Annotated in this window: 60 protein-coding genes, 1 tRNA gene, 1 pseudogene and 1 riboswitch (2 of these 63 running past the window's edge); of the genes and pseudogenes, 37 read left to right on the forward strand and 25 right to left on the reverse strand. The window is 61.1% G+C overall.

Translation table 11 applies throughout. The features are described 5' to 3' along the window. The 6 genes from uca to C0058_RS07215 form a co-directional block, all read right to left on the reverse strand. Positions 1-216, reverse strand: partial view of an urea carboxylase gene (gene uca, locus C0058_RS07185; RefSeq protein ID WP_102368288.1) — the start only. Its footprint begins 3426 nt before the window's first position; 216 of the gene's 3642 nt are visible here — the first part of the coding sequence; its start codon is at positions 214-216; its stop codon lies beyond the left edge, outside the window. A 304-nt stretch (positions 217-520) separates the two neighbouring features. Continuing rightward, the gene (locus tag C0058_RS07195; protein ID WP_102368290.1) at positions 521-1153 is read right to left on the reverse strand and encodes an urea amidolyase associated protein UAAP2; all 633 of its coding nucleotides are present in this window, start codon (positions 1151-1153) and stop codon (positions 521-523) included. Between the two features lie 9 nt (positions 1154-1162). After that, positions 1163-1888, reverse strand: a complete 726-nt coding sequence (locus tag C0058_RS07200; RefSeq protein WP_003212035.1) for an urea amidolyase associated protein UAAP1 — start codon at positions 1886-1888, stop codon at positions 1163-1165. Then, on the reverse strand, positions 1885-2649 hold the full coding sequence (locus tag C0058_RS07205; protein ID WP_003212032.1) for an ABC transporter ATP-binding protein: 765 nt from the start codon (positions 2647-2649) through the stop codon (positions 1885-1887). Before C0058_RS07205 ends, C0058_RS07200 begins: the two co-directional genes overlap by 4 nt. Continuing rightward, the gene (locus tag C0058_RS07210) at positions 2646-3461 is read right to left on the reverse strand and encodes an ABC transporter permease (protein WP_003212030.1); all 816 of its coding nucleotides are present in this window, start codon (positions 3459-3461) and stop codon (positions 2646-2648) included. Before C0058_RS07210 ends, C0058_RS07205 begins: the two co-directional genes overlap by 4 nt. A 12-nt stretch (positions 3462-3473) precedes the next feature. Further along, complete coding sequence (locus tag C0058_RS07215) at positions 3474-4541, reverse strand: putative urea ABC transporter substrate-binding protein (protein ID WP_003212027.1); 1068 nt, start codon at positions 4539-4541, stop codon at positions 3474-3476. Between the two features lie 61 nt (positions 4542-4602). Beyond that, positions 4603-4703: riboswitch (guanidine-I (ykkC/yxkD leader) on the reverse strand. Between the two features lie 302 nt (positions 4704-5005). Between C0058_RS07215 and C0058_RS07220 the strand changes: the two genes are divergently transcribed. Beyond that, positions 5006-5362, forward strand: a complete 357-nt coding sequence (locus tag C0058_RS07220) for a hypothetical protein (protein ID WP_003212026.1) — start codon at positions 5006-5008, stop codon at positions 5360-5362. A gap of 159 nt (positions 5363-5521) precedes the next feature. Next, positions 5522-5971, forward strand: a complete 450-nt coding sequence (locus C0058_RS07225; RefSeq protein WP_102368291.1) for a DUF3757 domain-containing protein — start codon at positions 5522-5524, stop codon at positions 5969-5971. On the opposite strand, the gene C0058_RS07230 is transcribed toward C0058_RS07225, so the two are convergent. Further along, positions 5965-7077 (reverse strand): enoyl-CoA hydratase/isomerase family protein, encoded by a 1113-nt coding sequence (locus tag C0058_RS07230; RefSeq protein ID WP_102368292.1) that lies wholly within the window; start codon positions 7075-7077, stop codon positions 5965-5967. The genes C0058_RS07225 and C0058_RS07230 overlap by 7 nt on opposite strands. 135 nt (positions 7078-7212) lie before the next feature. Between C0058_RS07230 and ung the strand changes: the two genes are divergently transcribed. Then, positions 7213-7905, forward strand: a complete 693-nt coding sequence (gene ung, locus C0058_RS07235; RefSeq protein WP_003212020.1) for a uracil-DNA glycosylase — start codon at positions 7213-7215, stop codon at positions 7903-7905. 68 nt (positions 7906-7973) lie between these two features. On the opposite strand, the gene C0058_RS07240 is transcribed toward ung, so the two are convergent. The 5 genes from C0058_RS07240 to C0058_RS07260 form a co-directional block, all read right to left on the reverse strand. Then, entirely contained in the window at positions 7974-9011 is a 1038-nt protein-coding gene (locus tag C0058_RS07240) for an AbrB family transcriptional regulator (RefSeq protein WP_003212018.1), read from the reverse strand. Next, entirely contained in the window at positions 9004-10518 is a 1515-nt protein-coding gene (locus C0058_RS07245) for a tripartite tricarboxylate transporter permease (RefSeq protein WP_003212016.1), read from the reverse strand. Before C0058_RS07245 ends, C0058_RS07240 begins: the two co-directional genes overlap by 8 nt. A gap of 1 nt (position 10519) precedes the next feature. Beyond that, positions 10520-10978 (reverse strand): tripartite tricarboxylate transporter TctB family protein, encoded by a 459-nt coding sequence (locus C0058_RS07250; protein ID WP_008437838.1) that lies wholly within the window; start codon positions 10976-10978, stop codon positions 10520-10522. 130 nt (positions 10979-11108) lie between these two features. After that, positions 11109-12095, reverse strand: coding sequence for a tripartite tricarboxylate transporter substrate binding protein (locus C0058_RS07255; RefSeq protein WP_166742143.1), 987 nt, complete (start codon positions 12093-12095; stop codon positions 11109-11111). A 28-nt stretch (positions 12096-12123) separates the two neighbouring features. After that, entirely contained in the window at positions 12124-13404 is a 1281-nt protein-coding gene (locus C0058_RS07260; RefSeq protein ID WP_008437839.1) for an OprD family porin, read from the reverse strand. A gap of 236 nt (positions 13405-13640) precedes the next feature. Between C0058_RS07260 and C0058_RS07265 the strand changes: the two genes are divergently transcribed. Continuing rightward, the gene (locus C0058_RS07265; protein ID WP_003212008.1) at positions 13641-14312 is read left to right on the forward strand and encodes a response regulator; all 672 of its coding nucleotides are present in this window, start codon (positions 13641-13643) and stop codon (positions 14310-14312) included. Next, entirely contained in the window at positions 14305-15690 is a 1386-nt protein-coding gene (locus tag C0058_RS07270; RefSeq protein WP_003212006.1) for a sensor histidine kinase, read from the forward strand. Before C0058_RS07265 ends, C0058_RS07270 begins: the two co-directional genes overlap by 8 nt. On the opposite strand, the gene C0058_RS07275 is transcribed toward C0058_RS07270, so the two are convergent. Further along, positions 15691-16512 carry an HDOD domain-containing protein gene (locus C0058_RS07275; RefSeq protein ID WP_003212004.1) on the reverse strand — a complete coding sequence of 274 codons (822 nt, stop codon included), beginning with the start codon at positions 16510-16512 and terminating at the stop codon, positions 15691-15693. Positions 16513-16548: 36 nt separating this feature from the next. Further along, the gene (locus C0058_RS07280) at positions 16549-17490 is read right to left on the reverse strand and encodes a folate-binding protein YgfZ (protein WP_102368293.1); all 942 of its coding nucleotides are present in this window, start codon (positions 17488-17490) and stop codon (positions 16549-16551) included. Positions 17491-17629: 139 nt separating this feature from the next. On the opposite strand from C0058_RS07280, the gene C0058_RS07285 reads away from it, so the two are divergent. Beyond that, a complete protein-coding gene (locus C0058_RS07285; RefSeq protein ID WP_003212000.1) occupies positions 17630-17884 on the forward strand; it encodes a succinate dehydrogenase assembly factor 2 in 255 nt (84 codons plus the stop codon). Then, complete coding sequence (locus C0058_RS07290) at positions 17868-18320, forward strand: protein YgfX (protein ID WP_102368294.1); 453 nt, start codon at positions 17868-17870, stop codon at positions 18318-18320. The genes C0058_RS07285 and C0058_RS07290 overlap by 17 nt, the downstream gene beginning before the upstream one ends. Here C0058_RS07290 and nadB read toward each other — a convergent pair. Then, positions 18289-19905, reverse strand: coding sequence for an L-aspartate oxidase (gene nadB / locus C0058_RS07295; protein WP_003211997.1), 1617 nt, complete (start codon positions 19903-19905; stop codon positions 18289-18291). The genes C0058_RS07290 and nadB overlap by 32 nt on opposite strands. Positions 19906-20373: 468 nt before the next feature. Between nadB and rpoE the strand changes: the two genes are divergently transcribed. The 4 genes from rpoE (at position 20374) to C0058_RS07315 (ending at position 24232) form a co-directional block, all read left to right on the forward strand. Then, a complete protein-coding gene (gene rpoE / locus C0058_RS07300) occupies positions 20374-20955 on the forward strand; it encodes an RNA polymerase sigma factor RpoE (RefSeq protein ID WP_003172477.1) in 582 nt (193 codons plus the stop codon). A 31-nt stretch (positions 20956-20986) separates the two neighbouring features. Continuing rightward, a complete protein-coding gene (locus C0058_RS07305) occupies positions 20987-21574 on the forward strand; it encodes a sigma-E factor negative regulatory protein (RefSeq protein WP_003172479.1) in 588 nt (195 codons plus the stop codon). A gap of 16 nt (positions 21575-21590) precedes the next feature. After that, positions 21591-22547 (forward strand): MucB/RseB C-terminal domain-containing protein, encoded by a 957-nt coding sequence (locus tag C0058_RS07310; protein ID WP_102368295.1) that lies wholly within the window; start codon positions 21591-21593, stop codon positions 22545-22547. A 245-nt stretch (positions 22548-22792) separates the two neighbouring features. Beyond that, entirely contained in the window at positions 22793-24232 is a 1440-nt protein-coding gene (locus C0058_RS07315) for a DegQ family serine endoprotease (protein ID WP_003211993.1), read from the forward strand. Positions 24233-24299: 67 nt separating this feature from the next. On the opposite strand, the gene C0058_RS07320 is transcribed toward C0058_RS07315, so the two are convergent. Beyond that, positions 24300-25733 (reverse strand): M48 family metalloprotease, encoded by a 1434-nt coding sequence (locus C0058_RS07320; protein WP_003211991.1) that lies wholly within the window; start codon positions 25731-25733, stop codon positions 24300-24302. Between the two features lie 95 nt (positions 25734-25828). Between C0058_RS07320 and C0058_RS07325 the strand changes: the two genes are divergently transcribed. Both C0058_RS07325 and C0058_RS07330 read left to right on the forward strand, forming a co-directional pair. After that, positions 25829-26068, forward strand: a complete 240-nt coding sequence (locus C0058_RS07325; protein ID WP_003211989.1) for a sulfurtransferase TusA family protein — start codon at positions 25829-25831, stop codon at positions 26066-26068. Between the two features lie 40 nt (positions 26069-26108). Beyond that, positions 26109-27179: an AI-2E family transporter gene (locus tag C0058_RS07330; RefSeq protein ID WP_003211986.1), complete on the forward strand. Its 1071-nt coding sequence runs from the start codon at positions 26109-26111 to the stop codon at positions 27177-27179. A gap of 133 nt (positions 27180-27312) precedes the next feature. Here the strand turns inward: C0058_RS07330 and C0058_RS07335 are convergent, their stop codons facing one another. Further along, on the reverse strand, positions 27313-27786 hold the full coding sequence (locus C0058_RS07335; protein WP_003211984.1) for a peroxiredoxin: 474 nt from the start codon (positions 27784-27786) through the stop codon (positions 27313-27315). 10 nt (positions 27787-27796) lie between these two features. Continuing rightward, positions 27797-28357: a glycine cleavage system protein R gene (locus C0058_RS07340; RefSeq protein ID WP_003172487.1), complete on the reverse strand. Its 561-nt coding sequence runs from the start codon at positions 28355-28357 to the stop codon at positions 27797-27799. A gap of 261 nt (positions 28358-28618) precedes the next feature. Here C0058_RS07340 and dapA point away from each other — a divergent pair, with 261 nt between their 5' ends. The 11 genes from dapA (at position 28619) to C0058_RS07395 (ending at position 35798) form a co-directional block, all read left to right on the forward strand. Then, entirely contained in the window at positions 28619-29497 is an 879-nt protein-coding gene (gene dapA / locus C0058_RS07345; protein ID WP_003211981.1) for a 4-hydroxy-tetrahydrodipicolinate synthase, read from the forward strand. A 17-nt stretch (positions 29498-29514) separates the two neighbouring features. Continuing rightward, positions 29515-30630: an outer membrane protein assembly factor BamC gene (gene bamC, locus C0058_RS07350; protein WP_102368296.1), complete on the forward strand. Its 1116-nt coding sequence runs from the start codon at positions 29515-29517 to the stop codon at positions 30628-30630. Positions 30631-30634: 4 nt separating this feature from the next. Further along, on the forward strand, positions 30635-31393 hold the full coding sequence (locus C0058_RS07355; protein ID WP_003211977.1) for an MBL fold metallo-hydrolase: 759 nt from the start codon (positions 30635-30637) through the stop codon (positions 31391-31393). A 28-nt stretch (positions 31394-31421) separates the two neighbouring features. Beyond that, complete coding sequence (gene purC, locus C0058_RS07360) at positions 31422-32135, forward strand: phosphoribosylaminoimidazolesuccinocarboxamide synthase (protein WP_003211975.1); 714 nt, start codon at positions 31422-31424, stop codon at positions 32133-32135. A gap of 83 nt (positions 32136-32218) precedes the next feature. Beyond that, positions 32219-32308: transfer RNA gene (locus C0058_RS07365), tRNA-Ser, on the forward strand. Between the two features lie 121 nt (positions 32309-32429). After that, on the forward strand, positions 32430-32825 hold the full coding sequence (locus C0058_RS07370) for a nucleotidyltransferase domain-containing protein (protein ID WP_087692601.1): 396 nt from the start codon (positions 32430-32432) through the stop codon (positions 32823-32825). Next, the gene (locus tag C0058_RS07375; protein ID WP_003211948.1) at positions 32815-33249 is read left to right on the forward strand and encodes a DUF86 domain-containing protein; all 435 of its coding nucleotides are present in this window, start codon (positions 32815-32817) and stop codon (positions 33247-33249) included. Before C0058_RS07370 ends, C0058_RS07375 begins: the two co-directional genes overlap by 11 nt. Positions 33250-33324: 75 nt before the next feature. Next, on the forward strand, positions 33325-33882 hold the full coding sequence (locus C0058_RS07380; protein ID WP_102368297.1) for a cytochrome b: 558 nt from the start codon (positions 33325-33327) through the stop codon (positions 33880-33882). 43 nt (positions 33883-33925) lie between these two features. Further along, the gene (locus tag C0058_RS07385; protein ID WP_256579560.1) at positions 33926-34477 is read left to right on the forward strand and encodes a tetratricopeptide repeat protein; all 552 of its coding nucleotides are present in this window, start codon (positions 33926-33928) and stop codon (positions 34475-34477) included. A gap of 59 nt (positions 34478-34536) precedes the next feature. Further along, on the forward strand, positions 34537-35034 hold the full coding sequence (locus C0058_RS07390) for an RNA polymerase sigma factor (RefSeq protein WP_003211943.1): 498 nt from the start codon (positions 34537-34539) through the stop codon (positions 35032-35034). Further along, entirely contained in the window at positions 35031-35798 is a 768-nt protein-coding gene (locus C0058_RS07395) for an anti-sigma factor (protein WP_102368298.1), read from the forward strand. The genes C0058_RS07390 and C0058_RS07395 overlap by 4 nt, the downstream gene beginning before the upstream one ends. Before the next feature lie 2 nt (positions 35799-35800). On the opposite strand, the gene C0058_RS07400 is transcribed toward C0058_RS07395, so the two are convergent. From C0058_RS07400 to C0058_RS07410, 3 genes are all read right to left on the reverse strand, one after another. Further along, positions 35801-36829: an AraC family transcriptional regulator gene (locus C0058_RS07400; RefSeq protein WP_102368299.1), complete on the reverse strand. Its 1029-nt coding sequence runs from the start codon at positions 36827-36829 to the stop codon at positions 35801-35803. 26 nt (positions 36830-36855) lie between these two features. Further along, a complete protein-coding gene (locus C0058_RS07405) occupies positions 36856-37677 on the reverse strand; it encodes an SDR family NAD(P)-dependent oxidoreductase (RefSeq protein WP_102368300.1) in 822 nt (273 codons plus the stop codon). Between the two features lie 112 nt (positions 37678-37789). After that, positions 37790-38731 (reverse strand): LysR family transcriptional regulator, encoded by a 942-nt coding sequence (locus tag C0058_RS07410; protein ID WP_003211934.1) that lies wholly within the window; start codon positions 38729-38731, stop codon positions 37790-37792. Between the two features lie 159 nt (positions 38732-38890). On the opposite strand from C0058_RS07410, the gene C0058_RS07415 reads away from it, so the two are divergent. The 5 genes and pseudogenes from C0058_RS07415 to C0058_RS33215 all read left to right on the forward strand — a co-directional run bounded on the left by C0058_RS07415 (position 38891) and on the right by C0058_RS33215 (position 44452). After that, complete coding sequence (locus C0058_RS07415) at positions 38891-40201, forward strand: MFS transporter (RefSeq protein ID WP_003211933.1); 1311 nt, start codon at positions 38891-38893, stop codon at positions 40199-40201. Positions 40202-40223: 22 nt separating this feature from the next. After that, positions 40224-41453, forward strand: a complete 1230-nt coding sequence (locus C0058_RS07420; RefSeq protein ID WP_102368301.1) for a Zn-dependent hydrolase — start codon at positions 40224-40226, stop codon at positions 41451-41453. Positions 41454-41621: 168 nt separating this feature from the next. Next, positions 41622-42647: a histone deacetylase family protein gene (locus tag C0058_RS07425; protein WP_102368302.1), complete on the forward strand. Its 1026-nt coding sequence runs from the start codon at positions 41622-41624 to the stop codon at positions 42645-42647. 179 nt (positions 42648-42826) lie between these two features. Beyond that, positions 42827-43594, forward strand: a pseudogene (locus C0058_RS33210) (MCP four helix bundle domain-containing protein); the annotation flags it as partial. 48 nt (positions 43595-43642) lie between these two features. Next, a complete protein-coding gene (locus tag C0058_RS33215; protein ID WP_371316412.1) occupies positions 43643-44452 on the forward strand; it encodes a methyl-accepting chemotaxis protein in 810 nt (269 codons plus the stop codon). Here the strand turns inward: C0058_RS33215 and C0058_RS07435 are convergent. Both C0058_RS07435 and C0058_RS07440 read right to left on the reverse strand, forming a co-directional pair. Next, positions 44421-45272: a hypothetical protein gene (locus C0058_RS07435; RefSeq protein WP_003211926.1), complete on the reverse strand. Its 852-nt coding sequence runs from the start codon at positions 45270-45272 to the stop codon at positions 44421-44423. The genes C0058_RS33215 and C0058_RS07435 overlap by 32 nt on opposite strands. 192 nt (positions 45273-45464) lie before the next feature. After that, positions 45465-46310 (reverse strand): DUF6216 family protein, encoded by an 846-nt coding sequence (locus tag C0058_RS07440; protein WP_003211924.1) that lies wholly within the window; start codon positions 46308-46310, stop codon positions 45465-45467. A 151-nt stretch (positions 46311-46461) separates the two neighbouring features. Here C0058_RS07440 and C0058_RS32985 point away from each other — a divergent pair, with 151 nt between their 5' ends. Continuing rightward, entirely contained in the window at positions 46462-46707 is a 246-nt protein-coding gene (locus C0058_RS32985) for a hypothetical protein (RefSeq protein WP_008437880.1), read from the forward strand. After that, entirely contained in the window at positions 46704-47606 is a 903-nt protein-coding gene (locus tag C0058_RS07450) for a LysR family transcriptional regulator (RefSeq protein WP_008437881.1), read from the forward strand. Before C0058_RS32985 ends, C0058_RS07450 begins: the two co-directional genes overlap by 4 nt. Here C0058_RS07450 and C0058_RS07455 read toward each other — a convergent pair. Then, positions 47598-48356, reverse strand: coding sequence for a substrate-binding domain-containing protein (locus tag C0058_RS07455; RefSeq protein WP_008437882.1), 759 nt, complete (start codon positions 48354-48356; stop codon positions 47598-47600). The genes C0058_RS07450 and C0058_RS07455 overlap by 9 nt on opposite strands. Positions 48357-48368: 12 nt before the next feature. Continuing rightward, the gene (locus tag C0058_RS07460; RefSeq protein ID WP_003211917.1) at positions 48369-49661 is read right to left on the reverse strand and encodes an MFS transporter; all 1293 of its coding nucleotides are present in this window, start codon (positions 49659-49661) and stop codon (positions 48369-48371) included. A 198-nt stretch (positions 49662-49859) separates the two neighbouring features. On the opposite strand from C0058_RS07460, the gene C0058_RS32750 reads away from it, so the two are divergent. The 6 genes from C0058_RS32750 to C0058_RS07490 form a co-directional block, all read left to right on the forward strand. After that, positions 49860-50006, forward strand: a complete 147-nt coding sequence (locus tag C0058_RS32750) for a hypothetical protein (RefSeq protein WP_003211914.1) — start codon at positions 49860-49862, stop codon at positions 50004-50006. A 416-nt stretch (positions 50007-50422) separates the two neighbouring features. After that, positions 50423-51145, forward strand: a complete 723-nt coding sequence (locus C0058_RS07470) for a GntR family transcriptional regulator (RefSeq protein ID WP_003211913.1) — start codon at positions 50423-50425, stop codon at positions 51143-51145. Then, complete coding sequence (locus tag C0058_RS07475) at positions 51142-51930, forward strand: SDR family oxidoreductase (protein ID WP_102368304.1); 789 nt, start codon at positions 51142-51144, stop codon at positions 51928-51930. The genes C0058_RS07470 and C0058_RS07475 overlap by 4 nt, the downstream gene beginning before the upstream one ends. 82 nt (positions 51931-52012) lie before the next feature. Beyond that, positions 52013-52945: a 3-keto-5-aminohexanoate cleavage protein gene (locus C0058_RS07480; RefSeq protein WP_008437904.1), complete on the forward strand. Its 933-nt coding sequence runs from the start codon at positions 52013-52015 to the stop codon at positions 52943-52945. 69 nt (positions 52946-53014) lie between these two features. Beyond that, a complete protein-coding gene (locus tag C0058_RS07485; protein ID WP_102370225.1) occupies positions 53015-53893 on the forward strand; it encodes an SMP-30/gluconolactonase/LRE family protein in 879 nt (292 codons plus the stop codon). A 75-nt stretch (positions 53894-53968) separates the two neighbouring features. Then, positions 53969-54675 carry the 5' portion of an MFS transporter gene (locus C0058_RS07490; RefSeq protein ID WP_003211904.1) on the forward strand. Its footprint extends 616 nt past the window's final position, so only the first 707 of its 1323 coding nucleotides appear in the window; the start codon lies at positions 53969-53971; its stop codon lies beyond the right edge, outside the window.

A 54675-nucleotide genomic window follows, 5' to 3' on the forward strand; every position in this document is an offset into this window, starting at 1 on the left:
CGCCTTGGCCGTGGCGAGGATTTTCTCCACCGACAAATAGGTGCCGGCCGCCGCGCCTTCGCCCAGGCTGTAGGCCTCATCCGCTTGCTGGATATGCAGGCTGGCGGCATCGGCTTCGGAATACACCGCCACGCCCTTGACCGAAAGCTCACGCAAGGTGCGCAGGATGCGGCAGGCGATGACGCCACGGTTGGCGATCAACAGTTTTTCGAACATGGCAAAACCCCGCAGGCCGATGAGTGCTCGGCCTTGTCCTGGGATGCGGGCCGTCCCGCAAATGTGGATGGCGCTGCGGTCGTCCGCAGCGCATGCAGTCAGTGTGGGAGGTGGAGTGTGGGAGCGGGCTTGCTCGCGAATGCGGTGGTTCAGTCAATACATCAGTCGCCTGATACGCCGCTTTCGCGAGCAAGCCCGCTCCCACACAATCTCGCTCCCACAGGTGATCTTCAGCGTTTTCGCAGGCACTGCCCGGCGCGAGCCTGGCACAGGGCGAACAACCACTGGCGCAACCGCTTGATCTTCAGTTCCATACCAGTAACTCCGCAGGGGTTGGGTTGTAGCCGTTGCACGGGTTGTTCAGTTGCGGGCAGTTGGAGATCAGTACGATCACGTCCATCTCGGCCCGCAGGTCGACGTGCTTGCCGGGGGCGGAAATCCCGTCCTCGAAGGTCAACCCGCCATCGGCGGTCACCGGCACGTTCATGAAGAAATTGATGTTCGGCCCGATGTCGCTTTTACCCAGCCGGCCATCGTGGGCGCAGGCCCGCAGGTAGTTGTCGCGGCAGCTGTGCATGTAGCGTTTTTCCAGGGCGTAGCGCACGGTGTTGCTCTCTTGGGCGCAGGCGCCGCCAAGGGTGTCGTGGCGTCCGCAGGTGTCGTCGACGATGGTCAGCATTGGCTGGCCGAGGTTGGAATACAGCACGCTGCCGGTGCTCAGGTACACGCTGTTTTGCCGACGCAGGGTGCGCTGCACGTCGTAGCGTTCCCTGGGGTTTTTCAGGCTGTAGAACAGCGTGTCGACCGCCTGGTTGCCCTCAAGGTCGAGGATGCGCAGGGTCTGGCCGGCTTTGACTTCCATCAGCCAGGGTTCGCCGGCGGGAATGGTCGCGCGGTACACGGCCGCGTCCGGTTGTTTGGCGAGTGCGATAGACATGGCAGGTCCTCAGGCGAACAGACGGTCGGTGTTGATAAAGCCGCGCTCGTTTTCCGGGCGCGAGGTTCGGCAGTGTTCGGCGACGCTTGGGTCGGCGTTCATCCAGCTGAGTTTCAGCGGCTGCGGCGCGTACTCGGGGTTGGGGTCCATGGGATGTTGCAGCGCGGTGAGCACCACCAGTGTGTCCATCGGTGCGTAGAGTTCGATGTAGTCGCCGGCCTTGGAGTGACCGGGGACAAAGTGCAGGCTGCCAGCTTCATCTACCGTGACTTTGCTGAACAGGTTGAGGGTCATCAGCAGGTCGGACAGCCCCAGGCCCCACTTGCCCAGTTCCACCAGCAGGTTGTCGGTGCCGTTGCGGTAGAAGCCGTTGCGCAGCTCTTGATAGCGGCCTTTGCCGTATTTTTCCGCGACCTCGGAGGCGCATGACACGCCGCCGATACTGTCACTCCAGCCGCAGGTGTCGGCGGTGATGGCAGCCAGCACGCGGCCCATGTCCGAGTACAGGCAATGGCCGTTGGTGAGCTTGGCGGTGTGTTGGCATTTGAGGCTGTCGGGCAGGTTCAGGCGCTCGGTTTTTTCATTGGCATTGAGCAGGGTCAGGCTGACGTTGGCGCCGCCGCGAATGTCGGTGAGGCGCAGCAGTTGGCCGCGCTTGAGCACAAAGGAACGGTGGCCGCCGCCGGGGAGCATTTCCTCGGCGAAAGGTGGGAACAATTGAGTTGAGTCGGTCATTTGGAAGTGGCTCCAAGTTCGGCGGCGATCGCCTTGCGGCGCTCGCTGTTCAAAGGGATGTCGTAGGTGATGCGGGCGCCGTAGGCGCCGGGGGCGTGTGGGTCGAGGCGCACCTTGTCGAATACCAGCAAGCGGGTGCCGAGGCTGAAGCCTTCGCTGAGGTCGTGGGTGACCATGAACACCGTCAGCCTGGTTTCGCGCCACAGCTCCAGCAACAGCAGGTGCATGTCTTTGCGAATGCCCGGGTCGAGGGCGCCGAAGGGTTCGTCCAGCAGCAACACGCGGGGCTTCATGATCAGCGCCTGGGCGATGGCCAGCCGCTGCTGCATACCGCCGGAAAGCTGCGCCGGGTACTTGTCCAGGGCATGGCCCAAACCGACTTTATGCAGCAGCGCCGCGGCCTGTTCCCTGGCCTGTTTTTTCGCGCTGCCGAACAGGCGGCCGAGCAACGCTGAACGCGGCAACTCAAGGCCCAGCGCAACGTTGTCCAGCACCGTCAGATGCGGGAACACCGAGTAGCGCTGGAACACCACGCCACGGCTGGCATCGGGTTCGGCGGCGAGCGGTTTACCGTCCAGCAGGATCTCGCCATGGCTGGCGGTTTCCTGCCCCAGCAGCAGGCGCAGGAAGGTCGATTTGCCGCAACCGGAGGTGCCGACCAGGGTGCAGAATTCGCCTTCGGCCACGTGCAGGTTCAGGCGCTCCAATACCACCTGGTCGCCATAGCGCTGCCACACATTGTTGACGCTGATAAAACTCATGCCCGCGCTCCTTCGTACCAGGGGAACGCGCGCCGGGTCAGGGCCTTGAGGCCCCAGTCCATCAGCCAGGCCAGCAGGGTGATCCACACCACGTAGGGCAGGATCACGTCCATCGCCAGGTAGCGGCGCACCAGGAAGATCCGGTAACCCAAACCGTCGGTGGAGGCGATGGCTTCGGCTGCAATCAGGAACAGCCACGCCGAGCCGAGCATCAAGCGCAGGGAGATCAGCAAACGTGGCAGCAATTGCGGCAGCACCACCCGCAGCATCAGGGTCCAGGTGGAGGCGCCGAGGGTCTGCGCCTTCACCAGCAACTCCACGGGAATTTCCCGTGCCCGCTGTTCCAGGTCCCGCGCCAGGGCCGGGGTGATACCGATCACGATCAGCATCACTTTCGACAATTCCCCCAGCCCGAACACGATGAACAGGATCGGCAGGATCGCCAGCGGCGGCACCATCGACAGCACCGTCAGCAAGGGGGACAACGGTGCGCCAAACAGCGGCAAGGTGCCGGCTGCAATGCCCAGGCACAGGCCGGCGAGGGCGCTGATGCCCAGGCCGATCGCCAGGCGGCGCAGGCTTGAGGCGCTGTCTTGCCACAGCACGTATTCACCGGTGCGAGTGTCGGCGCTGAAGGCCAGGCGTTTCACTGCGTCGCCCATTTGTGCGGCGCTGGGCAGCAGCTTGTCGTTGGGGTTGTCTGCCAGGCGCTCGGCCGAGCCCACGAAGTAGGCGAACAGCAGCAGGGCGAAGGGCAGCAGCACCAACAGCAGGCGACTGGAGCGTTCCGGGTGACGGTTGATCAGGCGCATGGCCGCGTCCTCTTACAGCGTGCCGTCGGCGGCCATCTGTACGTAGCTGGGGTCGAAATGCAGCTTGAGGTTGGCGGTGTCGCCGCGGGTCACGCCATTGGCGAAGCTCATGCCCACGGCGTTGGTGTCCTTGGCACCTTCACCCAGCAGGCCGTGTTTAAACGAGAACTCGGCGACTTTGCCCATGGTGGCGGGCAACTGCGCGCTGGTGGCGAAGGCCAGGGCTTCCTTGGGCGTGGCGAACAGCTTGGTGGTGTCCAGTTGCGACTGGAAGCCCTTGAGGTCGGTGCCGGAGGCCTTGGCCATGTGTTCCAGGGCGTCGGTGCTGGCGGCGTTTTTCGCGTTCATCAGCGCCACCACTTCAAACCAGGCGCCGGTCAACGCTTTGCCCAGCTTGGGGTTGTCCTTGAGGGTCTGGGTGTTGACCACCATCATGTCCATGATTTCGCCGGGCACTTTGCTGGAGTCGAACACTTCGGTGACGCCGGGCTTGGCCTTGATCTCCGAGAGCATCGGGTTCCAGGTGGTGACGGCCTTGACCTGGTCGGTGTTGAAGGCGGCGGCGATGTCGGCGTCGGAGGTGTTGACCACTTTCAGGTCTTTTTCGCTGAGGTTGGCCGACTCCAGGGCGCGGGCCAGCAGGTAGTGGGACACGGAAAGTTCCACCAGGTTGACGTTCATGCCCTTGAGGTCGGCGACGGTCTTGCCTTCACCTTTGATGACCACGCCATCGTTGCCATTGGAGAAGTCGCTGACCACCAGCGCGGTGCTGTCCACGCCGCCGGCGGCGGGAATGGTCAGGGCGTCCATGTTGGTCATGGTGCAGCCGTCGAACTGGCCGGCGGTGTACTGGTTGATGGATTCGACGTAGTCATTGAGCTGCACCATGTCGATCTTGATGCCGTACTTCTTGGCCCACTTGTCGAGGATGCCTTGGCTGCCGGCGTATTCCCACGGCATCCAGCCGGCATAGATCGTCCAACACACGCTGAAATGGTCTTTGGGGGCGGCTTGGGCGGAAAAACTCACCACGGCGGCGAAGGCGGCGGCGAGCAGGGCGGGTAAACGTATCGAGGGCATGGATGCTTCTCCAGTTGATCAAGGGCGAGCAGGAGCAACGCGGCACCGTGAACGGTGGCTTGTCTCCCGGGCTTTTATCCCGCCGTGTAACCTCAACTGGAGGTCGCCGACTCTCGGACCAGCCACTCGCCTTAGCGAGCCGGAACCCTAGTCAGCCATTGCAAATTGTGGTGCCGCGAACCTGTGATGACTCCTGCACGGGAGAGGTAAAGCGAGAGTCGTGCCAAGTGGCACGGGTGCAGTAATGGCGTGGGTTGGCGCGAGGAGGGGGGCGCAACGTGCGGTGAATATGCGTCGTGGTGGTGCGGGATTGCACTGCAATGAGGCGACCGGCAGATGTATCAATCTATGTCTAAATCGCACCAGATTCCGTTTTTGATGTCAGATATTTCGTCAGGCAGTGAAAGCTGTTTGCCGCCCCCCAGCGTCGCTGGGTGTGCTCTTCCGCGGTCCAGGAGGCCGCCATGTATCGTCGACTGCTTCTCATCGCTTTGCTCGGCTTGACCCTTTCTGCGTGCGCGCCTTATTACGGTGGCGGCCAGGCCTACTACGGTTCCGAGGTCTACACGGCGCCCGCGCCGGCGTATTACTACGGCGGCGGCCCGTATTACCATTACCGCCAGGGTTACTACCCGCCACCGCAGCGTTATTACCCGTCGCCGCGTTATTACCAGCCGGCGCCTCGCTATTATCCTGCGGGGCCGCGCGCGGGTTATCGGCCTTACCCAAACCAGGGTTGGGGCAACAGTCACTGGGGTAATGGTGGCGGGCATGGCCAGGGTGGTGGTCAGGGTGGAGGCCGTGGCGGCGGTCATCGCTGATAGGAATAATTGGAAAAACGGCGCTCAGGCGCCGTTTTGTTTACCGTTGGTCGGCACTGTCATATTTGACAGCTATCCTGTGGGTTACGCCTGTAGTTAATTGGGAGCAGTCGCCTGTTAGGCGTATCGCTTCCAGCATCGACTGATGGAACCCATGACATGAACGTCAGCCCGCTCTACCTGTTATTTTTTGCTTTTCTTGGCGTCAGTACGTTGGCAGCAGCGCAATCCTGTCCTTACCCGAGTGCTGTACGCTACGTTGACGGTCACTTTCAGGGAACTGACAGCGACTCGCCATGGATAAGCCAGGCAATGAGCGGCCGGGAATTCGTGGAAACCTTTGTCGGCGCGCTTTTTACTCCAAGCGAGCAGGACGAGCGCAAGCATGGCTATCTGGAAAAGTGCATTTATAAAACCCTGAGGGGCAAGACAGTCACCCTGAGGTACGGCACGGCTCAAGCCGGGGGGGCGATGTCGCTGGCAGATACCACGCATTGGGTACCGGGCACCGATGCTTTCGGGCAACAGATTTTCCAGTGCGACGACCACCAACCCGATAATTGTGCCTTCACGTTCGAGGGCAAAAAAGCGCCGGCGGACGCTCAATAGTCAGACAGGTCCGCCAGCGGATGCCGCCCTTCCCAGACCTTGTGGAAGTGCGCCTGCACCACGGCCTCGGGGATCAAGTTGATGTCCGGCCAGTGCCAGTGTGGCTGCTGGTCCTTGTCGATCAACCGCGCCCGCACACCTTCGCTGAATTCCGGGTGACGGCAGCAGTTCAGGCTCAAGGTGTATTCCATCTGGAACACCTGGGCCAGGGACAGGTGCCGCGCGCGCTGGATCTGTTCCCACACCAGGTGCGCGGTCAGCGGGCAGCCTTCGTTCAGGGTCTTGCCTGCGCGGCGGAGCAGCGGGTCGGTGTGATCGCGTAACTGGCTCAAGGCTCGCCACGCACAGCGCACATCCCCCACGTCCAGCCACTCGTCGATCTGCCCACGGCGCGGCAGCCATTGGGCTTCGGGCAACTGGCCGGCGGCTTCCTGGGCCAGGGCCTTGAGCAGGCTGTTGAGCTGCATGTCGGTCTGTTCCTGCCAGTTCAGTTGCAGCAGGCCTTCAAGCAGTTCGTCTTGTTGTTCATCCAGCAGGAAACGGTCAGCCAGGCCCAGGTCCAGGGCGTCGCGGCCATTCATATGGGCGCCGGTCAGGCCGAGGAACAACCCCAACTTGCCGGGCAGGCGAGACAGGAACCAACTGGCGCCCACGTCCGGGTACAGGCCGATGCTGATTTCCGGCATGGCCAGGCGGCTGCTCGGAGTGACGATGCGCACGGCGGCGCTTTGCAGCAAGCCCATGCCACCGCCCAGCACATAGCCGTGGCCCCAGCAGATCAGCGGTTTGGGATAGGTGTGCAGGCGGTAGTCGAGGCGGTACTCCGCGGCGAAAAATTGCGCGGCCAGCGCCGGTACTTCGCCGGGATGTTCACGGCAGGCCTGGGCCAGGCTGCGCACTTCGCCACCGGCGCAAAAAGCCTTGGGGCCATTGCCGCGCAGCAGCACGCAGACGATTTGCGGGTCTTTGGCCCAGGCGTCCAGGCGTTCGCTCAGGGCCAGGATCATCGGCAACGACAAGGCATTGAGGGATTTTTCCGCGTCCAGGCTGGCGATGCCAACGCGGGCGCCGCCGGTGCCAATCAGCTCTTCGAAGTGCAGGTTCATCATGACCTCAATCGAGAAAGTGAAGGTTCAGTATGATCGCTTCGCAGGAAAGTGCGGTATCTGCGTCAGATCAATTGACAAGCAAGGTCGGCTTTCCTAGGGTTCGCCTCATTCTTTTGACTAGACAGCGTAACCATGACCACCGACGACCGTATCAAACTCGAACCCAGCTGGAAACACGCCCTGCGTGACGAGTTCGACCAGCCGTACATGGCCCAGTTGCGGGAATTCCTGCGCCAGGAGCACGCGGCAGGCAAGGAGATCTATCCACCCGGCCCGATGATCTTCAACGCACTCAACTCAACGCCCCTGGACAAGGTCAAGGTGGTGATCCTCGGCCAGGACCCGTATCACGGCCCGGGCCAGGCCCACGGCTTGTGCTTCTCGGTGCAACCGGGCGTGCCGGCACCGCCGTCGCTGGTCAATATCTACAAAGAACTCAAGCGTGACCTGAACATCGACATTCCCAACCACGGCTACCTGCAAAGCTGGGCCGACCAGGGCGTGCTGATGATCAACACCACCATGACCGTGGAGCGCGCGAATGCCAACGCCCATGCGGGCAAGGGCTGGCAGTTCTTTACCGATCGGATTATTGAAGTGGTGAGCGAGCATCAGCCGCACCTGGTGTTCTTGCTGTGGGGCGCCCATGCGCAGGGCAAGCAGAAGCTGATCGACGCCACCAAGCACCTGGTGCTGACGTCGGTGCATCCGTCGCCGTTGTCGGCCTATAGAGGGTTTATTGGCTGCGGGCATTTCAGCCGCACCAACAAGTTTCTTGAGCAGAATGGCGAGACGCCGATCGAGTGGCGATTGCCGCCGGTTTGACATAGCTCCAATGTAGGAGCTGTCTCGCTAAAGCTCGACAGCTCCCACAATTGAACGTCTCTTGGGCTTCAGATTTTGTCTGGCTGCCGGTTCCAGTGCCGAAACAAAGGCTCCGCCAGAAACAGCACAAACAACAAACGCATCACCTGCATCGCCGTCACCAATGGCACCGACAATTGCAGGGTTTCCGCCGTCAGGCTCATTTCCGCAATTCCGCCTGGCATCATGCCCAGTGTCAGCGAACGCAGGTCCAGATGTGTGAGTGCGCTCAAGCCCACAGCCGCCAGCGTCGCAATCAACATGGTCAACGCCGTACCGATCAACGTACGTCCCATGAACAACGGCGCGCGCCGGAAGAACTGCCGGTTGAAGTGGCAGCCCAGGCCGCTGCCGATCAGCCACTGGCCGATCTGGCTGCCGCCGTCGGGCAGCCCGATGTGCAAGTCCCAGGTAATGCTGGCGGCGGCACTGACCAGCAGCGGCCCGAACAGCCAGGGGTTTGGCTGACGCAAGCGCTGCCAGCCCCAGGCCACCAGTGCGCCGACGGGAAACAGCAGCGCCAGCCAGGTCCAATCCACCGTCGCCGGATGAAACTGCGGGGCACCTTCCCCCAGCAAATACTTGAACGCCGCCGGCACACAGAGCACCACCACCAATACCCGCAAACTCTGGCCCGCCGCGACGCGGCTGAGTACTGCGCCGTTGCGTGCGCCGAGGTTGACCATCTCCCCCGACCCACCCGGCATGCTCGAGAAAAACGCTGTGGCACGGTCTTCACCGCTGCGGCGCATCAACCACACACCCACGATGCTGGAGAGGCTGGTGACCAGCGCGCCGAAGAAGATCAGGCCGAAGTGGCTCATCACCTGCTCGATCACCACCGGGGTGAAGTGCAGGCCGATGCCGATGCCCACCACCCATTGGCCGCATTTGCGGCCGCCGGGAATTTCCGCGAGCTGCCAGGGTGTCAGGCAGCGCACCAGGATGATCGCCAGCAACGAGCCGACCATGTACGGCAGTGGCCAGCCGATCTGGCTGGCGAGATACCCGCCCAGCAGACCGACCAGCGGTGTTGCCCACCAGTTTCTGAACGTGGCCTCAGACATCGGCCACGGCACGACGCTGCAGGGAACGCTTGCGCCAGATGCGCAGGAGCGGGAACAACAGCATCAAGGCCGTCAGTACCCACACGCCGAAGGTGATCGGGCTCGACCAGAGGATCTGCAATTCGCCGTTGGAAATCGACAGCGCACGACGCAGGTTCTGCTCCATCAACCCGCCGAGGATAAAGCCCAGCAGCACCGGCGAGAGCGGGAAATCCAGCTTGCGCAGGATGTAGCCGAAGATGCCGATGCCGACCATCAGGAACAGGTCGAAGGTGGTGGCGTGAACCGCGTACACACCGATCGCAGTGATGATGGCGATCACCGGCACCAGTGCCCAGTTCGGCACGGCAAGGATGCGGGTGAAGATGCGGATCATCGGGATGTTGAGGATCACCAGCATGATGTTGGCGATAAACAACGAGGCGATCAGGCCCCAGACGATGTCCGGTTGCTGTTGGAACAGCAGCGGGCCGGGGGTGATGTTGTACAGCGACAGGGCGCCGATCATCACCGCCGTGGTGCCCGAGCCGGGTACGCCGAGGGTCAGCATCGGCACCAGGGCGCCGCAGGCGGAAGCGCCGATCGCGGTTTCCGGAGCCGCGAGGCCGCGCATGTCGCCCTGGCCGAATTTACCGCTGGCACCGGCCAGGCGTTTTTCGGTCATGTAGGCCACGGCCGAGGCCAGTGTGGCACCCGCGCCCGGCAATACACCCATGATGAAACCCAGCAGGCCGCAGCGAATATTCACGACGAATACCGCGGAAGCTTCCTTCAGGTTGAACATCATGCGTCCGGTGGCTTTCACGGCTTCCTGGCCACGGTGGGTTTTTTCCAGCAGCAACAGGATCTCGCTGATGGAGAACAGGCCCAATACAAGCACCACGAACTGGATGCCGTCGGTCAGGTGGATGTTATCGCCGGTGAAGCGGTATACGCCGCTGTTGGCATCGATACCCACTGCTGACAGAAACAGGCCGATCAATGCCGCGACAAAGGTCTTCAGCGGCTTGTCACCGGCCATGCCGCCCAGGCAGACGATGGCAAACACCATCAGTACGAAATATTCCGCCGGGCCGAAGGCAATCGCCCATTTGGCCAGCAGCGGGGCGAACAGCACCATGCCGCAGGTGGCGATAAACGCACCGATGAACGAACTCCACGCCGACAGCGACAACGCCACGCCCGCCAGGCCTTTGCGAGCCATCGGGTAGCCGTCGAGGGTGGTCATCACGGTGGAAGCTTCACCCGGGATGTTCAACAGGATCGAGCTGATGCGCCCGCCGTATTCGCAGCCCAGGTACACGGCCGCCAACAGGATCAAGGCCGACTCAGGCGGCAGCCCCAGGGCAAATGCGATGGGGATCAACAGCGCTACGCCGTTGATCGGCCCAAGGCCCGGCAACAGGCCGACCACGGTGCCGATCAAGGTGCCGCACAGTGCGGTGATCAGGTTGTAAGGGGTCAGTGCAACGCCGAAGCCCTGGCCCAAATAGCTGAACGTATCCATATCAGTTCTCCAGAACTTCAAGCAGGCCGAGCGGCAGCGGTACATCCATGGCCTTGTCGAACAGCAGGTAAAGACCGATGCTCATCAAGGTCACGATCACCACGCTGGGCATCCAGCGGCCGCCATACAGGCGCGCCATCGGAATGCCGATCAGCATGCTGCTGAGGATGAAACCCAAGGGTTCGAAGGTGCCGGCAAACACCAGCAGCAACCCGACGCAGATGCCGATCTTGATCAGGGTCTGGCGGTCCAGCGCGGGCTCTTCTTCTGTGTGCTTGGTGGGCTGTGGACGAAACAGCATGTAGATCAGGCCCAGGCCCATCAGCCCGAGCATCAGCAGCGGGTAGGCCCGAGGCCCTACCGGCTCGTAGGAAAACGACGCCTGATATGGCCAGGCCATCAGTGCGAGGCCGGCACAGACCAGCAACATCACTGAGGCGAAAATGCGTTGTAAGAGCATGGGAAACTCCTTGGAGACTCTTGTAGGCGCGAGCTTGCTCACGAAGAACGCCAGGACGTCGCGTTTATACAGGCAGCACGCGTCATCGTTGAAGTTTTTCGCGAGCAAGCCCGCTCCCACAGAGGGGCGATTACTGGATCAGGCCGAACTCTTTGGCCAGCACTTTGTAGTCAGCCACCTGTTTCTTCACGTAGGTGTCCAGCTCCGGGCCGGTCATGGCGAACGGGAACAGCTCGCGCTGGTCACGCAGCTTGGCGAACTCTTCGGAAGCCAGCAGTTTGTCGAAGGCGTCTTTCCACCAGGCATAGTCTTCGTCGCTGACTTTTGGCCCGAGGTAGAAGCCACGCACCACCGGCCAGACGATGTCGTAGCCTTGTTCCTTGGCGGTCGGGATGTTCTTCATTTCCGGCTCGTCCAGGCGTTCGTCGGAGAACACCGCCAGCAGGCGCATGTCACCACTGAGGATGTGCGGCATGGAGTCGGAGATGTCGGTACTGCCTACCTGGATATGGCCGCCTAGCAGGGCGGTGGCGATCTCGCCGCCGCCTTCCAGTGCCACGTAGCGCAGGTCACGCGGGTTGATGCCGGCGGCCTTGGCGATCAGGGCGGTTTGCATCCAGTCCTGGCTGCCGACGGTGCCGCCGGAACCGATGACCACGCTGCCCGGATCTTTCTTCAGGGCCTTGACCAGATCGTCGAGGTTTTTGTAGGGCGAATCGTTTTTCACCGCGATGGCACCGTAGCTGGTGCCGACGGCCGCGAGCCAGCGCACGGCGCTTTCATCGAAGCGGCCAAATTTGCCCTGGGCCAGGTTCAACAGCGAGCCGCTGGACCACGCCACCAGCGTGCCAGCGTCGGCCGGACGCTGCGCCACGACGGCGTTGTAGGCCACCGCGCCCACGCCGCCGGGCATGTAGGTAACGCGCATCGGCTTGCTCAACAGTTTCTCGTTGACCAGCGCGCTCTGCGCCAGTTTGCAGGTCAGGTCGAAACCACCGCCAGGGGACGCCGGGGCGATGCACTCCGGGCGCTTGGGCTCGGCGGCCAGCAGTTGGCTGGCGAACAGCATGCAGCTGGCCGTCAGGGCAAATTTACGCAGTGAAAGGGTCATGTTCATCTCCATCATTGTTGTTATGAGGTTGCTGTTACCAGAGTGCGACGCTGTAGCTCACCAGCAGGCGCACTTCATCCGCATCACGGGCCGAATAGTTGGAACGGTAGGTGGCATTGCGCAGACGCACGGCCACGTCCTTGAACGTGCCGCTTTGCACCACGTAGCGGATCTCGCTGTTGCGTTCCCACTCCTTGCCGGTCTCGCCGTTCTTGAGCTTGATGTTGTCACCCGACAGGTAACGGCTCATGAAACTCAGGCCGGGAATCCCCAGCTTGGCGAAGTCGTAGTCGTAGCGAGCCTGCCAGGAGCGTTCTTCGGCGCCGGCAAAGTCGTTGATCTGCACGAAGTTGACAAGGTAAGGATCGCTACCGTCCACGTAGGGAAAGGCGCTGTCGCCGGACATGTGCTGGTAACCGGCGCTGAGCTTATGGCCATTGAGGGCATAGCTGAAGAGGCCGTTGAGGGAGGTGTTGTCGATCTTGCCGCCGCGCGCCGCGCCGGTGTCGTCACTGACGGCCAGGCGCAGGTCGGCGCCGAAGGTGCCGGGGCCCATCGGGCGCGAGGCCACGAGGCCGAGGAAATGCTGGCGGTACACGTCGTCGAGTTGGGCGAAGTGGTAGCTGCCGGTGATCTTGTCGGCGAACTTGTAGTCCACGCCGCCGAAGTCGAAATGCTTGCCGGTGGCGCCGCTGAGGAAGCGGCTGTTCTTGTTGTTGAGGCCGATGTCTTCGTAGTTGGTGTCGTCGCGGTCCTTGGCCTTGTTCAGGCGGCCGCCGGTGAACACCAGGTTCTTGAATTCCCTGGAACTGAGCAGGCCGCCTTCAAACGTCTGCGGCAGGATGCGCCCGTCGTTGGGCTTGAGGATCGGCAATTCGGGGATCAGCGCGCCGATCTTCAGCTCGGTGGCGGAGATCTTCACTTTGCCGGTCAGGCCGAGTTTGGAATATTCGTTGGCGGCGCGGCCGTCGTCGTGGGTCGGCAACAGCCCGGTGCCGGTGCGGTCGGGGCTGGAGTCGAGCTTGACCCCGAGCATGCCCAGCGCATCCACGCCGAAGCCGACGGTACCGTCGGTATAGCCCGACTGCAGGTTGAGCATGAAGCCCTGGGCCCACTCGTCGCGCTTGGATTGTTGTGCGCTGGTGCCGTCGCGAAAGTCGCGGTTGAAGTACATGTTGCGGGTTTCGAGGGTGGCGGTGCTGTCCTCGAAAAAGGCGGCCTGGCCTGCGGGCGAAAAGCCGGCGAGGGCGGCGGCACTGGCAAGGGCGGTCTGGGTGATACGAGAAGAACGAGCAGGCGGCTGTGTGCGCAGCATCGTGGGTGTACTCCGTTATTGTTCTTATTTTGGCGAAAACGCTTCGAGGCGTTTTTCGGGCGCTATGGGTGAAATAGCTCGGCAGGCGAAACCCACCGTGGCTGGATGCTAAAGGGCGAAGCTTTCACTAACCTTTCAGTCGCCTTTCAATGTTTTCGGGCTTCACAGCGCAGGCCGCGCCTGTAAACTCCCCGGCAAAGCGTGGCGCCGACCACCCCCGAACGAGGTAAAAACCCATGCGTGTCCTTCTGGTCGAAGACCATCTGCAGCTAGCCGAAAGTGTCGCCCAGGCGCTCAAGAGCACGGGTTTGACCGTCGACGTGTTGCACGACGGAGTGGCGGCGGACCTGGCCTTGAGCAGCGAGGAATACGCGGTGGCGATTCTCGATGTGGGCCTGCCGCGAATGGACGGTTTCGAAGTATTGGCGCGCCTGCGGGCCCGTGGGAAAAATCTGCCGGTGTTGATGTTGACCGCACGCAGTGATGTGAAGGACCGCGTGCATGGCCTCAACCTGGGGGCGGATGACTACCTGGCCAAGCCGTTCGAACTGACGGAGCTGGAGGCCCGGGTCAAGGCGCTGCTGCGCCGTAGCGTGCTGGGCGGTGAGCGGCAACAGGCGTGTGGCGTGCTGATTTACGACCTGGACACGCGGCGCTTCACCCTGGGCGGCGAATTGCTGACGTTGACCTCCCGCGAGCAGGCGGTGCTTGAAGCACTGATCGCGCGCCCGGGCCGGGTCATGAGCAAGGAGCAACTGGCCTCCCAGGTGTTTGGCCTGGATGAAGAGGCCAGCCCCGATGCCATCGAAATCTACGTGCACCGCCTGCGCAAGAAACTCGATGGCCAGCCTGTGGCCATCGTCACCTTCCGTGGCCTGGGGTACCTGCTGGAAGCCCGCGATGCATAAGCCCAGCAGCCTGCGCTGGCGCCTGCTGTGGAACCTGGCGCTGTTGCTGGTGGTGTTGATGATTGCCAGCGGCTTGAGCGCTTACTGGAATGGGCGCGAGGCGGCGGACACGGCTTACGACCGCACGCTGTTGGCCTCGGCGCGGACCATTGCGGCCGGCCTGTCCCACCGCGACGGCACCTTGAGTGCCGATGTGCCCTACGTCGCCCTGGATACGTTCGCCTACGACAGCGCCGGGCGGATCTACTACCAGGTCAACGATATTCACCAGAAGCTGATTTCCGGCTACGAAAACCTGCCGGGCCCGCCGCCGGGAACTCCACGCACCGATGACTATCCGGCGCTGGCGCGCTTTTATAACGCCAGGTATCAGGGCCAGAACGTGAGAGTGGTCAGCCTGCTCAAGGCAGTCTCCGAACCGAACATGAACGGCATGGCGGAAATCCGCGTGGCCGAAACCGACGAGGCGCGGGTGGCGATGGCGCGCAGCCTGATGGCCGATACCTTGCTGCGCCTGGGGATGCTGGCCATCGGTGCATTGTTGTTGGTGTTCTTTGCCGTGAGTGCGGCGCTGCGGCCGTTGGAGCGCTTGCGCACGGCCGTGGAAGAGCGTCAGCCCGATGACCTGCGGCCATTGCCGCTGGTGGAAGTGCAGCATGAATTGGGCCCGCTGGTACATGCGCTCAACCATTTCACCGAACGCCTGCGCGGGCAGTTCGAGCGCCAGGCACAGTTTATTGCCGATGCCGCCCATGAGCTGCGCACTCCGTTGGCAGCGCTCAAGGCACGCTTGGAGCTTGGCCTGCGCGCCGAAGACCCGGCTACTTGGCGCACCACCCTGGAAACCGCAGCCCAGGGTACTGATCGCCTGACTCACCTGGCCAATCAATTGCTCTCGCTGGCGCGCATCGAAAACGGCGCCCGGGCGATTGCCGAAGGCGGGGCCCAGTTGCTGGACCTGAGCCAGTTGGCTCGCGAGCTGGGCATGGCCATGGCGCCGCTGGCCCATGCGCGTGGCGTGGCCCTGGCGCTGGAGGCGGATGAACCGGTGTGGCTGCGGGGCGAGCCCACCTTGTTGAACGAGTTGTTGAGCAACCTGGTGGACAACGCCCTGGCCCACACACCCCCGGGCGGCAACGTGATCCTGCGGGTCACGGCGCCGGCGGTACTTGAGGTGGAAGATGACGGCCCGGGCATCCCGCTGGATGAGCGGGACCGAGTGTTCGAGCGCTTCTATCGGCGCAGCCAGCAGGGCTTGGGGGCGGGCTTGGGGTTGGCGATTGTTGGCGAGATCTGCCGGGCACATCTGGCGCAGATCAGCTTGCATGACGGAGAGTTGGCGGGTTTGAAAGTGCGGGTCAGTTTTATCGCGGGGTAATCAGTAGAACATCGACCGTGCTTCATCCAGCTCGGCGCGCAAGGTGTCGCTGTAGGGGTCGAGTCGCAGCTTCTTGATCGCAGGTACCGTCAATATCGGCACGCTGGCCAGCGGGTGGTCAGTGTCGCGGTGGCAATACAACACGGCGACCTGCACCAGGTCGATATAGTCCAGGCGCTCGGAGTCGCGCTCAAGGTTCATGTACTGCGCCGGCAGGTTCACCAGCATTTCCGGGAAGTCCCAGCGCCGCAGCAGCTTGTCCCCCAGCAACGGGTGGATGCTTTCAATCACGTGATCGAGGCTGACCGGATCGGACAGCAGTTCATAGTGATCTTCGGCGAAGGTCAGGATCGGTAGCACGCCAATCTGGTGCACCAGCCCACCCAGCGCCGCCTGGTCAGGCTTCAACTGGCTGTGGTTGCGGCACAACGCATAGCTCACGCCGGCCACTTCCAGGCTGCGCCGCCAGACATCGCGCATCTTCTGTTCGACCACCTCGGAACGGGCGTGGAAGATCTGTTCCATCACCAGGCCGATCGCCAGGTTGCTGCTGTAGTTGGTGCCCAGGCGGGTGATGGCGGTGTGCAGGTCGGTGACTTCCTGGGTCGCGCGCAACAGGGGGCTGTTGACCACTTTGATCAGCCGCGCCGACAAGGCGGTGTCGCGGCCGATCACTTTGCTCAGATGGCTGATGCTGATGTCCGGGTCTTCGGCGGCCTGGCGAATGTTCAGGGCCACTTCCGGCAGCGTTGGCAGAACCAGGTCATCGTTATCGATGGCCACAACCAACGCCTGTTGGACTTTTTCCGCCAGCTTGTTCATTCAAGATCTCTAGGGTGTAGCAAAAAGGTACGACGATCAGCGCTGGATCTCGCGATCACGGTCCAGCTGGTAGGGCAGGTCGAGCAGCTGAAGGCCGGGGCCTTCCAGCGTGCCTACATGCACATCGCCACTCTCTGCTGCTTCGGCTTGCAGCACCGCTAGAAGTTCAATCGCCTGATCGGCACGGGCGGCAATCACCACCTCGCCGATGGCACTATTGTGATTCGGGGAGAACAGTGGGGTGCCGGGCTCAGGCAGCTCGCCGGCATTCAGGCTCAGGCGATACAGGCGACGCTTGAGTTTGCCCAAATACTGCATGCGCGCGACGATTTCCTGGCCGGTGTAGCAGCCTTTCTTGAAGCTGACGCCGCCGACGGCTTGCAGGTTGAGCATCTGCGGGATGAACAGTTCGCGGGTCTGGGGCATGACCTGGCCGATACCGGCACGGATCTGGCCCAGCAGCCATTGGTTCAGTTCACCTTCGTTCAATTGTGCGGCGAGTTGGCTGTGCAGGGTTTGAGCTTGGGCGGCGGGGGCCCAGAGTTCGGCACGGCCCGGCGATACGCGGATGGCGATCAGGTCGTCGCTGCGCACCACGCTGTCGGTCTCGGCGGGTAGTTGGAGGCCGAGGCCGGCCAGTACCTGATCGGCATCCGACACACCGAAACGCGCCCAGGCAGCGCTTTCGTCGGTGAGTTTGGATTTGGAGAACACGGCGTACTTTTTCAGGTCCGCCAGTTGTGGCTCCAGCAGTTCGGTGGCCATGGCCAGCAACACGCCATCGCCTTGCAGCAGGATGCGGAAGCTCGACTGCATGCGCCCTTTCTGGGTGCAGCGCGCGCCCAGGCTGGCCTGGGTGTCACTCAGGTAGTTAAGGTTGCAGGTCAGTTGTCCCTGGAGGAACTTGGCAGCGTCGGAACCGCGGACGGCGAGAACGCCTTCGTGGGACAGGGGGCAGAAAAAAGCAGAGTCAGCCATGGGTCATCGCAGGTTAAAAAGTCATGAGTGCATCATAGAGGGGCGCCCGGCAAATGGATAGTTTCCGTATGGCCGACCAAAGCCGACTGTTCCAGGCAGCTTCGGCCTGTATACTTGCGCTCTATTTGAGGAGCGCTCCATGGTCGAAGATGTAGAACTCAATCGCCTCTACTGGCACAGCCGCCGCGGCATGCTTGAACTGGACGTGTTGCTGGTACCGTTCGTCAGGGAGGTCTATCCGCACCTCAACGACGTCGACCGCGACTGCTACCGCAAGCTGCTGGAATGCGAGGATCAGGACATGTTCGGCTGGTTCATGGAACGCGCCGAATCGGAAGACCCGGAGCTGCAGCGCATGGTTCGGATGATTCTGGATCGTGTCCAGCCCAAGTAATACGTTCGAATGCCGCTGGCACGCCTCCGGGCAGCTGCTGGCGGCTTATCTTTTCGCCCAGGCGTTCGCACTGGGTGCGCTGTGGTTTCTCGATGTGTCCCCGTGGTTCGGAGCCTTTGGCGCCTTGTTGTGCCTGGCCCATGCCGGTTGGGTATTGCCGCGTCATATCCTGCTGACTCACCGTTCGTCGATCCGTGGCCTGCGTCGCGACGAGGATGGCTGGCAGTTGTGGAGCGCCGCGCGTGGCTGGCACAGCGTGCAACTGCGCCCCGACAGCCTGGCGTTGCCGTTGATCGTGGTGCTGTGCTTTCGGGTGCAGGGTGACTGGCGGGTGCGTTCGATCTGCGTGCCACGGGATTCGCAGGCTACCGATGTGCATCGGCGCCTGCGGGTGCGCTTGAAGTTCAGCCGCCGTAGGTGGTTGGCACCAGAATAGTGTCGCGTGCTTCGGGCAGCATTTGCGGGTAGTCGAGGGTGTAATGCAATCCCCGGCTTTCCTTGCGCTCCATGGCCGAGCGGATCATCAGTTCCGCCACCTGGGCCAGGTTGCGCAGCTCGATCAGGTCGCGGCTGACTTTATAGTTGCTGTAGAACTCGTCGATCTCATCCAGCAACAGTCGAACCCGGTGCTGCGCCCGCGCCAGGCGCTTGTTGGTGCGCACGATGCCCACGTAGTCCCACATGAAGCGCCGCAACTCGTCCCAGTTGTGGGCGATGATCACGTCTTCGTCCGAATCGGTCACCTGGCTGGCGTCCCAGCGGGGCAGGGCGGCCGGCACCGGGATGCGCGGCAGCTGTTCAAGGATGTCGGCGGCGGCGGAGCGGGCGTACACGAAACACTCCAGCAACGAATTGCTGGCCATGCGGTTGGCGCCGTGCAGGCCGGTGAAGCTGGTTTCGCCAATGGCGTACAGGCCGGGCACGTCGGTGCGACCGTTCTGGTCGACCATCACGCCGCCGCAGGTGTAGTGCGCCGCCGGGACGACCGGGATCGGGCCCTTGGTGATGTCGATATTGAACGCCAGGCAGCGCTCGTAGACCGTCGGGAAATGGGTCTTGATGAAGGCTTCGGGCTTGTGGCTGATGTCCAGGTAGACGCAGTCGATGCCCAGGCGCTTCATTTCATGGTCAATGGCCCGGGCGACGATGTCCCGCGGGGCCAGTTCTGCTCGTGGGTCGAAGCGCTGCATGAAACGTTCGCCGTTGGGCAGCTTCAGGTGTGCGCCTTCGCCGCGCAGGGCTTCGGTGATCAGGAAGCTCTTGGCCTGCGGGTGATACAGGCAAGTGGGGTGGAACTGGTTGAATTCCAGGTTCGCCACCCGGCAGCCCGAACGCCAGGCCATGGCAATGCCGTCACCGCAGGCGCCGTCGGGGTTGCTGGTATAGAGGTAGACCTTCGCTGCGCCGCCCGAGGCGAGAATGGTGAAGCGCGCGCCGTAGGTGTCGACTTCGCCGCTGGCCCGGTTGAGCACGTAGGCGCCGAGGCAGCGTTCGCCCGGCAGGCCAAGGCGCTTTTCGGTGATCAGGTCGACGGCGACCCGCTGTTCCAGCAGTTCGATATTGGGGCGTTGCCGGGCCTGGGCGAGCAGGGTCTTGAAGATCGCGGCGCCGGTGGCGTCGGCGGCATGGATGATCCGCCGATGGCTGTGGCCGCCTTCGCGGGTCAGGTGGAACTCGAAGCCGCCGTCGTCGGTGCCGGAATGTTCGTCGCGGGTGAAGGGCACGCCCTGGTCGATCAGCCACTGGATGGCTTCGCGGCTATGCTCGACGGTGAAGCGCACCGCTTCTTCATTGCACAGGCCGCCGCCGGCATTCAGGGTGTCTTCGACGTGGGATTGCACCGTGTCGGTGTCATCGAGCACCGCGGCGACACCGCCCTGGGCCCAGAACGTCGAGCCATTGGCGAGGTCGCCCTTGCTCAGTACGGCTATGCGCAGGTGGCCCGGCAGGGTCAGTGCAAGGCTCAAGCCCGCAGCGCCGCTGCCAATCACCAGGACATCGTGTTGAAACTGTTGGCTCATTTGAAGGATTCCGCAAAAAGCGATCCGTAGGGGGGCGCAAACAGGACGCCTGGATCGGCGAATCAAAGGGTGACACGGCCCACTAGTATATAGAGGGGGGGAGCGGCACAATAGCCGGGCATTCGTGGCATTGTGAGACTACGGGCAACGAACTGCACGGCTTTCATGAAACGGACAGCGATTGGGATGGGAACTTTTTGCATAGGCCCCGACTCAATAGCAGGATGCCCGAAAGCTGGGAACACGCTGGATTTGCTGAGCCGCGTCTGTGTCAGGCGCGTCAGGAAACTGGCGACAGATTATTCGCGCAGCCGGCATTGCCCGCGCTGCGTTTTTCGTGTGTGCCAAATCAGTGCGCGCCGGAAACTTGCTTGGAGGGGGAGAACTTTTGCGAAAAGTCCGAGTCTATGTTTGCAAGCCTGATCGATTAGTTATGCAAGCCTCCTTCAAGTACAACGAGGAGTGTTCATGCTAACCCAGGAAGAGGATCAGCAGCTGGTCGAGCGCGTTCAACGCGGCGACAAGCGGGCATTTGATCTGCTAGTGCTGAAATACCAGCACAAAATTCTCGGGTTGATCGTGCGGTTTGTGCACGACACCCATGAAGCGCAGGACGTTGCACAGGAAGCCTTTATCAAGGCGTACCGTGCACTCGGTAATTTCCGCGGTGACAGTGCGTTTTACACGTGGCTGTATCGCATCGCCATTAACACGGCGAAGAACTATCTGGTTTCTCGCGGTCGCCGCCCGCCGGATAGTGATGTTAGTTCGGAAGATGCTGAATTTTATGATGGTGATCACGGCCTCAAGGATCTCGAGTCGCCGGAGCGTGCATTGCTGCGCGACGAGATCGAAGGAACCGTCCATCGCACTATTCAACAACTGCCAGAAGATTTGCGTACGGCGTTAACTTTACGTGAATTCGATGGTCTGAGTTACGAAGACATTGCGAGCGTCATGCAATGTCCGGTGGGTACCGTACGCTCCCGGATCTTCCGGGCTCGGGAAGCCATCGATAAAGCCCTGCAGCCGTTGTTGCAGGAAAACTGAGACAGCGGCGACAGCCAAGAGAGGAACCGCCATGAGTCGTGATGCCCTGCAGGAATCGCTGTCCGCAGTGATGGATAACGAAGCGGATGAACTGGAACTTCGTCGAGTGCTTAATGCATTTGATGATGCCGAAACCCGTGATACCTGGTCTCGTTACCAAGTCGCTCGGGCGGTGATGCACAAGGATCTTCTAATCCCTCGTCTGGATATTGCTGCGGCCGTTTCTGCTGCACTGGCTGATGAAGCCGTTCCGGCAAAAGCTGCTCGCGGTCCTTGGCGTAGCCTGGGCCGTCTGGCAGTCGCTGCTTCGGTGACCGTCGCTGTATTGGCAGGTGTTCGCCTGTACAACCAGGACGAAATCGCCGGTGCCGAACTGGCCCAGCAGACCCAGCAACCGGTCATGGCCGGCCCGCAGGTCAAGGGTCCAGCCGTACTGGCCGGCTACAAGGAAAGCTCCGATACCACCGGGCCTATGGCCAACGGTGTACTTCAAGGGCAATCCGGCTGGCAGGATCAGCGTCTTCCAGGCTACCTGCGCCAACACGCACAGGAATCGGCTTTGAAAGGCACTGAAAGCGCTCTGCCTTACGCCCGCGCTGCAAGCCTGGAAAACCGCTAGTCCGCCAAGGAGCTTTATGCGCGCCATACCGCTCCTTGCGCTTTTGCTCAGTGGCTGGTTTGCAGTCCCCGTCCATGCCGATGAAGCCCAAGACTGGCTGACGCGTCTTGGGCGGGCGGAGCAGCAGCAAAGCTTTCAGGGCACCTTCATCTACGAGCGTAACGGTAGTTTTTCTACCCATGACATCTGGCATCGTGTCCAGAATGGTCAGGTCCGTGAGCGGCTTTTGCAGCTCGATGGTTCTGCCCAGGAAGTCCTGCGCGTCGATGGCCGTACCCAATGCGTGAGCGGCACGCTGGTTGCCGGGCTTGGGGGCTCCCCCAATACCTCTGCGCGTACCCTTGATCCGCAAAAACTCAAAGCGTTCTACGATCTTGCCGTCATCGGCAAATCGCGCGTGGCCGGTCGGAATGCGGTGATCGTTTCCGTGACCCCCCGCGATCAATACCGTTATGGTTTTGAGCTGCATCTGGATCGTGAAACTGCGCTGCCATTGAAGTCATTGTTGCTTAACGACCAGGGCCAGTTGCTGGAGCGTTTCCAGTTCACCCAGCTCAATACATCGGTGCCTGACGATCGTGATTTGCAGCCCAGTGGCGAATGCACGCCGGTGGCGGTGACCAACGCCAAGGCCCCGGAGGTCGAGATCCCTCAGGATTGGCGCCTCGACTGGTTGCCACCAGGCTTTCAGCTGGTCAACAGCAGTGCCCATAAAGACTCCCACACCAAGGTAACCGTCAGCAGTCTGATGTATGACGATGGTCTGGCGCGTTTTTCGGTATTCCTGGAGCCGCTTAACGGTGCGACCGTAAACGAGACCCGCACCCAGTTGGGCCCGACAGTCGCCGTTTCACGGCGGTTGAATACCCTGGAAGGCGAGGTGATGGTGACCGTCGTCGGCGAGATCCCGATTGGCACCGCCGAGCGAATAGCGCTGTCACTACGCAGTGGCACCGTGCCCGCCAAGCCTTGAGTTGTTAATCCTATGTTCATCCTGATATTTCAATGTTGCGCAGGAGATAGTCGATGCCTGCCTCTGCCGAGAGACATGAAATGTCTGGATCATTTTTTTCACTTGCTAATATTCCCTATGTTTTTTATAGGTCAGGGCTTAACGGCCCTGGCCTTGTTTTGTTCGCGGAACAAAAATGTCGGTCGCAGTTTTTCGGCGTTTATTGAACCCTGTCGCTCAACCCTGCTCGTCGTAACGGGAGCTGTATGTCGATACCACGTTTGAAGTCTTACCTATCCATAGTCGCCACGGTGCTGGTGCTGGGTCAGGCCGTTACCGCGCAAGCGGCCGAGCTGCCTGACTTCACCCAACTGGTGGAGCAGGCGTCGCCTGCCGTGGTGAACATCAGTACTACGCAGAAGCTGCCGGATCGTAAGGTCTCCAACCAGCAGATGCCCGACCTGGAAGGCCTGCCGCCGATGCTGCGGGAGTTCTTCGAACGCGGCATGCCCCAGCCGCGCACGCCGCGTGGCGGTGGTGGCGGCCAGCGTGAGGCCCAGTCCCTGGGCTCGGGCTTCATCATCTCGCCTGACGGCTACATCCTTACCAACAACCACGTGATTGCCGACGCCGACGAGATCCTGGTGCGCCTGGCGGACCGCAGTGAGCTGAAAGCCAAGCTGGTGGGCACCGACCCACGTTCCGACGTTGCCCTGCTGAAAATCGAAGGCAAGGACCTGCCGGTGCTGAAACTGGGCAAATCCCAGGACCTGAAAGCCGGCCAATGGGTCGTCGCCATCGGTTCGCCGTTTGGTTTTGACCATACTGTGACCCAGGGTATCGTCAGCGCCATCGGTCGCAGCCTGCCGAACGAAAACTACGTGCCGTTCATCCAGACCGACGTGCCGATCAACCCGGGCAACTCCGGCGGTCCGTTGTTCAACCTGGCGGGTGAAGTCGTTGGCATCAACTCGCAGATCTACACCCGCTCCGGTGGTTTCATGGGCGTTTCGTTCGCGATTCCGATCGATGTGGCCATGGACGTTTCGAACCAGCTGAAAACTGGTGGCAAAGTCAGCCGCGGCTGGCTGGGCGTGGTGATCCAGGAAGTGAACAAGGACCTGGCTGAATCCTTCGGTCTCGACAAGCCGGCCGGTGCCCTGGTCGCGCAGATCCAGGACGATGGCCCTGCTGCCAAAGGTGGCCTGCAAGTCGGTGACGTGATCCTGAGCATGAACGGCCAGCCGATCGTCATGTCTGCGGACTTGCCACACCTGGTGGGCGCGCTCAAGGCCGGCAGCAAGGCCAAGCTGGAAGTGATTCGTGACGGCAAGCGCCAGAACGTCGAACTGACCGTCGGTGCGATCCCGGAAGAAGGCGCGGCGCTGGATGCGCTGGGCAACAGCAAGCCAGGTGCCGAGCGCAGCAGCAATCGCCTGGGCATTGCTGTAGTCGAGTTGACCGACGAACAGAAAAAGAGCTTCGACCTCAAGAGCGGTGTAGTGATCAAGGAAGTCCAGGACGGTCCTGCCTCCCTGATCGGCCTGCAACCAGGTGATGTCATCACCCACCTGAACAACCAGGCTATCAACTCCACCAAAGAGTTCACCGACATCGCCAAGGCGCTGCCGAAGAACCGTTCGGTGTCGATGCGCGTCCTGCGTCAGGGGCGTGCCAGCTTCATTACCTTCAAACTGGCCGAGTAATCCGCTAGTCCAATAAAAAGCCCCGCTCTCGATGTTCGAGAGCGGGGCTTTTTTGTGGCTGAAAGGTTTAGCCCATCATGTCTTTGACCATGCGTTCCTGGTCGATCAGTTCACGCTGGCGTGCGTCGATACGTGACGAAAGCGGGAAGTTGCTGCCGGCGCGACGCTTGGCGAAATCCAATTGCTGGATGGCCTGCTTGAAATCTCCCACCAGCGCGAAGTACTCGGCCCGGGCCTGATGCAGGCCGATGATATTGCCCGACAAGCCACGGGTTTCCGCAACCTGGTACCAGACGTCCGGATCGTCCGGGCGAGACTTCAACAATCCTTCCAGGGCTTTTTCCGCGTCAGCGTTGCGGTTCTGCTTGAGCAGCAGATCCACACGAACCTGGTTCAGCGGATAGTTGCCTGGATATTGCGTCAACATTCGGTCCGTACGCTGCTGGGCATCCGGCAGGCGATTGTTGGTCATGTCCAGCTCGATCTGCGCCAGGTTGTAGGTGATGTCGTTGGGCGCCTTGGCCAGCAGCGGCTTGAGGTTTTCCCGGGCCAGGTTGAACTGGGCACCCTTGATCTGAGCGATGGCGAGGCCATAACGCGCGATATCGTTCTTCGGATTTTCATCCAGCTGGGCCTGGAAACGTTTGGCGGCCAGCCCCGGGGTGTCTTCGTAATACAGTTGCACTCGAGCACGGATCAGTTGATAGCGCAGGCTGTCCTCAATGCCACCCAGCTTGGCTTGCTCCGCACGGTTGCGGGTGTCGGCGATCCGCGATTCGGTTACCGGGTGAGTCAGCAGGAATTCAGGCGGCTTGGCATCGAAACGGTACTGGCGCATCAAGCGCTCGAACATGGTTGGCATGGACCGTGGGTCGTAGCCGGCTTTCTCCAGGTTGAGAATGCCGATGCGGTCAGCCTCTTGCTCGTTTTGCCGGGAAAAGCGCCGTTGCTCCTGGATCGCGGCGGCCTGGCTGCCGGCGATCGCGGCAATGCCCGCATCGCCTGCGCCAGCGGCGGCAGCGATGATGCCGCCGAGCAGCGCAGCCATCATCGGGATCTGCATGCGCTGCTGTGCTTCCACGCCTCGTGCGAAGTGACGCTGGGACAAGTGAGCCAGTTCGTGGGCCAGTACCGAGGCATATTCGCCTTCGGTCTGGGCGTTGAGGAACAGGCCGCCGTTGACCCCGACGATGCCGCCCGGTGCGGCAAAGGCGTTCAACTGCGGGCTGTTGATCAGAATGAATTCCAGGCGCCGGTCATTGACCTGGCTGGTTTCCACCAGCTTATAAACGCTGGATTCGACGTAATCCTTGAGCTGAGGGTCGTTGAGTTGCGAGACCTGGCCACGCAGGTAGGCCAGCCATGCCCGACCCAGATCGTATTCCTGTTTTGGCGAGACAATGGCAGAACTGGCGTCGCCAAGTGACGGCAGGTCGTCGGCGAAGCCTGGAGAGGCAAGCAGGCAAGCCAGCGTCAGCAGGGTAGGGCGCAAAAAAGTCATGCACAAAGCCTTTCGACAAAGAGCTTACTGTAGCCGGACACTGAGCTTCGGACCAGATATTCTAAGCGCCCTCGACGCCCACCCGGAGTTAGACCATGACCGACGCTGTAGCCTTCGATGCCGAACTGGATGCCAGTGGCCTTAACTGCCCGCTGCCCTTGCTCAAGGCCAAGCTGGAGCTCAATCGGCTGGCCAGCGGCGCGGTGCTCAAGGTGATCGCCACGGACGCTGGCTCCCAGCGGGACTTTCGTACGTTTGCCAAGCTGGCCGGCCACACCCTGCTGCATGAAGAAGACGAAGCGGGCGTCTATCGTTACTGGTTGCGCAAGGCCTGAATCGCTTGAATATGCTGTCCTTATCGCCTGAGGTTTATTGATGTTCAAAGTGTTACGTGACTGGATTCAGCGCTACTTCTCCGACGAAGAAGCCGTGGTGCTGGCCGTCCTGCTGTTTCTTGCCTTTACGGCCGTGCTCACTTTGGGCGGCATGCTGGCGCCGGTACTGGCGGGGATGGTGCTGGCGTACCTGATGCAAGGCCTGGTCTCCATCCTGGAGCGTCTGCGCTTGCCGGGTGGGGCAGCGGTGGGCCTGGTATTTGCCTTGTTCATGGGGCTGTTGCTGGTATTTATCGTGATCGTGGTGCCTTTGCTGTGGCACCAGTTGATCACCTTGTTCAATGAGCTACCGGGCATGCTCGCCAAGTGGCAGTCATTGCTGCTGCTGTTGCCTGAGCGCTATCCGCACCTGGTGTCGGACGAGCAGGTCCTGCAGGCCATTGAGGTGGCTCGCGGCGAAATCGGAAAGTTCGGACAGTGGGCGCTGACCTTTTCCCTTTCGAGCTTGCCGCTGCTGGTCAACATCATGATCTACCTGGTACTGGTGCCGATCCTGGTGTTTTTCTTCCTCAAGGACCGCGAGATGATCGGTCGCTGGGTGCGTGGCTATCTGCCCCGTGAGCGTGCGCTGATTACCCGGGTCGCCGAGGAAATGAACCGGCAGATTGCCAACTACATCCGCGGCAAGGTTATCGAGATTTTTATCTGCGGTGGCGTCACTTACATCGGTTTTGTCGCGCTGGGGCTTAACTACGCTGCCCTGTTGGCGCTGCTGGTGGGTGTTTCGGTGGTGGTGCCATACGTTGGCGCGGTGGTGGTGACGGTGCCGGTGATGTTGATCGCGCTGTTCCAGTGGGGCTGGAGTGATCAGTTCATCTACCTGATGGCGGTGTACGGCATCATCCAGGTGCTGGACGGCAACGTGCTGGTGCCGCTGCTGTTCTCCGAGGCGGTGAACCTGCATCCGGTGGCGATCATCTGTGCGGTGTTGTTGTTTGGCGGGTTGTGGGGCTTCTGGGGGGTATTCTTTGCGATTCCCCTGGCGACGCTGTTCAAGGCGGTGCTGGATGCCTGGCCTCGGCAGGAGCCGGTGGTGGCGCCGTTACTCTGATATTTGTGGTGCCGGTGCAGGGCCTCATCGCGGGCAAGCCCGGCTCCCACATTGACTGAGTTGTCCTGTCGAACAATGATCACAGGTGGGAGCTGGCTTGGCTGCGATAGCTATTTCAAAGCCAGCAGGTGAATCAAGCCTGGTTCAGCGCCTGTGCCGCTTCGAGCACTGCATCCACATGGCCTGGCACTTTCACACCGCGCCATTCCTGGCGCAGTACGCCATTCTTGTCGATCAGGAAGGTGCTGCGATCAACACCCAGGTATTCCTTGCCATACAGCTTCTTCAGCTTGATCACATCAAACAGCTGGCAAACCGCTTCGTCCTTGTCGCTGATCAGCTCAAAGGGGAATTCCTGCTTGGCCTTGAAGTTCTCGTGGGACTTCACGCTGTCCCGGGACACGCCAAACACCTCGGTGTTGGCCGCCTTGAACGCAGCATGCTGGTCACGGAAGCCCTGGCCTTCAGTGGTGCAGCCCGGGGTGCTGTCTTTCGGGTAGAAGTAGATCACCACTTGCTTGCCCTTGAGCCCGGCGAGGCTGAAGGTTTGCCCGCTGGTGGCCTGGGCTTCGAAGTCGGCTACCGGTTGGTCGATCACTACAGACATGAAGACTTCCTTACATAGGGTTCTGTGGGCGCCAAGGCTCGATCAGTGCGTCGAGGTTCAGGGCATCGGCGAAATCCAGGAACTGGTCGCGCAGCCAACTGATCTGTACGCCGGCCGGCAAGGTCACGGTAAAGGTGGCGTTGAGCATGGTGCCGCCGGTCTGCGGAGCCTGATAGGTGTCGCAGGTCAGGTTTTCCAGCTCGACGTTGTGGTCGATAAAGAACTGGCACAGCTCGTTGACGATGTCCGAGCGGTAGGCCGAACTGACATAGGCCACGTAGGGCAGGGCCTGCGGACGGTTTTCCAGGGCGGCGCTGCGCACCACGTTGACCGTGAAGTCATGCTTCTTCGCCAAACCCGGTAAACCGGTTTCAAGGCGGGCCAGGGCATCCCAGGTCCCGGAAATCTGCAGGACCAGCGCACTGCACTCGCCATGGCGGGTCAGGCGGGAGGTCACGACGGCGCAGCGGTTTTCATGGCTGGCGCGGCACAGGACGTTAGTCAGCTCCATGGGGTTGGCGCCGAGGGCACTGATGACAAGGAATTGTTCGCGGACTGTGGGGGTGGACATGCAGCCTTCCTAAAGCGATGAGCGGTCGATACGATGCAAGCGGTATCAATCAAAGGATGAAGGGTAGCGAAAACCATCGCCAAGGGCTAGGAGGTGGCGTTTTCATTACGTAATCAGCTTCATCAAACCCCGCTTTGGCAGAATGATGGCGCTGCCGCGAACTAAGTTGATCCAGAACGCATCCTCAGGCGGTACTTCGCTTGTACAAGCATCTTGGCGCCAGTACCATTACCGCTCTCTTTTTCCGGCAGGAGCAGTTGCATGATTGCGGGCAGTATGGTGGCACTGGTCACACCCATGGATGCACAAGGTAATCTCGACTGGGACAGCCTGGGCAAACTGGTGGACTTCCACCTGCAAGAGGGCACCAACGCCATCGTGGCGGTCGGCACCACAGGTGAATCGGCCACACTGGATGTGGAAGAACACATCGAAGTGATCGAGTTCGTGGTCAAGCGCGTTGCAGGGCGCATTGCTGTCATCGCCGGCACGGGCGCCAATTCGACCCGCGAAGCGATCGAATTGACCAGCAACGCCAAGAAAGCCGGCGCCGATGCCTGCCTGCTGGTGACGCCGTACTACAACAAGCCGACCCAGGAAGGCCTGTACCTGCACTTCCGCGCCGTTGCCGAAGCGGTCGATATCCCGCAGATCCTCTACAACGTACCCGGTCGCACCGCCTGCGACATGAAGGCCGAGACCGTGATCCGCCTGTCCACCGTACCGAACATCATCGGTATCAAGGAAGCCACCGGTGACCTGCAGCGCGCCAAGGACATCCTGGCCGGCGTCAGCAGCGACTTCCTGGTGTACTCCGGTGATGACGCCACGGCGGTCGAGCTGATCCTGCTGGGCGGTAAAGGCAACATCTCGGTGACTGCCAACGTCGCACCGCGCGCCATGAGCGAGCTGTGTGCCGCAGCCATTGCCGGTGATGCGGTCAAGGCCCGGGCGATCCACGAACAACTGGCACCGCTCAACAAAACCCTGTTTATCGAATCCAACCCTATCCCCGTGAAATGGGCGCTGCATGAGATGGGCCTGATGCCGGACGGTATCCGTCTGCCGCTCACCTGGCTCAGCGAAGCCTGTCACGAACCGCTGCGACAGGCCCTGCGCCAGTCCGGCGTCCTGGTTTAATTGAGGAAGCACTACGCATGAAGCGATTGGCCGGACTTTCCGCACTTGCCTTGATTATCTCCAGCACCAGTGGCTGCGGTTGGATCTGGGGCCCGGAAGGCTACTTCCGCGACCGCGGTAGCGATTACCTGGAAGCCCAACAAACTGCCCCGATGAAATTGCCGCCGGACGTCAATGTCGCCAAGCGCCTTGACCCGTTGCTGCCGATTCCGCGCAACGTGGCCGACGACACCTTCAAGGGTGAATACGAAGTGCCGCGTCCACAGCCGCTGTCGGCCGTGGCCGAGGCCAGCGACTACAGCCTGCAGAAGAGCGGCGACACCCGTTGGGTCATGGCCCAGCGCCCACCTGCCGAAGTCTGGCCGGTGGCCGTGCAGTTCTTCCAGGACAACGGTTTCCGCCTTGACGAACAACGCCCGCAGACCGGTGAGTTCACCACCGCGTGGCAGCACACCAGCGAACTGTCGGCATCCATGGCCAAGCGCCTGCAGGCCGGTGGTGTAGCCAATGACAGCGAAGCCCGCATCCGCGTGCGTATCGAGCCAGGCGTGCAACGAAACACCAGTGAAGTCTACGTGGTCAGCGCCGAGCGTCCTGCCGGCAGCACCGCCAACGTCGACTTCACCCCACGTTCGGTCAACACCGGCGTGGACGCTGCCCTGGTCGACGAAATGCTCGCCAGCATGAGCCGTATTTCCGAGAAGGGCGGTTCCGTCTCCCTGCTCGCCGCCGGTAGCTTTGACACACCTAGCCGCGTCAGCCTCAGCGAAGACGGCAGCGGCAACGTGGTGCTCAACCTGGGTGAAGACCTGGACCGCGCCTGGTCGAGTGTCGGCCGCGCGCTGGAGCACGGCGAATGGCGCGTTGAAGACATCAACCGCAGCCTGGGCCTGTACTACATCAACCTGGCCGAAAAAGCCGAGAAGAAAGACGACGAGCCAGGTTTCTTCAGCAAGTTGTTCGGCAGCAAGCCGACCAAGGAAGAGATCGAGACCCGCGCCGAGCGTTACCAGGTTCGTTTGAGCAAGGTAGGCGAAAGCGTGCAAGTCACCGTCGAGAAAAACATCAACACCGTGGCGCCGGCAGAAGTGGCGCGCAAAGTGTTGGGCGTGATTCAGGACAACCTGGGCTGATCCGATGCGTTTTGCCGTTCTCGGCAGCGGTAGCCAAGGGAACGGCACGCTTGTAGCCCACGACGACACGTACGTCCTGGTGGATTGTGGTTTCTCCCTGCGGGAAACCGAGCGGCGCCTGCTGCGCCTGGGGGTTCACCCCGCGCAGCTGAGCGCGATTCTGGTGACCCACGAACATGCCGACCACGTGCATGGCGTGGGTTTGCTGTCTCGGCGCTACAATCTTCCGGTGTACCTGAGTCGCGGCACCTTGCGCGGGATGCGCAAACCGATTGAACCCGCAGGTTTGCTGGCCGGTGGCGAACAATTGCAGATCGGTGCCTTGAGCATCGATGTGATTGAAGTGGCCCACGATGCCCAGGAACCGACGCAATACGTATTCAGTGACGGTGAACGGCGTTTTGGCCTGCTCACTGACCTGGGTTCGTACTGCGCCAAGGTGCTGGACGGTTACCGGGACCTCGACGCATTGATGATCGAGTCCAACCACTGCCGTGACCTGCTTGCGCGTGGCCACTACCCGGCCTTTCTCAAGCAGCGGGTCGGCGGGCAGTTTGGACATTTGAACAACCACCAGGCGGCGTACCTGGTGTATGAGTTGGGCTGGCAAGACCTGCAACACCTGGTCCTGGCCCACCTGAGCAGCAAGAACAACCTGCCGCAGCTGGCCCGGCAATGTTTTGTCGACACCCTTGGGTGCGACCCGGACTGGCTGCAACTGGCCGATCAAGATTCAGGGCTCGACTGGCGACACATCGCCTAGCCCACCTACTTAGCAAGCGGAGCCCATCATGGAAAAACGTGAAGAACTCTACCGCGGCAAAGCCAAATCGGTTTACAAGACCGACGACGCCAACCGCTTGATCCTGCTGTTTCGCAACGACACCTCGGCGTTCGACGGCAAGCGCATCGAACAGCTCGACCGCAAAGGCATGGTGAACAACAAGTTCAACGCCTTCATCATGCAGAAACTCGAAGCGGCCGGCATTCCGACCCAATTCGACAAACTGCTGGGCGACAACGAATGCCTGGTGAAAAAACTCGACATGATCCCGGTCGAGTGCGTCGTGCGTAACTATGCGGCCGGCAGCCTGGTGAAGCGTTTGGGCGTGGAGGAGGGCCTCAAGCTCAACCCCTACACCTTCGAGCTGTTCCTGAAAGACGACGCCAAGGGTGACCCGTTCATCAACGAATCCCACGTGGTGGCATTTGGTTGGGGCACCGCTGAGCAACTGGCTCGCATGAAGGAGCTGTCGCTGAAGGTCAACGACGTCCTGAGCAAACTGTTCGACGACGCCGGCCTGCTGCTGGTGGACTTCAAACTGGAATTCGGCGTGTTCCACGACGGCTCCATCGTCCTGGGCGACGAATTCAGCCCGGACGGCTGCCGCCTGTGGGACAAAGACACTCGCAAGAAGATGGATAAAGACCGCTTCCGCCAGGGCCTCGGTGATGTCATCGAAGCCTACGAAGAAGTCGCCAATCGTCTCGGCGTACCGCTGTAACCGACGCAAGCATCTGATAGCACGGAAAAAAATCGCTTTGGCGCTTTGCTTCCAGGAAACAGGCTGTTATGATGCGCGCCGTTGGAGAGATGCCAGAGTGGCCGAATGGGACGGATTCGAAATCCGTTGTACCTTCACCGGTACCTAGGGTTCGAATCCCTATCTCTCCGCCATTATTGAAAAATGAAAAACCCCCGATAACTTCAATGTTGTCGGGGGTTTTTTGCTTTCAGTCAGAAACTGCATAATGAATTCTGCTACGGTCTTCGTTAATTGGCGCTTCGGACATCGGTCATGAATTTTAAAAAAGTACTGGCGCATTTGCAGGCTGAAGTTCCCGAGCTATTGGCTGTGTATGTGTTCGGTAGCCAAGTGACGGGTGAGGCAGGTAGTGAGAGTGATCTGGATGTTGCGGTCCTTTCTGCGGGAGTGGTCGAGCCTTTATTGCTATGGCAGCTTTCTGGGGAGTTGGCCGATATCGTTGGAGTTCCCGTCGACTTGCTTGATTTGCGCGCAGCCTCAACGGTAATGCAATACCAAGTATTGACCACTGGGCGTCGGCTCTGGTCCGGGAACGTCCAGGCGGGTCTATTCGAGAGCTACGTCCTGAGCGAAAAAACCGCGCTGGACACGGCAAGGGCTGAATTGTTGGCGGATATCCAGAAGGAAGGGAAAGTTTATGGTCGATGATGTTCTCATCAATAAAGCAGCCAGTATTGAGCGTTGCGTTGCGCGCGCCCGTCAGGAATACGATAAGGATCCCACCAGCTTCACCACCGATTTCACGCGCCAGGATGCGGCGATTTTGAATATTCAGCGTGCCTGTGAGGCAGCGCTGGACATGGGCCAGCACTTGATTCGTCGTGAGCGCCTGGGTGTTCCACAAGGAGCTCGTGACGTGTTTGAGTTGTTATGTCAGGGCGGTTGGGTCAATCCTGCGTTGCTGACCAACCTGAAGAACATGGTCGGGTTCCGTAACATTGCTGTTCACGAGTACCAGACGCTTCAATTGCCGATTACTGTAGCGATCATTACAAAACACCTGGATGAGTTTCTAGCATTTAGTTCGCATATTTTGACCAAGGATGCGGGGTTGGAAAATAAACAAGTCTAATCTGTAAATTTTCCATCCCTCTGAATAAGTTTTCCTGCTGCGGTGTTCACCACACAGACCACTCAGGAAACGCCCATGAACAATCCCGCCGACCGCTACGACCGCCTGACCCGCACCTTCCACTGGCTGACCGCCGCCCTGGTGATCTTCATGTTCGCCAGCGCCCACGTCTGGGAAAACCTGGAAAAAGGCACGCCACTGCGCAAGGGCCTGCAATCGGTCCATATCTCCCTGGGCATCGCCATGGCGGTGCTGATCGCTGCACGTATCCTCTGGCGTGTGTTCGGCGGCAATCACCCAAAGGCCGACAATCACCCTGCGCTTAACGTGGCCGCCAAAATCGCCCACGGCTGTCTATACCTGTTGTTACTGACGCAGGTGACCCTGGGCTTCCTGTTCCGCTGGGCCCAGGGCGAGCCCTTCAAGTTTTTCGGACTGTTCCCGGTGCCAGCGCCTTTTGTGATTGATCACGAATTGCGTGGCACCCTGGGCGGCCTGCACAACAATGTCGCCTGGGCGATCATCGTACTCGCCGGGCTGCATGCCTGCGCCGCGCTGTGGCATCACTACATCCAGCGCGACAGCACGTTGCGCCGCATGCTGCCGGCCCCTCGTGGCGATCTTCCCTACTGAGTTTGCTGCTGTACTTTCCCTATCGTTACGGAGCATGAATGCCATGAAGAGTCGTCCCGAGCACGCCGTTGGTTACCGCACCGCTTTGTTCTTCGGCGCCTGTATGGCCGCCGCGCTATTGGCCGGCCAGGCCCATGCCTCCGGTGACGAATCGGCGCCGCCCAAGCCCAACTGCCCCAAAGGCCAGGTCTGGGATACCAAGACCGGCAAGTGCGTGCTGCAAACCAGCAAGGCCACGTCGGACGCCGACCGCACCGACTACGCCTACCGCCTGGCCAAGGACGGGCGTTACGAAGAAGCCCTGTCACTGCTCGACACCCTGCACAACCCGAACACCGCCAAGGCCCTGAACTACCGCGGCTACGCCACCCGCAAACTGGGGCGCACCGATGAAGGCATCAGCTACTACCTGAAGTCCGTGGCACTGGACCCCAACTACGCACAAGTCCGTGAGTACCTGGGGGAGGCCTACGTCATCAAGGGCCGTGTGGACCTGGCCCAGGAGCAACTGGTGAAGATCAAGGCGTTGTGCAGCACCACCTGCGAAGAGTACGAAGACCTGGCAGAAGCCATCGCCGCCGCGCCTCAGGCTTGAAGCTGTGAGCGAACAGCCGGGAGATTGCCATCACCACAGACGCTGAGTTGCGCCGAGAGTTGAGCCAGCTGTTGCCACGTTTATGGCGATACGGGCTGGTGCTGTCGCGACAAAAGCATGTGGCTGATGACCTGGTGCAAGCCACCTGCGTGCGGGCGTTGGAGCGTGCAGGCCAGTTCGTGGCTGGCACGCGGCTGGACCGCTGGTTGCTGACGATCATGCATTCGATCTGGCTTAACGAATTGCGCGCCCAGCGAGTACGGCAAGGGCAGGGGTTTGTCGACGCCGAGCAGGCGTTGTCGTTCGACGGTGAAGCCCTGGCTCAGGACCAGGTCCTGGCCGCGCAGGTGATCAAGCGCGTCAATGCATTACCCGAAGCGCAGCGGGAGACTGTTTTTCTGGCCTACGTCGAAGGCCTCTCATACAAGGAAATTGCCGAAGTCCTGCATATTCCCGTAGGAACGGTGATGAGCCGGTTGGCCGCTGCGCGCATGAAGCTGGCTGAAACTGCGCACTCAAGCGGCTTGTTGGATAAATCGAGCGGAGAACGACGATGACTCAAAATACACCACCGTCGGATGAACTGCTGGTGGCTTACCTGGACGGTGAGTTAGACCCTCAGCAGCGTCAGGTTATCGATAACCTGCTGGGGATCGATCCTGCCGTGACGGCCCGCTTGGAGCTGCTCAAGCGCGGCCACTTGCCGTTCAAATCAGCCTTCGATTCGGTTCTCGATCAAGCCCCTACAGAGCGTTTGCAGGTGATGCTCGATGCCTTGCCGCCGGCACAAACACCCACCCTGAGTCGACGCAAATTTCTCGCGGTAGCAGCAAGCTTTGCGGTGGCCGGTGTGGTCGCTGATCGCTTGTTCATGACCTGGCCCCGGCCTGAGCCCGGTTCGGGCTGGCGTGCCTCGGTTGCCGAATACATGGCGCTGTATACGCCCCAGACCCTGGAAAACCTCAGCGCCGATCCCGACTCCCATATCGCCCAGCTGAGTTCGGTCGGGACCCGGCTCGGCCTGCCGTTGAACCCGGATGCAGTACACCTGCCTGGCGCCGAATTTCGCCGCGCACAAATCCTCGATTATGACGGCGTACTGATCGGCCAACTGACCTACCTCGACGCGCGCCACGGCCCGCTGGCGCTGTGCATTACGGCGGCGAAAAAAGGTGCGGTGGCCATGGCCACCGAACAGCGCCGGGGCATGAACGTGGTGTTTTGGTCCAGCCCGTCCCATGCGTTCATGTTGATTGGCAGAAACCCGTTCGAGGATTTGCAGATCATGGCGCGCAGTGCCGAGAAGGCTTTGTCGGCATAGCTTCAATGAGACGATGAGGGCGTCTGCAACGCCCGCCACCGAGCCGGCGTCGTCCCCTCCCAGGAACGAAACGCACGATAAAACGAGTTGGTATCTTCATAGCCCACCAGGCACGCGATCTCGTCTATCTCAATCGACGGCTCGGTGAGCAGATGCCGCACCACTTCCTGGCGGGTTTCCAGCATCAGTTGCCTGAAACTGGTGCCGGCCTCGGTAATGCGCCGTTGCAACGTGCGTTCGCTCATGCCCAGCTCCCGCGCTACCTCGACCATCTCGGGGCGGCCACTGGCCAGGAAGCGCTTGAGGGTGATCTTGACCTGATGGCTGATGCTGGCCGGTGTCGAGGCCTCGGCAAGCGCTGCCACCAGGCCCGGGTTCAGCATTTCGAGCATTTGCGGGTTGTACCCCGGAAAAGATCGGTCCAGATCGGCGGCGTCCAGTATCAGCGCGTTGCGCCCGGCACCAAAACGCACGGAGCAACCGAAAAACTCGGCCAGTGCACGGCTGCCATCGTCCGGGCGAACCAGTTCGACCTGCAGGGGAGTGATCTGCGTCCGTGCTCCCCGTCGCCCCAATTCAACAAACGTCGCAAACGCCGCATCCACCAGCAGCGCAGGCGGTAATTCTGGCGTGTGCAACCAGTCGATGGTCACCGTACAGGTACGGCCATCCTCGCAAACCTGCAGGCGCTCGGGTGTGCACAATTGCTTGAAGCGGGCGAGGCGGTGCAGGCCATCGCGATAATCCCGGGCGATAAAAGCGGCAAAGCTGGAGGGTGGAAGCGCGGTGATATCCAGCCGCGTCACCAGTAATATCCCGACAGCCGGATCAGGATTAAGTATGCGCACCGCCTCCCACAAGCGAAAGAACTCCAGCGTCGTCACCTGCCGCCGGTCTCGCCGCTCGCGGATATGCAGGGTCATGGGCAAGCGTGCCTGACGCAACACCACCGACGGCTCCAGCCCGACGCTCTGCAGCGCCAGCCAGAACACATCCGGTATGTTGAAACGGGGTTGGGTCACGTCAGGCATGCGGCACCTTTTTCAAAAGCGTGAGATTAATCCGAGGCTGACACGCTGAGGTCATGCCACTTCTTATCCGACTCGGCCAAGTCTGCTGCTGCCCGGGCGGCGTATTGCACGGCATCGCTGCCGATCAGCAAGCGTAGCGGGGCGTCTTTGTTCAGTGCCAGCTCCAGCACGATTTCGGCAACCCGGTCCGGACCCGTCGGCAGGATGCCGGGGGAGTTGAGCAATTCAACCAGGGCGCCGACCGTTTGTTGGTAGGGCTCACTGATGGCCGGAATCGTCATGGAACTGCCCGACCAGTCCGTGCGCATGCCGCCCGGCTCCAGCACGGTCACCTGGATGCCCAGTGGTGTGACTTCCTGTGCCAGTACTGTGGAAAATCCACCGACTGCCCATTTCGCACTCTGATACGCGGCCAGGCCGGCCATGCCGATGCGGCCACCCAACGACGATACCTGGAAGATATGCCCACGGCCCTGGGCGCGCAGCACCGGCACCACGGCCTTGCTCACGTGCACCACACCATAGAAGTTGGTGCTGATCTGCGCGGAAAAATCCTCCAGCGTCACATCTTCCACCGACGCCAGGTCACCGTAGCCGGCGTTATTGACCACCACATCCAGGCGACCAAAATGTTTCACCGCGGCATCCACCGCTTCCAGCACCTGCTGGTTGTTGGTCACGTCCAGCGTGACCGGATAAATCGCCTCGCCGTAGTCGGCCACCAGGTCATCCAACTGCTTGGGATTGCGCGCGGTGGCAACCACACGATCACCGGCGCGCAGGGCGGCTACGGTAATCGAGCGGCCGAGGCCGCGGGAACTGCCGGTGATAAACCATATCCTGGACATTCGAACACCTCTTCGTTTGAGACTGCGGGAGTAACCTGTGAACGAATGATGGTCGACCGGCTTCTCTCATACACTAGCAAGAGGCCGCCAAGTGACTTGCATATCACGCCATTTATTCTGCGGCCAACCGTGCCGACAGGCTTTCGATAAACACCGTCTCCGCCCGGCTCATCTTCTGCTCACGGTTCCACAGCAGGTGGATATCCACGTCGGTAATCCCTTCGTCTGGCGGCAGGCGCCAGAGCAACCCATGCTTCACATCCTCGGCCACCACATGAATCGGCAGGCAGCCCAGGCCAAACCCGGCAATCACCAACCGCCGCACTTCCTCCAGGCTGGAGGACGACGCCACGATGCGCCCGCTGAAGCCCTGCTGGTCGCGAAAGATCGTCAACGGCGAGAGCATTCCGCCGATCTGGTCGCTGGTGAAACTCACGAAGTTCTCCGACTGCAAATCTCCCTCCGCCAGCCCGGTGCGTCCGAACAACGGGTGATGCCGCCCGCAAAAAAATGCATAACGCTGACGTAGGAACAGGTGCTGCTCCAGCCGTGGTTGCGGCCGGCGATTGAGGCTCAGGCCCAGCGTCGCGGTTTTCTCCAGCAGGGCGGCGACGATGTCAGAGCTGCGCATCACCTCAACGTCCAGGTCGACCCGGGGATGCTGGCGATGGAAGTCCGCCAGGAAGTCATCAAAGGTGTCCGAACTGATCCGGCTGATCATCAGCAACCGCACTTTGCCAAGCACCTCGTCGCCAGGCTTTTGCAGGGCGTTGCTCATCTGCGAGACCTGGCCATACATCTCGCCGGCGATCGCGAAAATCTGCTCGCCGGCTTCGGTCAGCACAAAGCGCGGGCCGCGCCGGGCGATCAACTGGCAGTCGAGCTGTTCTTCCAGGCGCTTGAGCGCCTGGCTGATGGCCGGCTGGGTGAGGTGCAGGCGGGCGGCGGCGCGACTGATGCTCAGCTCCTGGCCGATCACCCTGAAGGTGCGCAACAGGTTCCAGTCCAGGCGGTCATTGAGCAGCGGATGAACATCGCGGCGGTTTTCAGGCATGTCGACAGCTCGATAATAAGCAGGATTTATAATCGGAATAATAAATAGAAAATTGACTAATCATAGGGCTGAGACGAAAAATCACCCTCAACCAGCGCCATCAGAGCGCGTGCGCCAGTCCTTTCTCCTGCCAAAAAAATAACCAAAGGAGCCAGCCCCATGAAGCCTTCCGCTTCGCCGCAGCCGCGCCGTGCCGCGGCCGCCGCTTTCATCGGCACCATGATCGAGTGGTACGACTTTTACATCTACGCCACCGCCGCCGCGCTGGTGTTCGGTCAATTGTTCTTCCCTTCCGACGACAAACTGTTCAGCACCATGGCCGCGTTCGGCACCTTTGCCGTGGGCTTTTTCGCCCGGCCATTGGGCGGCATTGTGTTTGGGCATATCGGTGACCGTATCGGTCGCAAGAAATCCCTGGTGATCACGCTGGTGATGATGGGCGTGGTCACCGTATGTATCGGCCTGTTGCCGACCTATGCGCAGATCGGCGTCGCGGCGCCGGTGTTGCTGGTGCTGCTGCGCATCGTGCAGGGCATCGCCGTTGGCGGCGAGTGGGGCGGGGCGGTGCTGATGGCCGGCGAACATGCACCCAAAGGCCGTCGCAATTTCTTTGCCTCCTTTGCACAGTTGGGCAGCCCGGCGGGTTTGATCCTGTCGTTGCTGGCCTTCAGTGCGGTAACCCGTTTGCCGGAGGCCGACCTGCTCAGTTGGGGCTGGCGCGTGCCGTTCCTGGCCAGTGCCTTGTTGTTGATCGTCGGTCTGGCAATCCGCCTGGGCGTCAACGAATCGCCTGAGTTCCTGGAAGACAAAGCCAAGGCAGAAAAGGCCCGGGCCATCACCCAGGATCAGGCCCCGGTGATCGAAGTGCTGAAAACGGCCTGGCGCCCGCTGCTGCTGTGCATCGGCGCCAACACCCTGGGGATTGCCGGGGTGTATTTCACCAATACCTTCATGATTGCCTACACCACCCAGCAACTTAACCTGCCGCGCTCGTTGATTCTGGAATGCCTGTTTGTCGTGGCCATCATCCAGTTCTGTGTCCAGCCGCTGGCGGCCTGGGTGGCGGAGAAGGTCGGTGCCACACGCTTTCTGTGTGCGATGAGCGTGCTTGCGATGGCCTCGCCTTATCCGATGTTCGTGCTTGTCAGCAGCGGCCAGGCGCCATTGATCATCCTCGGCATCGCCCTGGCCGTGGTGTGCATGGCCTCGTTTTATGCGGTGATTGCAGGCTTCGTCAGCGGCTTGTTCGAAACCCGCGTGCGCTACACCGCCATCTCCCTGGCCTACCAAGTGTGCGGCGCACTGGCCGGTGGCCTCACGCCGTTGATCGGCACCTGGCTGGCCCATGAATACCAGGGCCAGTGGTGGCCGATGGCTGTGTTCTACAGCGCGATCGCGGCGGTTTCGCTGCTGTGCGTACTTGCGTTGTCCCGGCGTCACGCCACCGCCCACCGTCTTGAAATGGCTTGAAGCGTTTGATTGGAGAATGTGTATGTTGAAGATTAATGGCGAGCGCCTGTGGGCCAGCCTGATGGCCATGGCCGAAATCGGCGCCACGGCCCGCGGTGGCAGTTGCCGCCTGGCGTTGAGCGCCGAAGACCAGGCGGGCCGCGCACTGTTCAGCCGCTGGTGTGAAGAGGCCGGGCTGACCCTGAGCGTCGATGCCATCGGCAACCTGTTCGCCCGCCGGGCTGGCACCGACCCTGAAGCTGCGCCGGTGATGATGGGCAGCCACCTCGACACCCAGCCGGAAGGCGGGCGTTTTGATGGCGTCTATGGTGTGCTGGCCGGACTGGAAGTGATCCGCAGCCTCGACGACCACGGCATCAAGACCCGCAAACCGCTGGAAATCGCGGTGTGGACCAACGAGGAGGGCGCCCGGTTTACCCCGGCCATGCTCGGCTCGGCGGTGTTCACTGGCACCTTGGCGTTGGATAACGCGCTGGCCACCCGGGATGTCGCCGGTGTCAGCGTGGCGGATGCGTTGCGCAGCACCGGCTACAACGGCGAGCGCCCATTGGGCGGCGCGGTGGATGCGTATTTTGAAGCGCACATCGAGCAAGGTCCTATTCTGGAAGACAACGCCAAGAGCATTGGCGTGGTCACCGGTGGGCAGGCGATTCGCTGGCTCGACGTGCGCGTGGAAGGCATGGCCGCCCATGCCGGGACCACGCCGATGCCACTGCGCAAGGACGCCTTGTACGGCGCCGCGCAGATGATCCAGTCGCTGGAAAACCTGGCGGCTGATTTTGCGCCTGAGGGCCTCACGACCGTGGGTGAATTGAGCATCGCCAAGTCGTCGCGCAACACCATTCCCGGCTTGCTGAATTTTACCGTCGACCTGCGTCATCACCGCGACGCCGACATAGAAGCCATGGAGCAACAGGTGCGCACCCGCTTGCAGGACATCGCCGCCCAACGTGGTCTGAGCGTCACCGTCAGCCCGCACTGGATCAGCCCGGCGACACCGTTTGATGCCGAGTGTGTCGCCTGTGTGCAGTCCGCCGTGGATGCGTTGGGTTATGCCCAGCAATCGATTGTCAGCGGTGCTGGCCATGACGCCATCCACCTGGCGCGGTTCTGCCCCACGGCGATGGTGTTCATTCCGTGCGTGGGAGGCTTGAGTCATAACGAAGCCGAAGATGTGCTGCCCGAGGACGTTCGCCAGGGTACCGATGTATTGCTCAATGCCGTGTTGAAACGTGCCGGCCAGGCTAATTAACGAAACATTTCTGCAAGGTTGAACACGATCAAAATGTAGGAGCTGGCTTGCCTGCGATAGCGGTGGTTCAGGCAACAAATTTGTATCTGAGCCACCGCAATCGCAGGCAAGCCAGCTCCTACAGGTCCGGTGTTCAACCGCAGATGTGTGCCCATCAGGAGAAATCCCATGCGTACTTATTTCCACCCCGAACAACTCCTGCACCATCCTCGCAGCTACTACTCCCGTGGCCAGATGCGTACCCCGCAGGAAGTCCCGGAGCGCGCCCGCAATCTGCTGCTGGCCGCGCAAAACCTGGGCTTCGACATCCAGCAACCCCACGACCACGGCCTTGATCCACTGCTGGCTGTGCACGGTGCGGCCTACCTGGCCTTCCTCCAGGAAGCCCACCAGCGCTGGAAAGAAATCCCCGAAGACTGGGGCGACGAAGTCATGTCCAACATCTTCGTGCGCGAGCCCAACGCCCTGCGCGGCATCCTTGCCCAGGCGGCGCGCTACCTCGCCGACGGCAGTTGCCCGATTGGCGAACTCACCTGGCGCTCGGCCTATTGGTCCGCCCAAAGCGCCGTCGCTGCCGCCCGGGACATCCTCGACGGCGCACCCGCGGCCTACGCGCTGTGCCGCCCGCCAGGCCACCACGCGCGTTTTGATGCAGCCGGTGGGTTCTGCTATATCAACAACGCGGCGGTTGCGGCGCAGGCGTTGCACGCTGGCTTCGAGCGCGTCGCCGTACTCGACACCGACATGCACCATGGGCAAGGCATCCAGGAGATTTTCTACGAGCGTGATGACGTGCTGTACGTGTCGATTCATGGCGACCCGACCAACTTCTATCCGGGGGTTGCAGGCTTTGCGGAGGAGCGCGGCGCAGCCAAGGGGGAAGGCTTCAACCTCAACCTGCCGATGGCGCATGGCGCGAGTGAGGCGGTGTTTTTCCAAAAGCTGGAACTGGCATTGAAGGCAGTGAAGGACTTCTCGGCGGACGTGCTGGTGTTGTCGCTGGGGTTCGATATCTACGAGCTGGATCCGCAAAGCAAAGTGGCGGTGACACGGGAAGGATTTGCGCGGCTGGGGGAGTGCATTCGTGGATTGGGGTTGCCGTGTGTGATCGTGCAGGAGGGCGGGTATCACCTGGAAACGCTGGACAGTAATGCTCAGGCGTTTTTTGCAAGTGCGCAGGCGTGGTCGATGTAACCCGCTGAATAAAGCGCCCCGGACTGCCTTGGAAATACATTCAAGGCGCGTCCGCCCCGTGGGCCTCTCACGTCGATAATTTATATCTCTTAACTTCTGGTCGACACCCCTAAAGTCCCGCCCTGACTGGCCGAAACTCTGTCATACGATGTCGTATGCCCATAATGAGAACAATCGCCATGTCGCTCCGCAGCCTGTCCATCGCCCGCCGTGCGGGTCTCGGTTTTGCCTTGATTGCCTTGCTCGTGGCGCTGTTGGGGTTCTTTGCGCTCTCGAACATGGCAAGCATCCGCGAAAGCGCCGTGCAGGTTGAAAGTGGCCTGGTGCCGAAAATGCGCCTGGTCTCGGATATCCGCGAAATCATGCTGCGCATCCGCACTATTTCCCTGCGCATGGCCCTTGATCCCAATCCCGCGAGCCTCTCGCAATACCGTAGCCAGATGGACACCCGCAGCCAGGATCTGACGAAGAAACTGGCCGACCTGAATGCGGTGATTGATACCCCCGAGGTACGCAATCTTTATGATCAGTTCCAGGTCTCCCTGCGTCAGTATCAGCAAGGTCTCACTCAGTCATTCATCCTCGCCGACAAGCAGCAGACCGCCGAGCTGAACAAGTTGCTGCTGGTGGACATGAAGACCGTGGTCGACGGTTCCGGCAATCAGCTCAATGCCCTGGCCGACTATTACAACGCCCAGATAAACCTGCAGGGCCAGACGGCCGAGTTGCAGTACAGCCGCTCGCGCACGATGGTCTTCGGCTTCGTGCTGCTGGCGGCGTTGAGCACCGTGGCCCTGGCCTGGTTGCTGACGCGTAGCATTGTCGGCCCGCTCAGCCACGCGGTGCGCGCCGCAGAAAACGTCGCCCAAGGCGACCTGACGCAAACCGTTGAAGTCACCGGCGATGACGAAGTGACGCGCCTGCTGGTGGCACTGCAGAGCATGCAAGGCAGCCTGCGCAGTACCTTGCAGCTGATTCGCCAGTCGGCCGGGCAGATGGCGGCATCGGCCACCGACCTCAACGGCATCACCGACCAGAGCAGCCGCAGCCTGCAAAAGCAGACCGCTGAAATCGAGCAAGCCGCCACCGCGGTCAACGAGATGACTTCGGCCGCCGATGAGGTGGCACGTAATGCAGTCTCCACTTCCGAATCCACCCGGCTCTCCAATGAAACGGCCCGCGATGGCCAGCAGCGCGTCGGCGAGACGGTCAGCGCGATTCAGGCGTTGAGTACCAACATCGGTGAAACCTCGAGCCTGGTGCAAAACCTCGCCGATCAATCGCGGGACATCGGCAAGGTGCTCGATGTGATTCGCTCCATCGCCGAGCAGACCAACCTGTTGGCCCTGAACGCCGCCATCGAGGCGGCGCGTGCCGGTGAGTCCGGGCGTGGCTTTGCCGTGGTGGCCGACGAAGTGCGTGCGCTGGCCCATCGCACCCAGCAATCGACCCTGGAAATCGACCAGATGGTCACCGCGATGCGCAGTGGCTCCAGCGAGGCACTGACCTCAATGCAATCGAGCACCCAGCGGGCCAGCGAAACCTTGATCCTGGCCGAAGGCGCCGGTGGAGCCTTGAGCCAGATCACCGACTCCATCGACCAGATTCACCAGCGCAACCTGGTCATCGCCAGCGCCGCCGAGGAGCAGGCGCAAGTGGCCAAGGAAGTGGATCGCAACATCGTCAACATTCGTGACCTGTCCGCGCAATCATCTTCGGGAGCAGGGCAGATCAACGGGTCGAGCCAAGAGCTGGCGCGCTTGGCCGTGTCGCTCAATGAGGCGGTGGCGCGGTTTCAGCTGTAACCGGGTCTAGTCGTGCCACGGATGGCACCAGCTCCAGGATCCGGTCACGACCCCCTTCGGCCACCAGGTACGTTCCCTTCGTCGTACGCACAATCGACTGTGGCGCCTTCAGGAAAGACAGGATCGTCTGCTGGCGTCCTTGCTTGTCGATCAACAACAAACGCGCGCGGTGGGTGGAATCCTCGTTGATCCATAACCCGCGTTCATCGCACATCAGGAAGGTGGGTTTGTTCAATTGGCTCAGTACCACTGGATCGCTACCGTCCTCGGTTAATTCGCGGACCACACCCTTCTTCTTTTCCGTGTAGAGCATGCGCCCATCGGTACAGCGAACGATCGACTCGCCTTCGCTGAGTTGGTCACGCACGACGCTCAAGGTCTTGTCGCTCCAGCGATAGCGCAGTATGCGGGCAGCTACCTTGCGGTCTTCGATGGCGTAAAGGAACTCGCCGTCGTCCCACAGCCCTTGCACGCTGTCGCCCTTGAACAGCTCGGTAACGACGCCGTCCTTGAGGAAACTGACCGGCGCGCCGTCCACTTCCTGGCTGAATACCCAACCGCCTTGAGTGGCGACCATCCCATCCGGTTTGGATAAATTTCCTACCACCTGTTCGCGTTTTCCGTCGGGCAAGATGCGCACGATACTGCCAAGGCTGTTGCTCAATTCCTGGCTGACCATCAGCGAACCGTCAAGCATTGGCATCAGCGACGCAGCCTTTTCCACATTGCGGTGGATCACTTGCACACTCCAGTTATTGGCAGCGCTGACCGGATAGAAACTTTGCCAGGCGAAGAAGCCCAGGGTGGCAAGGCAGAGCAACCCCAGTAGCCACAGACCCAGAAGAAGCGCGCGATAGAGAGGCGCTGGGTTGGAAGTCCTTTTTATTGTGTTATCCATTGAGTGCGCTGCCGGTAGGTAGTCGTGAATAGAAAAGATCTGAATATAAATTAATTGTCGTGGTCACCTGCAAGAGGGCTGCATATCGTGCCCCGCCTGAAACGTCTCTGGGAATCACCTGATCCCTCTGGCAAGCCACTGGCGGTATAGCTTACGGGCGACTTCCATTCGCGCGATAAGGATAACCAGCCAGATCATCCCGCCCATCGAGAGCAAGGCGAACCACAGCAGGAGCCCGCGCTGTTCGCTCAAACCGTCGCGCACGTATTTACTGTAGTTTTTATCGATAAAAAATGAGCAGATGACGTCGAGCTTTTCTTCTGGCAGACCGGGAAGGATGAAGGCTTGCAGAGACCCTGATGACCGACATTGCTCAACAGTGAGCCTTGCGTCGGACCATATCCCGAACTTCACGTTTTCTTCGGAGAGGTAGAATGATGGCGACTCCGGAGAGTTTTTCAGTGACACCATCAAATACCCGGATTCAATCAAAGGTGGAGTGATCGCTACGCCTGCCAGCAGCACGATGGCCAACAAGAAACAGCAATTGGTCCTCCACTGCGCGAACCTTCTGGTGATGAAGCTCAAGGCAGTGAAGTCGCTCCAGTCAATGTAGCGCTTCACTCGACCGAAATCGCGTGGGGTGAATCCATTGTTGTACATCCACTCTTCAGCCGAGTCTGCATCCTGCAAGGTGTTTGCAGGAATGTTGAACTCATAGCGGTAGTACTCCAGCTCACGGAGGTCCTTGCGCATGCGTTCGAAACGTTCGGTTTCGAAGTGCGGCTGCCCACCAAAAAAACGCCAAATCCAGTCGCGCAGAAACAACAGAGAGCCGGAGCGTCTGTAGATGAAACAAAGCAGCCACACAACGGCGAGTAGAGTAACGATGCCGCTGAATGCAGGGAAATTTTCAACATACCAAGTCAGCGGTGTGCTTTTGGAGATTGGGGCGGTCATGGCTTAATCCTTAGTCATAACGAGTCGAACGCGCGATTCTAGGCAAACTGGGCAGAGGTGTCTTTGCTTCAGGAAAAACAGGAAGAAGCTGACTTGCACGTAGGAAGCCGGACAGCATCAAGAGGTCATTGAACTGAAACGCTTATACGGTGTGCAGATTCACGTAGACCTGCTGATCAAGGGTTTTGACGGTGCCAGCGAGCGTGTGAAGCTTGATGCCAGTTTTGCGACAATTGACGCCCTAATACCCGAGACCTATGATCAAGCCCAGCTCACTGAGCTGTTAGCAGAGGCAGGATTTTTGTATACGGCAGATACCGGAAAAACCCAGCCTGTTGCTGGGTTTTTTGCATCTGAGCGTTTTTCTCCCGCGACTACCCAACGGCCCACTCGATGATCATCAACTTCGACCTCAACGACCTCCAAGCCTTCCGCGCCGTCGTAGACAAGGGCAGTTTCCGTGCGGCGGCCGAAGCCATCCGTATCTCCCAGCCGGCCCTCAGCCGGCGTATCGAGAAACTCGAATCCGCCCTCGACGTCAAACTCTTCGAACGCACCACGCGCCGGGTCAGCCTGACCATGGTCGGCCGCGCGTTCCTGCCGCAAGTCGAGCGCATGCTCGATGACCTGGACATCGCCCTGATGGGCATCAGCAACGTCGCCTCGACCCGCATGGGCAATGTCACCATCGCCTGTGTGCCCTCCACCGCGTACTACTTCATGCCCCACGTGATCTCCGAATTCCACAAACTCTATCCGAAGATTCGCCTGCGGGTCTTGGACGCCAGTGCGGGCGAGGTGTGTGCGGCAGTGGAAAGTGGCGAGGCGGATTTCGGCGTGAGTTTCAGCGGCAGCCTGGCAGACGGGGTGGAGTTCGAGCTGTTGTTGCAGGAGCGTTATGTACTGGCCTGTCGCCGGGAGCACCCGCTGGCGGACCGCGCCAGTGTGACGTGGGCCGAGGCGTACGAGCACGACTACATCACCGTGGACAAGACCTCAGGCAACCGCTTCCTGCTGGACCAGGCCCTGCGCGGCGTGCGGGTGAAGAAACCAAGCATCTGCGAAACCCATCACGTGACGACCATGATCGGGCTGGTGGAGGCGGGGCTTGGGGTGGCGATGGTGCCGTCGATTGCGATGCCGGGCGGCGAACATCCGATTCTGACGAGCGTGCCGCTGGTGGAGCCGGAGGTGGTGCGCAACGTGGGGTTGATCAAGCGCCGCGGGCGTACGTTGACGCCGGCGGCACTGGAACTGGAGCGGTTGACGCGGGAGATGCCGTTCCGGTCAGTGTGAGACCGAATCCAGGCCGGTGGATTGCACCACCGGTTGCGCCTGGGGCGAGGCGAGGAATTGCAGGAGCTTTTTCGCCTGCGCCGGGTGCTGCGCATTTACCGGAATGCCCGCGGCAAAACGGGTGACGGACTGCACGTCTTCGGGGATCTTTCCGACGTAGGTCACGCCTGGAATCGGCAGCAGTTCGGACACCTGTTGCAAGCCCACTTCGTAATCACCCTTGGCCACCTGTGAGGCCACCGGGATGCGTTCGATCATGGTGCCCTTGGACGGCATGCCGAGCTTCTTGAACAGTTCCTTTTCGACGTAGACGCCGCTGGCGCTGTCCGAGTACGCGACGGATTTGGCGTTGGTCAGTACCGTCTTCAGTTCGGCATCGGTGGCAATCGAGGGCTTGGCCGCGCCTTCCTTGACCACCAGGCCGATGCGCGAGTCCGCCAGTTCAACCCGGGACGCCTTGTCGACCTTGCCTTGCTTGATCAGCTCATCCAATGCGTAGCCGACCATGATCACCACGTCGGCGTGTTCGCCACGGGCCAGGCGGTTGGGAATCGCTTCCGGCGCCTTGCCCATCGACGGGCCGAGGATGGTGTCGAGGGTGTCGCCGCTCTGGGTGGCGTATTGCGCACCCAGCACCTTGTAGGCAGCGGTGAAGCCGCCGGAGGTCATGACTTTCAGCTCTTCGGCGTGGGCGACCATCGCCAGGGAACCGATCGCCAGTGCCGCCAGTGTTTTCAGCATGGGGTTCATCAGTGCGACTCCTCAGGCAACTTGCAGACGGGCGCTGGCGCGGCGATACAGCGCGAACGTCGCGCACAGGGCGCACAGCGCGGCGAACATCAGCCAGTAGGCGGGCGATGCCTTGTCGCCCGTCTCGTGGATGAACCAGGTGGAAATCGCCGGGGTAAAACCGCCGAAGATCGCGGTCGCCAGGCTATAGGCCAGGGAGAAGCCGGCCACACGCACTTCCACCGGCATGATCTCGGTCAGGGCCGGGATCATGGCACCGTTGTACATGCCGTAGAGGAAGGAGAACCACAGCAGGGTTTCCAGCATGTGCGCGAAGCTTGGCGCATTGACCACGTAGGAAAGTGCCGGGTAAGCGGTCAGCACGGTCAAAGCAGTCATGGCGATCAGCACCGGCTTGCGGCCAAAACGGTCACTGAGGGTGCCACCGATGGGCAGCCAGATGAAGTTCGACACGGCCACCAGCAGGGTCACCAGCAGGGCGTCGGCGGTGGTCAGGTTGAGTACGGTTTTGCCGAAGGTGGGTGCGTACACGGTGATCAGGTAGAAGGCCGTGGTGGTCATCGCCACCATCATCATGCCGCCGATCACGATGGTCCAGTTCTTCACCAGGGTGGCCAGCACTTCGCGCATGGTCGGGCGATGCTTGCGGTTGGCGAACTCTTCGGTTTCCTGCAGGTTGCGGCGCAGGACGAAGATGAACGGGATGATCACGCAGCCGATGGCGAACGGAATGCGCCAGCCCCAATCGGCAACCACGGCTGGTTCCATCCACTGGTTCAGGCCATAACCCAGGGCGGCCGCGACCACGATGGAGATCTGCTGGCTACCCGATTGCCAACTGGTATAGAAACCCTTGCGGCCCGGGGTGGCCATTTCGGCCAGGTACACCGACACGCCGCCCAGTTCGGCACCGGCCGAGAAACCTTGCAACAGCCGGCCCATCAGCACCAGCAGCGGTGCCCACAAACCAATGGTGTGATAGCCGGGCACCAGCACGATCAGCAGGGTGCCACTGGCCATGATCGCCAGGGTCACGATCAAGCCTTTGCGACGGCCCACATCATCGATGTACGCGCCGAGGATGATAGCCCCCAGCGGACGCATCAAAAAGCCCGCGCCGAACACGGCGAAGGTCATCATTAATGACGCAAATTCATTAGCGGCAGGGAAGAAGGCGGCGGCGATATAGGTGGCATAGAAACCGAACAGAAAGAAGTCGAACTGTTCGAGAAAGTTGCCGGAGGTGACGCGAAAGACCGCGCCGACTTTGGAGCGGGCAGAGTCAGGCCGTGAAGGGTTTTGCATTTTCTTGTGTCTCCAGCGTTCTTTTTAAAGTGCTTGTTTCGCTTAAGACCGCGGATAGTGGCTGACACATTTGGAAATGATAAGTGAGTTGTTTACATGTATTGATGCGTCGTGGTTATCAATTGCCGGATGCACACAAAACCGCTCCCTCATCTATGCTTGCCCAGTGTGTCCAATTCTTACGGATGGGAGGTGGGTATGAGCAACGAACAGAAGCAGCGCGAAGAGTTGGAGCAGGAGCGGGCGAGGAAGCTTCGCGAGGAAGAAAAGCCGCAGACCTGGAAGCATCCGGACGATGGCACCGAGCTGTCGGAGCGCGATCAGGAGCGCCCGCTCAGGCCTTGATGCAGGCATTTCACTGTGGCGAGGGAGCTTGCTGTGCCGAGGGAGCTTGCTCCCGCTGGGCTGCGCAGCGGCCCCAAGATTTTTGGGAGCGCTTCGCACTGGAGCGCCAGTCCGGTCCAGCGGGAGCAAGCTCCCTCGCCACATTACGATTTACTGAATCGGCATTCCCAACTCCACCAGCGTGCCATCTGGGCACCGCACACTAGAAACAACCTTTGCGCCTCCCCACGCCGCCCTTGAAGTTCATCCCGCCCTGCGAAGCAGAGGGTGGTGTCGCCGGTATCCCGCTCGCCATAGATCCCTGATTAATACCGTCGACGGCGACTGAAGCCATACCGTCAACGGGAAACTATTTGACATATTTGATTTGTGATCACATATTGGAGCCATAAGAACGACAACACAGGTTTTGACTCATGACAGATGGCCCGCTTCTCCTTCCCACCTTGCGCCAGGTGTCCCGCGATACCTTGCAAGACCAGGTCTATCGCCAGATCCGCGAAGCCTTGATGAGTGGTCGTTTCCAGCCCGGCCAGAAACTCACCATCCGCGGCCTCGCCGAAGCCCTCGGCTCCAGCCCCATGCCAGTGCGCGAAGCCCTCCAGCGCCTCAGCGCCGAAAACGCCTTTGAAGTCACCGAAACCTCTCGTCTGCGGGTACGCATGATGACGGTCGAACGCCTGCGGGAAATCCGCGATGCGCGGGTCGCCCTGGAAGGTTTGCTGGCAGAAAAGGCCGTATTGCTCCTGGAAAAAGCCGACCTCGACGAAATCTCCGACCTCTGCCAACAGATGCAACAGGCCGCCGACGAAGTCGACGTTTCCCGCTACCTGTGGACCAACTTCGCCTTTCACCGTCGGATCTATGCCGTCGCCCAGGCCGAATTGACCATGGCCGCCGTGGAAAACTTCTGGCTGCACATGGGCCCGTGTTTTGCCCTGGTCGCCCCCGATAAGGCTCACTTACAACGCTCGATGGAGGCGCATACGCGCATCGTCGAAGCCCTGGCCGCCCGCGATGGCGCCGGTGCCCGCGCGGCCGTGACCGATGACATCATGCAGGCCGCCGATTCCCTGGCGCGCCTGCTCGTCAAGAACGACCGTTCGCGGTCGTCTGTTTCAGGAGGTAAACGTGCATGAGTGTCCTACAGCGGCTGCAGCCTTATCCTGGGTTACGTGTGTTGATTTCCGGCGGGGCTGCCGGCATCGGTGAAGTGTTGGCGGCGGCCTATCTGGAGGCGGGTGCCAAGGTGCATGTGTGTGATGTCAGCGAAGCGGCCCTGGCGGCGTTTCGCGACAAGTACCCGGGCACTGTCGCCACCCGTGCCGACGTGAGCGATGCCACGCAGATCGAGGCGGTGTTCCAGGTGCAGCGCGAGCAATTCGGCGGGCTGGATGTACTGGTCAACAACGCCGGGATTGCCGGGCCCACCGGCGGCATCGACGCCATCAGCGATGCCGAGTGGCAAGCCACGATCAATATCAACCTGACGGCGCAATACCGCTTTGCCCACCACGCGGTGCCGATGCTCAAGGAATCGTCCCACGGCCATCTGCTGCATATCGCCTCGGTCGCCGGGCGCCTCGGCTACGCCTGGCGCACGCCGTATGCGGCGACCAAATGGGCCATCGTCGGCCTGATGAAATCCCTGGCCTCGGAGCTGGGCGAAAGCGACATCCGCGTCAACGCCTTGCTGCCCGGCATCGTTGAAGGCCCGCGCATGGACGGCGTGATCCGCGCCCGTGCCGAACAGGTCGGTGTGCCGGAAGCCGAGATGCGCCAGGAATACCTGAACAAGATCTCCCTCAAGCGCATGGTCACCGCCGAAGACGTCGCGGCCATGGCCTTGTTTCTCTGCTCGCCCGCCGCCCGCAATGTCACCGGCCAGGCGATCAGTGTCGACGGTAACGTCGAGTACCTGTAGGCCGCGTCAGCGTTTAGCCAGGGAAGAACACACAAGTTACACCCGGGATTTTTTTCATAAGAATAAAAGTCGGAGAATCGTCATGTCCAAAAATCGTCCTGTGATCATCACCTGCGCCGTCACCGGTGCCATCCATACGCCGTCGATGTCGCCGCATTTGCCGATCACCGCGCAGGAAATTGCCGACGCCGCCATCGGTGCCGCCGAAGCCGGCGCCGCCATTGTCCACCTGCATGCCCGTGATCCCATCGATGGCCGTCCCAGCCAGGACCCCGCGCTGTTCGCCGAATTCCTGCCGCACATCAAGGCCGCCAGCGACGTGGTGATCAATATCACCACCGGCGGCGCACCGACCATGGGCGTCGAAGAACGCCTGCAACCGGTGATGCAGTTCAAGCCGGAACTGGCCTCGCTGAACATGGGCTCGATGAACTTCGGCCTGTACGAAATGCTCAACCGCTTCACCGAGTTCAAGCATGACTGGGAGCGTCCGTACCTGGAAGAAAGCGACGACCGGATCTTTCGCAATACCTTCCGCGACATTACCCACATCCTCAATTCCTGCGCCGAGAACCGCACCCGTTTTGAAATCGAGTGCTACGACATCGGCCACCTGTACACCGCCGCCCATTTCCTGGAGCGCGGCCTGCTGAAACCACCGTTGTTTATCCAGTCGGTATTCGGTTTGCGCGGCGGCATCGGCGGGCACCCGGAAGACCTGGCCCATATGCGCCGCACCGCCGACCGCCTGTTTGGCGACGACTACGTGTGGTCGATCCTCGGCGCCGGCCGTGGGCAAATTCCGCTGGCCACCATGGGCCTGTCCATGGGCAGCAACGCCCGGGTCGGCCTGGAGGATTCGCTGTGGGATGGCCCGGGCAAACTGGCCGCGTCCAACGCCGACCAGGTACGGCGCATTCGCACAGTGATCGAAGCCCTCGGCCATCAGGTCGCCACGCCGGATGAAGCGCGGGAAATCCTCGGGCTCAAGGGGCGCGACCAAGTCAATTTCTAATTGATAAACCGGCCGCGTCATGGCGCGGCCATGCCCATCCCGCACAACAACAAAAAAGGGGATAACACCATGCGTATCGAAGTGCTTGTGGACGTGAAGACCACCCTGGGCGAAGGCCCGGTGTGGGACGTCGAACAACAACGGTTGTACTGGATCGACAGCGCCGACGGCCGGATCCTGCGCTGCACCGAGGATGGGCGCGAATTGCGCGCCTGGGATGTGGGCCAGAAAATCGGCTCCATGGCCCTGCGCCATAGCGGCGAGCAAGCCATCGTCGCCCTGCAAAACGGCGTGCACCTCCTGGACCTCAACAGCGGCGAACTGGCCCTGGTGATCGACCCGGAACCCGCACTGCCCAACAACCGCCTCAACGACGGCAAGGTCGACCGCCAGGGGCGCTTTGTCTTCGGCTCCATGGACACCCTCGAAGACAGCGCCAGCGCCAAACTCTACCGCCTCGACGCGGACCTGAGCCTGCACACCCTGGACGAAGGCATCATCGTGTCCAACGGCCCGTGCTGGAGCCCGGCGGGCGATACGCTCTACTTTTGCGACACCTGGTCCGGCGAGATCTGGGCCTATGACTACGACCCTGCCAGCGGCGCGGTGAGCAATCGACGCACCTTCGCGAAGGTCGATACCAGCGGCGGTGGCGCTGCCGACGGCTGCACCGTGGATGCCGAAGGCTGCCTGTGGCAGGCGCTGGTCTACGCCGGAAAACTGGTGCGCTACACACCCGACGGCGAGGTCGACCGGATCATCCAGATGCCGGTGAAAAAGGTCACCAGCCTGACCTTTGGCGGGCCGAACCTGGACACCCTGTTTGTCACCTCCATGGCCAAGCCACCGTTGCCGCGTTTCCCGGCCGACGGTCAGCAGCGCGGGGCGCTTTTTGCGATCACCGGGCTGGGCGTGCAAGGAATAGCCGAGCGACGGTTCGCCAGCTAGCGCGTTTTTTTCAACAAGGCACTTTCCTTTCGCAACCTTGTGTCAGTGCGCGCCCTCGCGCGCCTGGAGAAACCCATGGCAACCTTGAAAAAAGCCTCGCTGCGCAGTATTCACCGGCACTCCTGGGTGTCGCTGCTGGTGTGCTGGATGATCTGGATCCTCAACGCCTACGACCGTGAGATCGTGCTGCGCCTGGGGCCGACCATCTCCAAGCATTTCGATTTGTCGGCCGACCAGTGGGGCACCATGGCCACGGTGATCATGCTGGCCCTGGCGCTGCTGGATATTCCCGGCTCGATGTGGAGTGACCGCTACGGCGGTGGCTGGAAGCGCGCACGGTTCCAGGTGCCGCTGGTGCTGGGCTACACGGCTATTTCGTTCCTCTCCGGGTTCAAGGCCCTGAGCGGCAACCTCGCGACCTTTATCGCGCTGCGGGTTGGCGTCAACCTCGGCGCAGGCTGGGGCGAGCCGGTGGGCGTGAGCAACACCGCCGAATGGTGGCCGGTGGAGCGTCGTGGTTTTGCCCTTGGCGCGCACCACACCGGTTACCCGATCGGCGCCATGCTCAGTGGCATCGTCGCCAGCTTTGTCATCAGCACCTTCGGTGAAGACAACTGGCGCTACGTGTTCTTCTTCGCGTTTGTGGTGGCGTTGCCGCTGATGATTTTCTGGGCGCGGTATTCCACCGCCGAACGCATCACCGCGCTGTACGTCGACATCGCCGCCAAGGGCATGACCCCGCCGGACAACGCACCGGCCAGCCAAGTGAAGGGCCACGCCTG

Origin of the sequence: Pseudomonas sp. NC02 (assembly GCF_002874965.1) — a bacterium.
Classification (GTDB): domain Bacteria; phylum Pseudomonadota; class Gammaproteobacteria; order Pseudomonadales; family Pseudomonadaceae; genus Aquipseudomonas.

Excerpts from the sequence above, each read along its gene's own strand:
- C0058_RS07195 (WP_102368290.1), bottom strand. The coding sequence starts at position 1,153 with ATGTCTATCGCACTCGCCAAACAACCGGACGCGGCCGTGTACCGCGCG.
- C0058_RS07200 (WP_003212035.1), bottom strand. The coding sequence starts at position 1,888 with ATGACCGACTCAACTCAATTGTTCCCACCTTTCGCCGAGGAAATGCTC.
- C0058_RS07205 (WP_003212032.1), bottom strand. The coding sequence starts at position 2,649 with ATGAGTTTTATCAGCGTCAACAATGTGTGGCAGCGCTATGGCGACCAG.
- C0058_RS07210 (WP_003212030.1), bottom strand. The coding sequence starts at position 3,461 with ATGCGCCTGATCAACCGTCACCCGGAACGCTCCAGTCGCCTGCTGTTG.
- C0058_RS07215 (WP_003212027.1), bottom strand. The coding sequence starts at position 4,541 with ATGCCCTCGATACGTTTACCCGCCCTGCTCGCCGCCGCCTTCGCCGCC.
- C0058_RS07220 (WP_003212026.1), top strand. The coding sequence starts at position 5,006 with ATGTATCGTCGACTGCTTCTCATCGCTTTGCTCGGCTTGACCCTTTCT.
- C0058_RS07225 (WP_102368291.1), top strand. The coding sequence starts at position 5,522 with ATGAACGTCAGCCCGCTCTACCTGTTATTTTTTGCTTTTCTTGGCGTC.
- C0058_RS07230 (WP_102368292.1), bottom strand. The coding sequence starts at position 7,077 with ATGAACCTGCACTTCGAAGAGCTGATTGGCACCGGCGGCGCCCGCGTT.
- ung (WP_003212020.1), top strand. The coding sequence starts at position 7,213 with ATGACCACCGACGACCGTATCAAACTCGAACCCAGCTGGAAACACGCC.
- C0058_RS07240 (WP_003212018.1), bottom strand. The coding sequence starts at position 9,011 with ATGTCTGAGGCCACGTTCAGAAACTGGTGGGCAACACCGCTGGTCGGT.
- C0058_RS07245 (WP_003212016.1), bottom strand. The coding sequence starts at position 10,518 with ATGGATACGTTCAGCTATTTGGGCCAGGGCTTCGGCGTTGCACTGACC.
- C0058_RS07250 (WP_008437838.1), bottom strand. The coding sequence starts at position 10,978 with ATGCTCTTACAACGCATTTTCGCCTCAGTGATGTTGCTGGTCTGTGCC.
- C0058_RS07255 (WP_166742143.1), bottom strand. The coding sequence starts at position 12,095 with ATGAACATGACCCTTTCACTGCGTAAATTTGCCCTGACGGCCAGCTGC.
- C0058_RS07260 (WP_008437839.1), bottom strand. The coding sequence starts at position 13,404 with ATGCTGCGCACACAGCCGCCTGCTCGTTCTTCTCGTATCACCCAGACC.
- C0058_RS07265 (WP_003212008.1), top strand. The coding sequence starts at position 13,641 with ATGCGTGTCCTTCTGGTCGAAGACCATCTGCAGCTAGCCGAAAGTGTC.
- C0058_RS07270 (WP_003212006.1), top strand. The coding sequence starts at position 14,305 with ATGCATAAGCCCAGCAGCCTGCGCTGGCGCCTGCTGTGGAACCTGGCG.
- C0058_RS07275 (WP_003212004.1), bottom strand. The coding sequence starts at position 16,512 with ATGAACAAGCTGGCGGAAAAAGTCCAACAGGCGTTGGTTGTGGCCATC.
- C0058_RS07280 (WP_102368293.1), bottom strand. The coding sequence starts at position 17,490 with ATGGCTGACTCTGCTTTTTTCTGCCCCCTGTCCCACGAAGGCGTTCTC.
- C0058_RS07285 (WP_003212000.1), top strand. The coding sequence starts at position 17,630 with ATGGTCGAAGATGTAGAACTCAATCGCCTCTACTGGCACAGCCGCCGC.
- nadB (WP_003211997.1), bottom strand. The coding sequence starts at position 19,905 with ATGAGCCAACAGTTTCAACACGATGTCCTGGTGATTGGCAGCGGCGCT.
- rpoE (WP_003172477.1), top strand. The coding sequence starts at position 20,374 with ATGCTAACCCAGGAAGAGGATCAGCAGCTGGTCGAGCGCGTTCAACGC.
- C0058_RS07305 (WP_003172479.1), top strand. The coding sequence starts at position 20,987 with ATGAGTCGTGATGCCCTGCAGGAATCGCTGTCCGCAGTGATGGATAAC.
- C0058_RS07310 (WP_102368295.1), top strand. The coding sequence starts at position 21,591 with ATGCGCGCCATACCGCTCCTTGCGCTTTTGCTCAGTGGCTGGTTTGCA.
- C0058_RS07315 (WP_003211993.1), top strand. The coding sequence starts at position 22,793 with ATGTCGATACCACGTTTGAAGTCTTACCTATCCATAGTCGCCACGGTG.
- C0058_RS07320 (WP_003211991.1), bottom strand. The coding sequence starts at position 25,733 with ATGACTTTTTTGCGCCCTACCCTGCTGACGCTGGCTTGCCTGCTTGCC.
- C0058_RS07325 (WP_003211989.1), top strand. The coding sequence starts at position 25,829 with ATGACCGACGCTGTAGCCTTCGATGCCGAACTGGATGCCAGTGGCCTT.
- C0058_RS07330 (WP_003211986.1), top strand. The coding sequence starts at position 26,109 with ATGTTCAAAGTGTTACGTGACTGGATTCAGCGCTACTTCTCCGACGAA.
- C0058_RS07335 (WP_003211984.1), bottom strand. The coding sequence starts at position 27,786 with ATGTCTGTAGTGATCGACCAACCGGTAGCCGACTTCGAAGCCCAGGCC.
- C0058_RS07340 (WP_003172487.1), bottom strand. The coding sequence starts at position 28,357 with ATGTCCACCCCCACAGTCCGCGAACAATTCCTTGTCATCAGTGCCCTC.
- dapA (WP_003211981.1), top strand. The coding sequence starts at position 28,619 with ATGATTGCGGGCAGTATGGTGGCACTGGTCACACCCATGGATGCACAA.
- bamC (WP_102368296.1), top strand. The coding sequence starts at position 29,515 with ATGAAGCGATTGGCCGGACTTTCCGCACTTGCCTTGATTATCTCCAGC.
- C0058_RS07355 (WP_003211977.1), top strand. The coding sequence starts at position 30,635 with ATGCGTTTTGCCGTTCTCGGCAGCGGTAGCCAAGGGAACGGCACGCTT.
- purC (WP_003211975.1), top strand. The coding sequence starts at position 31,422 with ATGGAAAAACGTGAAGAACTCTACCGCGGCAAAGCCAAATCGGTTTAC.
- C0058_RS07370 (WP_087692601.1), top strand. The coding sequence starts at position 32,430 with ATGAATTTTAAAAAAGTACTGGCGCATTTGCAGGCTGAAGTTCCCGAG.
- C0058_RS07375 (WP_003211948.1), top strand. The coding sequence starts at position 32,815 with ATGGTCGATGATGTTCTCATCAATAAAGCAGCCAGTATTGAGCGTTGC.
- C0058_RS07380 (WP_102368297.1), top strand. The coding sequence starts at position 33,325 with ATGAACAATCCCGCCGACCGCTACGACCGCCTGACCCGCACCTTCCAC.
- C0058_RS07385 (WP_256579560.1), top strand. The coding sequence starts at position 33,926 with ATGAAGAGTCGTCCCGAGCACGCCGTTGGTTACCGCACCGCTTTGTTC.
- C0058_RS07395 (WP_102368298.1), top strand. The coding sequence starts at position 35,031 with ATGACTCAAAATACACCACCGTCGGATGAACTGCTGGTGGCTTACCTG.
- C0058_RS07400 (WP_102368299.1), bottom strand. The coding sequence starts at position 36,829 with ATGCCTGACGTGACCCAACCCCGTTTCAACATACCGGATGTGTTCTGG.
- C0058_RS07405 (WP_102368300.1), bottom strand. The coding sequence starts at position 37,677 with ATGTCCAGGATATGGTTTATCACCGGCAGTTCCCGCGGCCTCGGCCGC.
- C0058_RS07410 (WP_003211934.1), bottom strand. The coding sequence starts at position 38,731 with ATGCCTGAAAACCGCCGCGATGTTCATCCGCTGCTCAATGACCGCCTG.
- C0058_RS07415 (WP_003211933.1), top strand. The coding sequence starts at position 38,891 with ATGAAGCCTTCCGCTTCGCCGCAGCCGCGCCGTGCCGCGGCCGCCGCT.
- C0058_RS07420 (WP_102368301.1), top strand. The coding sequence starts at position 40,224 with ATGTTGAAGATTAATGGCGAGCGCCTGTGGGCCAGCCTGATGGCCATG.
- C0058_RS07425 (WP_102368302.1), top strand. The coding sequence starts at position 41,622 with ATGCGTACTTATTTCCACCCCGAACAACTCCTGCACCATCCTCGCAGC.
- C0058_RS33215 (WP_371316412.1), top strand. The coding sequence starts at position 43,643 with ATGGCGGCATCGGCCACCGACCTCAACGGCATCACCGACCAGAGCAGC.
- C0058_RS07440 (WP_003211924.1), bottom strand. The coding sequence starts at position 46,310 with ATGACCGCCCCAATCTCCAAAAGCACACCGCTGACTTGGTATGTTGAA.
- C0058_RS07450 (WP_008437881.1), top strand. The coding sequence starts at position 46,704 with ATGATCATCAACTTCGACCTCAACGACCTCCAAGCCTTCCGCGCCGTC.
- C0058_RS07455 (WP_008437882.1), bottom strand. The coding sequence starts at position 48,356 with ATGAACCCCATGCTGAAAACACTGGCGGCACTGGCGATCGGTTCCCTG.
- C0058_RS07460 (WP_003211917.1), bottom strand. The coding sequence starts at position 49,661 with ATGCAAAACCCTTCACGGCCTGACTCTGCCCGCTCCAAAGTCGGCGCG.
- C0058_RS32750 (WP_003211914.1), top strand. The coding sequence starts at position 49,860 with ATGAGCAACGAACAGAAGCAGCGCGAAGAGTTGGAGCAGGAGCGGGCG.
- C0058_RS07470 (WP_003211913.1), top strand. The coding sequence starts at position 50,423 with ATGACAGATGGCCCGCTTCTCCTTCCCACCTTGCGCCAGGTGTCCCGC.
- C0058_RS07475 (WP_102368304.1), top strand. The coding sequence starts at position 51,142 with ATGAGTGTCCTACAGCGGCTGCAGCCTTATCCTGGGTTACGTGTGTTG.
- C0058_RS07480 (WP_008437904.1), top strand. The coding sequence starts at position 52,013 with ATGTCCAAAAATCGTCCTGTGATCATCACCTGCGCCGTCACCGGTGCC.
- C0058_RS07485 (WP_102370225.1), top strand. The coding sequence starts at position 53,015 with ATGCGTATCGAAGTGCTTGTGGACGTGAAGACCACCCTGGGCGAAGGC.